This window comes from Streptomyces olivoverticillatus (assembly GCF_014203555.1).
Lineage (GTDB): Bacteria > Actinomycetota > Actinomycetes > Streptomycetales > Streptomycetaceae > Streptomyces > Streptomyces olivoverticillatus.
Genome location: NZ_JACHJH010000004.1, coordinates 339,595 through 396,575 on the forward strand (window position 1 = coordinate 339,595; position 56,981 = coordinate 396,575).

At 71.9% G+C, this 56,981-nt stretch carries 47 protein-coding genes, 4 tRNA genes and 5 pseudogenes (1 of these 56 running past the window's edge); 31 read left to right on the forward strand and 25 right to left on the reverse strand.

Annotated features, from left to right (window positions below):
- The 8 genes from serS to FHS39_RS15750 all read right to left on the reverse strand — a co-directional run.
- On the reverse strand, positions 1–179 hold the 5' end (the start) of the coding sequence (gene serS / locus FHS39_RS15715) for a serine--tRNA ligase (protein WP_184349966.1). The gene continues 1,099 nt to the left of window position 1, outside the view; the window shows 179 of its 1,278 coding nt (coding positions 1–179); its start codon is at positions 177–179; the stop codon falls past the left edge of the window.
- Positions 180–785: 606 nt separating this feature from the next.
- Positions 786–1,742 (reverse strand): prephenate dehydratase, encoded by a 957-nt coding sequence (gene pheA, locus FHS39_RS15720; protein WP_184349967.1) that lies wholly within the window; start codon positions 1,740–1,742, stop codon positions 786–788.
- A 61-nt stretch (positions 1,743–1,803) separates the two neighbouring features.
- Positions 1,804–3,057, reverse strand: a complete 1,254-nt coding sequence (efeB, locus tag FHS39_RS15725) for an iron uptake transporter deferrochelatase/peroxidase subunit (RefSeq protein ID WP_184349968.1) — start codon at positions 3,055–3,057, stop codon at positions 1,804–1,806.
- A 16-nt stretch (positions 3,058–3,073) separates the two neighbouring features.
- Positions 3,074–4,966 carry a copper resistance CopC/CopD family protein gene (locus FHS39_RS15730; protein WP_184349969.1) on the reverse strand — a complete coding sequence of 631 codons (1,893 nt, stop codon included), beginning with the start codon at positions 4,964–4,966 and terminating at the stop codon, positions 3,074–3,076.
- A 9-nt stretch (positions 4,967–4,975) separates the two neighbouring features.
- Positions 4,976–5,467, reverse strand: a complete 492-nt coding sequence (locus FHS39_RS15735) for a copper chaperone PCu(A)C (RefSeq protein ID WP_246470271.1) — start codon at positions 5,465–5,467, stop codon at positions 4,976–4,978.
- Entirely contained in the window at positions 5,467–6,120 is a 654-nt protein-coding gene (locus FHS39_RS15740) for an SCO family protein (RefSeq protein ID WP_184349970.1), read from the reverse strand. Before FHS39_RS15740 ends, FHS39_RS15735 begins: the two co-directional genes overlap by 1 nt.
- A gap of 127 nt (positions 6,121–6,247) precedes the next feature.
- On the reverse strand, positions 6,248–6,979 hold the full coding sequence (locus FHS39_RS15745; protein ID WP_184349971.1) for a YcnI family copper-binding membrane protein: 732 nt from the start codon (positions 6,977–6,979) through the stop codon (positions 6,248–6,250).
- A gap of 100 nt (positions 6,980–7,079) precedes the next feature.
- Positions 7,080–7,898, reverse strand: a complete 819-nt coding sequence (locus FHS39_RS15750; protein ID WP_184349972.1) for a hypothetical protein — start codon at positions 7,896–7,898, stop codon at positions 7,080–7,082.
- Positions 7,899–8,148: 250 nt separating this feature from the next.
- Between FHS39_RS15750 and FHS39_RS15755 the strand changes: the two genes are divergently transcribed.
- The 3 genes from FHS39_RS15755 (at position 8,149) to dmpI (ending at position 9,886) form a co-directional block, all read left to right on the forward strand.
- Positions 8,149–8,628 (forward strand): ATP-binding protein, encoded by a 480-nt coding sequence (locus FHS39_RS15755; protein ID WP_184349973.1) that lies wholly within the window; start codon positions 8,149–8,151, stop codon positions 8,626–8,628.
- A 66-nt stretch (positions 8,629–8,694) separates the two neighbouring features.
- Entirely contained in the window at positions 8,695–9,588 is an 894-nt protein-coding gene (locus FHS39_RS15760) for a LysR substrate-binding domain-containing protein (protein WP_184349974.1), read from the forward strand.
- Positions 9,589–9,703: 115 nt separating this feature from the next.
- Positions 9,704–9,886, forward strand: coding sequence for a 4-oxalocrotonate tautomerase DmpI (gene dmpI / locus FHS39_RS15765; RefSeq protein WP_184349975.1), 183 nt, complete (start codon positions 9,704–9,706; stop codon positions 9,884–9,886).
- 120 nt (positions 9,887–10,006) lie between these two features.
- On the opposite strand, the gene FHS39_RS15770 is transcribed toward dmpI, so the two are convergent.
- Positions 10,007–11,464 carry an aminopeptidase P N-terminal domain-containing protein gene (locus tag FHS39_RS15770; protein ID WP_184349976.1) on the reverse strand — a complete coding sequence of 486 codons (1,458 nt, stop codon included), beginning with the start codon at positions 11,462–11,464 and terminating at the stop codon, positions 10,007–10,009.
- Positions 11,465–11,630: 166 nt separating this feature from the next.
- Positions 11,631–13,091: a PP2C family protein-serine/threonine phosphatase gene (locus tag FHS39_RS15775; protein ID WP_184349977.1), complete on the reverse strand. Its 1,461-nt coding sequence runs from the start codon at positions 13,089–13,091 to the stop codon at positions 11,631–11,633.
- 953 nt (positions 13,092–14,044) lie between these two features.
- Between FHS39_RS15775 and FHS39_RS15780 the strand changes: the two genes are divergently transcribed.
- Positions 14,045–14,794, forward strand: coding sequence for a bifunctional DNA primase/polymerase (locus FHS39_RS15780; protein ID WP_184349978.1), 750 nt, complete (start codon positions 14,045–14,047; stop codon positions 14,792–14,794).
- Positions 14,795–15,275: 481 nt separating this feature from the next.
- Entirely contained in the window at positions 15,276–15,854 is a 579-nt protein-coding gene (locus FHS39_RS15785; RefSeq protein WP_184349979.1) for a hypothetical protein, read from the forward strand.
- A gap of 558 nt (positions 15,855–16,412) precedes the next feature.
- Here the strand turns inward: FHS39_RS15785 and FHS39_RS15790 are convergent.
- Complete coding sequence (locus FHS39_RS15790) at positions 16,413–17,381, reverse strand: DUF5926 family protein (protein ID WP_184349980.1); 969 nt, start codon at positions 17,379–17,381, stop codon at positions 16,413–16,415.
- A gap of 250 nt (positions 17,382–17,631) precedes the next feature.
- Positions 17,632–18,279: an FMN-dependent NADH-azoreductase gene (locus FHS39_RS15795; protein WP_184349981.1), complete on the reverse strand. Its 648-nt coding sequence runs from the start codon at positions 18,277–18,279 to the stop codon at positions 17,632–17,634.
- 105 nt (positions 18,280–18,384) lie between these two features.
- Here FHS39_RS15795 and FHS39_RS15800 point away from each other — a divergent pair, with 105 nt between their 5' ends.
- Positions 18,385–18,762 (forward strand): winged helix-turn-helix transcriptional regulator, encoded by a 378-nt coding sequence (locus FHS39_RS15800; protein ID WP_184349982.1) that lies wholly within the window; start codon positions 18,385–18,387, stop codon positions 18,760–18,762.
- Between the two features lie 91 nt (positions 18,763–18,853).
- Here FHS39_RS15800 and FHS39_RS15805 read toward each other — a convergent pair.
- Positions 18,854–19,480 (reverse strand): annotated as a pseudogene (locus tag FHS39_RS15805) (ATP-binding protein).
- Between the two features lie 107 nt (positions 19,481–19,587).
- On the reverse strand, positions 19,588–20,475 hold the full coding sequence (locus FHS39_RS15810) for a glycerophosphodiester phosphodiesterase (RefSeq protein WP_343069596.1): 888 nt from the start codon (positions 20,473–20,475) through the stop codon (positions 19,588–19,590).
- 523 nt (positions 20,476–20,998) lie between these two features.
- Here FHS39_RS15810 and FHS39_RS15815 point away from each other — a divergent pair.
- Together FHS39_RS15815 and FHS39_RS15820 are read left to right on the forward strand one after the other, a co-directional pair.
- Positions 20,999–22,519 carry a S1C family serine protease gene (locus FHS39_RS15815; RefSeq protein ID WP_343069597.1) on the forward strand — a complete coding sequence of 507 codons (1,521 nt, stop codon included), beginning with the start codon at positions 20,999–21,001 and terminating at the stop codon, positions 22,517–22,519.
- A gap of 41 nt (positions 22,520–22,560) precedes the next feature.
- Positions 22,561–22,647: transfer RNA gene (locus tag FHS39_RS15820), tRNA-Ser, on the forward strand.
- Positions 22,648–23,329: 682 nt separating this feature from the next.
- Here the strand turns inward: FHS39_RS15820 and FHS39_RS15825 are convergent.
- A complete protein-coding gene (locus FHS39_RS15825) occupies positions 23,330–24,532 on the reverse strand; it encodes a hypothetical protein (RefSeq protein ID WP_184349984.1) in 1,203 nt (400 codons plus the stop codon).
- A gap of 267 nt (positions 24,533–24,799) precedes the next feature.
- Here FHS39_RS15825 and FHS39_RS15830 point away from each other — a divergent pair, with 267 nt between their 5' ends.
- From FHS39_RS15830 to FHS39_RS15845, 5 genes and pseudogenes are all read left to right on the forward strand, one after another.
- The gene (locus FHS39_RS15830; RefSeq protein WP_184349985.1) at positions 24,800–25,072 is read left to right on the forward strand and encodes a hypothetical protein; all 273 of its coding nucleotides are present in this window, start codon (positions 24,800–24,802) and stop codon (positions 25,070–25,072) included.
- Between the two features lie 14 nt (positions 25,073–25,086).
- Positions 25,087–26,451 (forward strand): replication initiator protein RepSA, encoded by a 1,365-nt coding sequence (gene repSA / locus FHS39_RS15835; protein ID WP_184349986.1) that lies wholly within the window; start codon positions 25,087–25,089, stop codon positions 26,449–26,451.
- Positions 26,452–26,453: 2 nt separating this feature from the next.
- Positions 26,454–26,540, forward strand: a pseudogene (locus FHS39_RS25480) (DNA-binding protein); the annotation flags it as partial.
- Positions 26,536–27,105, forward strand: a pseudogene (locus FHS39_RS15840) (tyrosine-type recombinase/integrase); the annotation flags it as partial. The pseudogenes FHS39_RS25480 and FHS39_RS15840, both read left to right, overlap by 5 nt.
- Before the next feature lie 36 nt (positions 27,106–27,141).
- Positions 27,142–28,146: pseudogene (locus FHS39_RS15845) on the forward strand (NAD-dependent epimerase/dehydratase family protein); the annotation flags it as partial.
- A 7-nt stretch (positions 28,147–28,153) separates the two neighbouring features.
- Here the strand turns inward: FHS39_RS15845 and FHS39_RS15850 are convergent.
- The gene (locus FHS39_RS15850; protein WP_184349987.1) at positions 28,154–29,029 is read right to left on the reverse strand and encodes a glycosyltransferase; all 876 of its coding nucleotides are present in this window, start codon (positions 29,027–29,029) and stop codon (positions 28,154–28,156) included.
- A gap of 78 nt (positions 29,030–29,107) precedes the next feature.
- Here FHS39_RS15850 and FHS39_RS15855 point away from each other — a divergent pair, with 78 nt between their 5' ends.
- Positions 29,108–29,533, forward strand: a complete 426-nt coding sequence (locus tag FHS39_RS15855) for an NUDIX domain-containing protein (protein ID WP_343069598.1) — start codon at positions 29,108–29,110, stop codon at positions 29,531–29,533.
- Positions 29,534–29,841: 308 nt separating this feature from the next.
- On the opposite strand, the gene FHS39_RS15860 is transcribed toward FHS39_RS15855, so the two are convergent.
- Positions 29,842–30,291: an ester cyclase gene (locus FHS39_RS15860; RefSeq protein WP_184349988.1), complete on the reverse strand. Its 450-nt coding sequence runs from the start codon at positions 30,289–30,291 to the stop codon at positions 29,842–29,844.
- Between the two features lie 121 nt (positions 30,292–30,412).
- Here FHS39_RS15860 and FHS39_RS15865 point away from each other — a divergent pair, with 121 nt between their 5' ends.
- On the forward strand, positions 30,413–31,078 hold the full coding sequence (locus FHS39_RS15865; RefSeq protein ID WP_184349989.1) for a TetR/AcrR family transcriptional regulator C-terminal domain-containing protein: 666 nt from the start codon (positions 30,413–30,415) through the stop codon (positions 31,076–31,078).
- Between the two features lie 36 nt (positions 31,079–31,114).
- Here the strand turns inward: FHS39_RS15865 and FHS39_RS15870 are convergent, their stop codons facing one another.
- From FHS39_RS15870 to FHS39_RS15890, 5 genes are all read right to left on the reverse strand, one after another.
- Positions 31,115–32,011 carry an FG-GAP repeat domain-containing protein gene (locus FHS39_RS15870; RefSeq protein WP_343069599.1) on the reverse strand — a complete coding sequence of 299 codons (897 nt, stop codon included), beginning with the start codon at positions 32,009–32,011 and terminating at the stop codon, positions 31,115–31,117.
- A 201-nt stretch (positions 32,012–32,212) separates the two neighbouring features.
- A complete protein-coding gene (locus tag FHS39_RS15875; protein ID WP_184349991.1) occupies positions 32,213–32,761 on the reverse strand; it encodes a hypothetical protein in 549 nt (182 codons plus the stop codon).
- Positions 32,762–33,201: 440 nt separating this feature from the next.
- Positions 33,202–33,621 carry a peptidase inhibitor family I36 protein gene (locus FHS39_RS15880; protein WP_184349992.1) on the reverse strand — a complete coding sequence of 140 codons (420 nt, stop codon included), beginning with the start codon at positions 33,619–33,621 and terminating at the stop codon, positions 33,202–33,204.
- 40 nt (positions 33,622–33,661) lie between these two features.
- Positions 33,662–34,597 (reverse strand): SGNH/GDSL hydrolase family protein, encoded by a 936-nt coding sequence (locus FHS39_RS15885; RefSeq protein ID WP_184349993.1) that lies wholly within the window; start codon positions 34,595–34,597, stop codon positions 33,662–33,664.
- A 244-nt stretch (positions 34,598–34,841) separates the two neighbouring features.
- Positions 34,842–35,501 (reverse strand): GGDEF domain-containing protein, encoded by a 660-nt coding sequence (locus FHS39_RS15890; RefSeq protein ID WP_184349994.1) that lies wholly within the window; start codon positions 35,499–35,501, stop codon positions 34,842–34,844.
- A 653-nt stretch (positions 35,502–36,154) separates the two neighbouring features.
- On the opposite strand from FHS39_RS15890, the gene FHS39_RS15895 reads away from it, so the two are divergent.
- The 7 genes from FHS39_RS15895 to FHS39_RS15925 all read left to right on the forward strand — a co-directional run bounded on the left by FHS39_RS15895 (position 36,155) and on the right by FHS39_RS15925 (position 42,553).
- Complete coding sequence (locus tag FHS39_RS15895) at positions 36,155–36,472, forward strand: hypothetical protein (RefSeq protein ID WP_184349995.1); 318 nt, start codon at positions 36,155–36,157, stop codon at positions 36,470–36,472.
- Between the two features lie 203 nt (positions 36,473–36,675).
- Positions 36,676–37,593, forward strand: a complete 918-nt coding sequence (locus FHS39_RS15900) for an OB-fold domain-containing protein (protein ID WP_184349996.1) — start codon at positions 36,676–36,678, stop codon at positions 37,591–37,593.
- The gene (locus FHS39_RS15905) at positions 37,590–38,024 is read left to right on the forward strand and encodes a MaoC/PaaZ C-terminal domain-containing protein (protein ID WP_184349997.1); all 435 of its coding nucleotides are present in this window, start codon (positions 37,590–37,592) and stop codon (positions 38,022–38,024) included. Before FHS39_RS15900 ends, FHS39_RS15905 begins: the two co-directional genes overlap by 4 nt.
- Positions 38,021–39,187 (forward strand): thiolase C-terminal domain-containing protein, encoded by a 1,167-nt coding sequence (locus FHS39_RS15910; RefSeq protein WP_184349998.1) that lies wholly within the window; start codon positions 38,021–38,023, stop codon positions 39,185–39,187. Before FHS39_RS15905 ends, FHS39_RS15910 begins: the two co-directional genes overlap by 4 nt.
- A 54-nt stretch (positions 39,188–39,241) precedes the next feature.
- Entirely contained in the window at positions 39,242–40,063 is an 822-nt protein-coding gene (locus FHS39_RS15915; protein WP_184349999.1) for a DUF1906 domain-containing protein, read from the forward strand.
- Between the two features lie 153 nt (positions 40,064–40,216).
- A complete protein-coding gene (locus FHS39_RS15920; protein ID WP_184350000.1) occupies positions 40,217–40,759 on the forward strand; it encodes a SigE family RNA polymerase sigma factor in 543 nt (180 codons plus the stop codon).
- A 141-nt stretch (positions 40,760–40,900) separates the two neighbouring features.
- Positions 40,901–42,553 (forward strand): long-chain-fatty-acid--CoA ligase, encoded by a 1,653-nt coding sequence (locus tag FHS39_RS15925; protein ID WP_184350001.1) that lies wholly within the window; start codon positions 40,901–40,903, stop codon positions 42,551–42,553.
- A 49-nt stretch (positions 42,554–42,602) separates the two neighbouring features.
- On the opposite strand, the gene FHS39_RS15930 is transcribed toward FHS39_RS15925, so the two are convergent.
- On the reverse strand, positions 42,603–43,856 hold the full coding sequence (locus FHS39_RS15930; protein ID WP_184350002.1) for an MFS transporter: 1,254 nt from the start codon (positions 43,854–43,856) through the stop codon (positions 42,603–42,605).
- Between the two features lie 112 nt (positions 43,857–43,968).
- Here FHS39_RS15930 and FHS39_RS15935 point away from each other — a divergent pair, with 112 nt between their 5' ends.
- Positions 43,969–44,592: a TetR/AcrR family transcriptional regulator gene (locus FHS39_RS15935; RefSeq protein WP_184350003.1), complete on the forward strand. Its 624-nt coding sequence runs from the start codon at positions 43,969–43,971 to the stop codon at positions 44,590–44,592.
- A 36-nt stretch (positions 44,593–44,628) separates the two neighbouring features.
- Here FHS39_RS15935 and FHS39_RS15940 read toward each other — a convergent pair whose 3' ends face one another.
- Together FHS39_RS15940 and FHS39_RS15945 are read right to left on the reverse strand one after the other, a co-directional pair.
- Positions 44,629–48,621, reverse strand: coding sequence for a PAS domain-containing protein (locus FHS39_RS15940; RefSeq protein WP_184350004.1), 3,993 nt, complete (start codon positions 48,619–48,621; stop codon positions 44,629–44,631).
- Between the two features lie 294 nt (positions 48,622–48,915).
- Positions 48,916–49,332 (reverse strand): SSI family serine proteinase inhibitor, encoded by a 417-nt coding sequence (locus FHS39_RS15945; RefSeq protein WP_184350005.1) that lies wholly within the window; start codon positions 49,330–49,332, stop codon positions 48,916–48,918.
- Between the two features lie 216 nt (positions 49,333–49,548).
- Between FHS39_RS15945 and FHS39_RS15950 the strand changes: the two genes are divergently transcribed.
- The 8 genes and pseudogenes from FHS39_RS15950 to FHS39_RS15985 all read left to right on the forward strand — a co-directional run bounded on the left by FHS39_RS15950 (position 49,549) and on the right by FHS39_RS15985 (position 56,970).
- Positions 49,549–49,639 (forward strand) — tRNA-Ser (locus FHS39_RS15950).
- A 216-nt stretch (positions 49,640–49,855) separates the two neighbouring features.
- Positions 49,856–49,928, forward strand: a tRNA-Arg gene (locus FHS39_RS15955).
- A gap of 47 nt (positions 49,929–49,975) precedes the next feature.
- Positions 49,976–50,049: transfer RNA gene (locus FHS39_RS15960), tRNA-Met, on the forward strand.
- Between the two features lie 142 nt (positions 50,050–50,191).
- Positions 50,192–50,929, forward strand: a pseudogene (locus FHS39_RS15965) (response regulator transcription factor); the annotation flags it as partial.
- A gap of 146 nt (positions 50,930–51,075) precedes the next feature.
- Complete coding sequence (locus tag FHS39_RS15970) at positions 51,076–52,569, forward strand: sensor histidine kinase (RefSeq protein ID WP_343069600.1); 1,494 nt, start codon at positions 51,076–51,078, stop codon at positions 52,567–52,569.
- A gap of 99 nt (positions 52,570–52,668) precedes the next feature.
- Entirely contained in the window at positions 52,669–53,937 is a 1,269-nt protein-coding gene (locus FHS39_RS15975) for a bifunctional glycosyltransferase family 2/GtrA family protein (RefSeq protein ID WP_184350007.1), read from the forward strand.
- Positions 53,934–56,075 carry an ArnT family glycosyltransferase gene (locus FHS39_RS15980; RefSeq protein WP_184350008.1) on the forward strand — a complete coding sequence of 714 codons (2,142 nt, stop codon included), beginning with the start codon at positions 53,934–53,936 and terminating at the stop codon, positions 56,073–56,075. Before FHS39_RS15975 ends, FHS39_RS15980 begins: the two co-directional genes overlap by 4 nt.
- A gap of 112 nt (positions 56,076–56,187) precedes the next feature.
- A complete protein-coding gene (locus tag FHS39_RS15985; RefSeq protein ID WP_184350009.1) occupies positions 56,188–56,970 on the forward strand; it encodes a TetR/AcrR family transcriptional regulator in 783 nt (260 codons plus the stop codon).
- The last annotated feature ends 11 nt before the right edge of the window (positions 56,971–56,981 follow it).

Sequence of the window (56,981 nt, forward strand, 5' to 3'; positions counted from 1 at the left end):
GGGATGAGCTTGCCGAGCGCCTTCTGCTCGGAACGCAGCTCGTCGAAGCGGACGCTGGAAGACCTGCGCCGCTCGTCGGCGGAGAGCAGTGCGTCGACGACGTCGACGTCCTCTCCACGGGCGCGCTGGGACGCGCGCACACGGTCGGGGTCCTCACGGAGCAGGCGAAGGTCAATCACCCCTCCAGGCTACCGTTGCGGGCTGCGGTCCCTCGACGTGATATTCCTCTTCGCGGCGATTTGCCCAATTATGGGGCTTAGGGAAAAAGCGGCGGAAGCCGTTCCGTGAAGATCGCCGGAATTCCCTGAAAAGGGACGAGCGAAGGGTATCCGGGCGCTCCGGACGGCCGTCGCAGCCCCGTCTCCCGCCGCCGTCCCGCGCCGGTATTCCTTGGGGAAAACGCACGTTGGGGACGTCTGTTGTCCACAGGAGTCGGATCTTCCGCTTCTTTGTCCACAGGGTGCGCCTCTCATCTGTGGATGTCGGAATCAAGTCTTCCGTTTACGCCGCTATTTACCGGGGTTTCTCTCGGCAAACATCGCACCGCCACCCTTTAGGGTGGGATTGGCGGACCCTAAAGGGCTGTTCGATGGTTTTCGGTTGACCCCCGCTGAGGGGGAGTCGGAGGCCCGGCTGTGGACGACCAGGTTGACGATCTCAGCGATTTATCGACTTTGACCGTTTTGTGGCGCCCCTAGGCGCCTCTTCCTGTCGACTTATCCCCAGGTCGAGAACGGCCTGTGGATAACTTTGTGGGTAACCCGGCGGACCCCCGGTGACCTGCCTCAGGCCCGCCCGTCCTGGCAGCGCGCCAGCCAGTCCGCCGCCGCCACGAAGTCGGCGTCCGTCGTCCCCGGCCGCAACAGCGGGCCCACACCGTCGCCCGTGCGTCCGTCCGGGCCATCACCCGCACGCGGGTACGAGCCCAGGAAGCGCACCTTCGGGCACGTCCGCTTCAGCCCCATCAGGGCCTCGCCCACCCGGCGGTCGGCGATGTGCCCCTCACAGTCCACGGAGAAGCAGTAACGCCCCATCCCCTCACCCGTCGGCCGCGACTCGATGCGCATCAGGTTCACCCCGCGCACCGCGAACTCCTGCAGCAACTCCAGCAAGGCGCCCGGGTGATCGTCGCCGAGCCACACCACCAACGAGGTGCGGTCCGCGCCCGTGCGCGCCGCGGGCCGCGCGGGGCGGCCGGCCAGAACGAAGCGCGTTTCCGCGTTCCGCGCGTCGTGAATGTCGGTGACCAGCGGCTGGAGACCGTAGGTCGCCGCCGCGAACTCCCCGGCGAACGCGGCGTCGTAGCGGCCCTCGCGCACCAGCCGCGCCCCGTCCGCGTTCGACGCCGACGACTCCCACACCGCGTGCGGCAGTTGCGCCGCCAGCCAGTTGCGCACCTGCGGCTGGGCGACCGGGTGCCCGGTCACCGTCTTGATGTCCGTCAACGCCGTGCCGGGGCGCACCAAGAGGGCGAAGGCGATGGGCAGCAGCACCTCGCGGTAGATCATCAGCGGTTTGCCGGTGGCGAGTTCGTCCAGCGTCGCGGTGACGCCGCCCTCGACCGAGTTCTCGATCGGTACGAGCGCGGCCGCCGCTTCGCCGCCCCGGACGGCGTCGAGGGCGGCCGGGACGGAGACCATCGGCACCAGTTCGCGGGTGGCGGCCTCCGGGAGGGTGCGCAGGGCGGCCTCGGTGAACGTGCCCTCCGGGCCGAGATAGGTGTAGCGGCTGGCGGACGTCACGTTTTCCTCCGGATCGATCACGATGGGGGCTTCGCCACGATACCCAGGTGCCTGCCCGCTCTCACCCCTCCAGCAGCCGCTGTCCCACGTACTCGCCCTCGGCACAGCCGCCCGGGACGGCGAAGAGGCCGCTCGATTCGTGGCGCAGGAAGCGGGAGAGGCCGTCGCCCCGGTCCAGCTTCCGCTGCACCGGGACGAAGCCCTTGAGCGGGTCGGCCTGCCAGGCGATGAACAGCAGCCCCGCGTCCGGTGCGCCGTCGTCGAGGAAGCCGTCGTGGTACGAGAACGCCCGGCGCAGCATCGCGGCGCCCTGGTTGGATGCCGGTGCCGCCACCCGTACGTGTGCGTCACCCGCGATCGCCAGTGCCCCGTCCGGTCCCACCTTGTCGAGGTCGACCGGCGTCGTCTCCGTACCGCCGGACAGCGGCGCGCCGTCGGACTTGCGGCGGCCGATCACCTTCTCCTGGCGCTCCAGCGCGAGGTTGTCCCAGCTGTCGAGCAGCATCCGGATGCGCCGCACGACCGCGTACGAGCCGCCCGCCATCCAGGCGTCCGCGCCCTTGTGGCCGTCCGGAACGAAGACCCGCTCGTCAAAGTTGGCGTCCGTGGGCTTCGGGTTGTTCGTGCCGTCCATCTGGCCCATCAGATTGCGGGCGGTCTTCGGCCGCTCGGTCGCGCCGGGCGCCCGGTTGAAGCCGTTCATCTGCCAGCGCACCCGTGCCGCGCCCGCGGCCTGCTTCTGCAGCACCCGCAGCGCATGGAAGGCGACGAGGGCGTCGTCGGCACCGATCTGCACCCACAGGTCGCCGTCGCTGCGCTTGGCGTCCAGTGCGTCCCCGGTGAAGGCGGGCAGCGGATCCAGCGCCGTGGGGCGCTTGTCGGCCAGCCCGGTCCGGTCGAAGAAGCCGTGGCCGAAGCCGAAGGTGACGGTGAGGGAGGCGGGCCCGGCGTCCAGCGCTATGCCGGTGTCGTCTCCCTTGGGCGCCTGGCCCGCCATCAGCTCCGCCGCCGTCGCCGACCAGCGTCGCAGCAGAGCGGCTGCCGCCTTGCGGTCGGCGCCCGGCGCGAGGTCGAAGGCGGCCAGGTGCCCGTGCGCCTGCGCGGGTTGGACGATGCCCGCCTGGTGGGTGCCGTGGAAGGCCACCGAGGCCGAGCCGACGCCGGTCAGGGGCGCCTGCCGGTCGCGTACGGCTTGGTCGCCGAAGGCGCCGGCCGCGCTGCCCGCGACGAGTCCGGCCGCGCCCGCGGCACCGGCGGTGCCCAGCAGCCGCCGCCGGGAGATGAGGTGAGCTTGATCGGTTGTGCTGTCAGCCATCAGTCGTTCTTCACCATCAGTTGATCTTCACGTTCTTGGTCTCGGTGACCTGGTCGATGTCCGAGGTCCGCACGGTCAGGAAGAGCTGCCACTCGCCCGCCATGGGCAGCCGCAGAGCGGCGTCCTGCCAGCGCCCGGTGGCAAGCCGCTTGAGCGTGGCGCGCAGCGGCCCGATCTGCTTGTCCTTCTCGGTGAAGGAGACGGTCAGTTCGGGCACGTCCACCGGCCGCCCGGAGGCGTCCGCCAGGCTCACGTCGAGGGTATTGGCGCCGGAGCGCGCGGGGGCGACGGTGATCCGGGCCGTGCCGCGCCCGTTCGCACCGCCGGTGTCGTACGGGATCTGCAGCTGCGCCGGAGGTGTGGTGTCCGGTGTCGTGGCCGTGGTGCCGCTGCCGGCCGCGGCCTGTTCCTGCGCGGCCTCGGCGCGGCCGGGCTGGGTGCCGGAGAGCACGGTGGTGACCGCGAGGAGCACGACGGCGACGGCGCTCTCGGCGAGCACCGAGCGGCGCAGCCCCGTGCGGGGCGCGTCCGCGTCGCGCTCCCGCTTCCCGGCGGCCTTGGCGAGCGCGGCCCGCTGCCGGGCGAGCTGGGCGGCTCGTACGGATCCGGGCTCGCCGTCCGCGCCCACGGATGCGCCCGCGCGGACCTTGGCGGCCTTCTTCGTCTCGGTGCGGTCGGCGAGTTGCCCCGTCCAGCGCCGCGAGAAGAAGGCGAGGCCCACCATGACGGCGGCCAGCGCGACCTTGACCAGCAGCCAGCGCCCGTACTCCGTGCCCGTCAGGGCGGACCAGGTGCCGACCTGACGCCAGGCCTGGTACAGGCCGGTCGCCACCAGCAGGCACACCGAGGCGAACGCCAGCCGTGAGAAGCGCTGCGCCTCCGCCCGGCGCACGGGCTCGCCCGCCCACAGGGTGGCCAGCAGTGCGGCCAGCCCGCCCAGCCAGACGGCCACGCCCAGCAGATGCGCCACGTCGACCGGCATCGCGAGCCACGGCTGGATGCCGGCCGACGCGTGCTCGGCCATCGCCCACGTCGCCGCGAGCCCGCCCGCGACGACGGTGCCGCCGATGGCGAGCCCGTACGCCAGGTCCCGGCGGTTGCCTGTGGCAGTACTACTGTCGTCGCCTTCGCGTACGTACGAGCCGAACAGCACCGCCAGGAAGACCGCCGCGGCGCTCAGCAGCAGCAGCCGTGACAGCAGGGCAGCGCCCGGCTTGGTCGACAGCACGTCGCCCAGCAGCGACAGGTCGAGGACGGAACCCATCCCCTTGCCGCTGGTGTAGGCACCGCGCAGCAGCAACAGCGCGCCGGTCGAGACGAACAGGGTGACCCAGCCGCCGACCGCGACCCGCTGCACCGGCCGCGAGGAGCGGCACACGCCCGCGAAGACGCAGCCGCCGACGAGCAGGATGAAGCCGCCGTACGCCGCGTACCGGCCGATGCCGTAGAAGGCGCCGACGGCCGGATCGGTCACCGTGGCCGCCGAGCCCACCGAGACGGTGGTCTTCGACGGTGCGCCGATGGAGAAGGTGAAGGCCCCGGCCACCGGGTGGCTGTCCGCGGAGACCGCCTGCCACGCCACCGTGTAGGTGCCGTTGCCGGCTCCCGCGCGCAGGGCGACGGCCGCCGTGTCGGACTTGCCGTCCACGTGCGCGGGCTTGCCCTCGTCGACGCGCTTGCCCTGCGGATCCAGGACCCGCACGGAGTCGGCGCTCAGCAGCACGCCCTCCGAGAAGGTGAGCTTGATCTGCTGTGGCGCCGAGGGCACCACGGAGCCGTCGCGCGGGTCGGTGGCGGTGAGCGCGGCGTGCGCGGAGGCGGTGCCCGCGCCGAGCGTCAGCGCACACAGCAGCGCGGCGAGCAGGGTGCCGAGCAGCGAGAGCGCCTGCCGGGTGGTCGGGGTCCTCATCTCACTGTCCTAGTCCTCGGGACGGTAGGCCGTGGTCTCGACCGGCACCTGGATCTTGATGGGTGCCGAGGTGGCGAAGTGCAGGGTGAATTCGACCTTCTCGCCGACGCCCGGCTTGTGGTCGAGCTTGCCGAGCATCAGGTGCGTGCCGCCGCGCGACAGCGAGAGCTTGCCCTTGGCGGGCACCTCCAGCGTCTGGGCGTGCTTCATCTGCGTGCCCTCGGTGGTGTGCATGGTGACGTCGGACGAGAGCGGGGTGGTGACCTCGGTGAGCCGGTCGGCCTTGCCTCCGTCGTTGGTGACGGTGAAGTAGGCGGCGGCCATGTCGGCCATCGGGGGCTGGGGGAGGTAGGCACCGCTGACGGACAGCTCGGGCTTGCCGGCAGACAAGGAGTCCTTCTCCGACTGGCAGCCGGTGACCAGCAGCAGCCCGCCCGCGAGCAGCAGCGGAAGGGCGGCGGCGGTGGCGACGGTGGCCTTGCTCATCTTCTTGGGGCGCATCACGGGTTCTCCCCCTTGACGATCTTCGGGAGATCCTTGGCGTACTGGTCGGAGGTGGTGGACGCGGTGTAGATCCAGTGGCCGCCGTCGTCCTTCGGCGAGAAGCCCACGACCTCGGCGCCGTGGCTGACGGTGACGGAGCCGTCCTTCTCCTTCTTGGGCTTCTCCACCAGGATGCCGAGCGGCTTGGCCGCCGCCTCGATGGTGTCGAAGTCGCCGGTCAGGCCGACGATGTCCTGGCCGCCCTGCGCGTCGAGCCACTGGCGCATCCGCTTGGGGGTGTCGCGCTCGGGGTCGGTGGTGACGAAGACGACCTGCAGCTTCTCCTGGTCGGCCTTGGGCAGTTTCTTCTCGGCGGCGGCGATGTCGGAGACGACCGTCGAGCAGACGTCGGGGCAGTAGGTGTAGCCGAAGTAGAGCAGGACCGGCCGGCCCTTGGTCTCCTTGACCAGCTCGTACTTCTTCTCGGAGGTGTCGGTCAGGACCAGGTCCGGCTTGGCCTTGGGGGAGTCGAGGGTGATCGCTCCGGCCTTCTTCGGCTCGGCGGACACATCGGCGGCGGGCTTGTCGGAGCCGGAGTCCGAGCCGCCGCAGGCGGTCAGGGTGAGCGCGGCGGCCGCGGCCAGGGCCGCGCCCAGGATCTTGGTGCGCATGGAGTGCGTCTCCAGGGGTGGGTCAGTGGTGCACGGTCCGGCGGGCGATACGGGCGCCCGCCGGACCGGACTTACTGTGCTGCATCGGTGTGTGAGCGCGTCAGTACTACTGCCGCACGACGGCCTCTCAGGCGGCGTTGCGGCGGCGGCCCGCCACCACGCCGAAGACGGCGCCGGCCACGCCGACGACGATGCCGGCGACACCGAGGACGCGGGCGGTGGTGTCGGAGGAGTCGCCTCCCTTGTCAGAGGCGGCGGCCTCGGACGAGCTGCCCTTGTCGTCGTGGTGGTCATCGCCCTGGGCGCCCGCGGCGCCGCCCTTGGCGACGAGCTTGAGCACCGGGGCCGGGTGCTCGGGCTCCGCGCCGCCAGGCTTGGACGGGTCGATCCAGCGCACGACGTCGTCGTCGGAGTACGTCTGCAGCGCCTTGAAGACCAGCTCGTCGGTGTCGGTGGGCAGCTGGCCGACCGACAGCGGGAACTGCTGGAACTGGCCGGGCTCGATCTTGCCGCCGCTCCAGGTGACCTTGCTGACGGCCTCGTTGATCGTCTTGCCGTGCATCTGCAGCGGCTTGTCGAGCTTGGTCTTCTCGACCTTCACGTCCCAGCCCGGCACGGCCTGCGGCATGACGGAGGTGAGCGGGTGCTTGGGGTCGAGGTCCACCTCGACCTTGACCGTCGACGCGTTGTCCTTCTCGTTCGGCACCTTGATGGAGACGGTGCTGTAGCCGCCCTTCTCGGCGGTGCCCGGGTTCACGGTCACGTGCGCGAAGGCGGGGCCGGCGAGCAGTAGCACGCCGCCCACGGCGAGGCCGCCGACGACGGAGGTACGGGCGGCACGGAGACGAGATGCGTTCATGGGAAACACTCCACAGGCAGGAGGATCGACGGGGGGTTCACGCGCGCGTGCGGCAGCGGCACGAGCGCCCTCCCCACTGCGGTGGAAGTGCGTCGCGTCGTCAGGCCGCGAGGTCGAAGCGCGGCGGGCCCCGCCTGATCACGAAGTGCTTGAGCGCCGGCTCCCTGGCCGGGCGTTCGTCGCGCCCGCGCATGCGCCGCCGGGGCAGACGGAGCGGCTGCGCGGGCGCGGGTATGCACATCAGCGCAAGCGCCGCGCCCAGTGTCCGTACGAACGCGGTCTCGGCCAGCTGGCACGCCGACTGCACCGAGAGCTCCACCGCGCGCCAGACGGCCGCCTCCCCGCACCGCAGCAGCCAGCCCAGGACGAGCGCCGCGAGCAGGTGCCCGAGCACCATGGGGAGCGAGGTCGGGAAGAGGTGCGCGAGGAGGTCCGTGACGCCGGAGGCCGGGCCTGCGCCGTGCGCCGGCATGGCCATCCCCGGGGGATGGCCGGCAGGGTCGAAACCGGCGTCGACGATGATGCGGCGGGCCTCGGCGTCCGCCATCGGCCGCTGGTCGCACACCAGCTGTGCCGCGAAGTCGGCCAGGCTGTTCGGCGACCCGGCCTGCGGCATGGCCCCGGACGCACCGGCGGCCTGGCCGGCCATGCCGTGCTGGCCGAGAGAGAAGAGTGCGTGCAGCGCGACCTGCCCGAAGGCCAGGCCCGCCGCTATCCCCGGCAGCGAGCGCTCCCGTCCGGCCAGCGGCACGACCACCGCGAAGACCGCCAGGAACCCCGCGCCCAGCGTCCACGGCGGCACACCCGCGCAGGACGCCAGCGCATGCCCGCCCGCGGACAGCAGAACACAGACCGCGGTGAACACCGCGGCCCGTATCAGTCGCAGATCCGCGCCGGCGCGCAGGACGGGGTGAGGCATGGCTGCGTCATCATCCCACCGGACCCACGGCTTCCGTGCGGCAGGGGTGGCGCGATCTGTCAACTTCCTTGATCATTCGCGTGTCGCCTGGTCACTGCCGTGATCCGCGGGGCAGAACGCCCCCGCAATACACCGCCGCGCCTCCTTTGCGCGTCGGCCGAATGAGCGGACTCACATGCCCGGCAGGCTTATCGCCCGCCGGCCGTGGCTATAGGTATCGGTATGTCGAGCCGCAGCCAGGAGGCTGAGCATGAGCATTTGGTGGTCACTCCACTTGCGGCGCGAAGCCGCGAGCGTTCCGCTCGCCAGGCGGCTTCTGATCGGCGCCATGGAGACGGCCGGGGTCGACCCGGAGACGTCCTACGAGCTGGCGGTCGCCCTCAGCGAGGCGTGTGCCAACGCGGTCGAGCACGGTGGTGACGCCTCCACCGGCTACCGCGTCACCGCCTTGATCGACGGCGACACCTGCCGCATCGAGGTCATCGATTCGGGACCCGGCTTCGCCGAACGCCCGCGCCGCCCCCGCCACCAGGCGCGCACGCCGTACCCCATGACCCCGGCCTCCCCGCACGAGGAGCACGGCCGGGGTCTCTTTCTGATCGAATCCCTCACCGATCACGTCCGCGTGCGCAACGGCCCGGGGCGCCGGGGCGCGGTGGTCAGCTTCGACAAGATCCTCAAGTGGAGAGAGGGCGGCCCACCGGCGGCGGCCCTGCTGCGGGCCTCCTAGGAGCTCTCAGGGCCTCTTGGGGGACACTCGGAGGTCCGAGGACACCGAGGAGAGGCTGGTCGGCCCGTGGAACTGCGTCAGCTCCGGTACTTTGTGACCGTCGCCGAGGAGCTGCACTTCGGGCGGGCCGCGGAGCGGCTGCACATCGTGCAGTCCGCCGTGAGCCAGCAAATACGGCGGCTGGAGCGGGAGCTGGGCGTCGAGTTCTTCGACCGCTCGCCACGCCACGTCCGTCTCACGCCCGCAGGGGAACGCTTCCTTCCGGAAGCCCGGTCCGTGCTCGCGGCCGAGGCGCGCGCCCGGGCGTCCGTCGCCGAGCCTCCGGAAGGCCGTACGGCCACGCTCCGGCTGGGCACCAGTACCGGCCTCGGCGACCACTTGGACCGGGTGCTGGAGGCGCTCGCCCGCCTCGCGCCTCGGCTGGCCGTCGAGCTCGTCTCCGCGCCGGCCCGGTCGAGGATGGGCCAGGTCGCGGCGGGCGGGCTCGACGCCGCGTTCGTCCGCGGGCTCGACGAGCATCCGGGGGTCCGCCTGATCCCCGTGTGGCAGGACCAGTTGGTCGTGGCGCTGCCCGCCCGGCACCCCCTGGCCGCCGCCGATGACGTCGCCCTGAAGGACCTCGCGACGCTGCCGCTGCGCCTGACCGCCCGCCGCAACAACCCGCCCCTGGTCGACCTGGTGGTCACCGCGTGCCGGGACGCGGGCTTCGAGCCGGTGCCCGGCCCGCCGACCCACTCGCTGCAGGACACCCTTGCGGCGATCGGGGCGGGCGCCGGGATGTGGACGGTCGTCTACGCCTCGCACGCGCGCTCCCTGCTCACGCGCAGGGTGGCCTTCCTGCCGGTCCGCGGCAGCGGTCTGTCCCTTCCCGCCGTACTGGCGGTGCACCCGACGGCCCCGCCCGCCCATCTCGACCTGCTGCTCGAAGCGTGTGCGGACACCGGCGATCACCATTTGTGATCGCTGCGGTTCGCAAGTGATTCTGGTTCGCGCGGCGGGCGCGCGGTGGACTGGTGTCACGCGGTGAGCGACCCGGAAACGGCCGGGAAGCCACTGCCGAACAGGAGGCATCGCCATGCCCATCGTGACCGTCCAGCAGGGCCCCCGTACCCCCGAGCTCAAGCGCGACCTGGTCCGCCGCCTCACCGACGCGTTGGTCGACGCCTACCAGATCCCGGCCGACGCCGTGCAGGTCTGGATCCACGAGGTGCCGGCCGACAGCTGGGGCCAGGCGGGCGTGCTCACCGCCGACAAGTAGCCCGGCGGACGTGCGGGCGCGAGGAGCCGCGGCCTTCGCTGGGGAAGGGCCGCGGCTCCTTGGGCCGTGCGACTGCGCCGGCTGTACCGACTGTGCCGGCCGTGCGCTCTCGCGGGCGGGTCAGCCCTGGAGGGCCGCCATCCACGCCTCGACCTCGGCGGAGGCGCGGGGCAGACCGGCGGAGAGGTTCCGGTTGCCGTCCTCGGTGACGAGGATGTCGTCCTCGATCCGGACGCCGATGCCGCGGTAATCCTCCGGCACGGAGAGGTCGTCGGCCTGGAAGTACAGGCCGGGCTCCACGGTCAGCACCATGCCGGGCTCGAGGACGCCGTCGACGTAGGTCTCCGTACGGGCGACCGCGCAGTCGTGGACGTCCAGGCCGAGCATGTGGCCGGTGCCGTGCAGGGTCCAGCGGCGCTGCAGGCCGAGCTCCAGGACGCGCTCGACCGGGCCCTCGACCAGGCCCCACTCGACGAGCTTCTCGGCGAGCACACGCTGGGCGGCGTCGTGGAAGTCGCGGTACTTGGCGCCCGGCTTGACCGCCGCGATGCCGGCCTCCTGGGCCTCGTACACCGCGTCGTAGATCTTGCGCTGGAGCTCGGTGTACGCGCCGTTGACCGGCAGTGTGCGGGTGACGTCCGCGGTGTAGAGGGTGTGGGTCTCCACGCCGGCGTCCAGGAGCAGCAGGTCGCCGGAGCGGACCGGGCCGTCGTTGCGCACCCAGTGCAGGGTGGTGGCGTGCGGGCCGGAGGCGCAGATGGAGCCGTAGCCGATGTCGTTGCCCTCGACGCGGGCGCGCAGGAAGAACGTTCCTTCGATGTAGCGCTCGCTGGTCGCCCGGGCCTTGTCGAGGACCTTCACGACGTCCTCGAAGCCGCGGACGGTGGAGTCGACGGCCTTCTGCAGCTCGCCGATTTCAAACGCGTCCTTCACCAGGCGCTGCTCGCTGATGAAGACGCGCAGCTCCTCGTCGCGCTCGGCGGTGACCTTGTCGGTCAGGGCCGTCTCGACGCCGGCGTCGTGGCCGCGGACGGCGCGCACGGGCCCGGTGGCCTCGCGCAGGGCGTCGGTCAGCTCGCGGACGTCCTTGGCGGGCAGGCCCAGCAGCTGCTCGGCCTCGGTGAGGCTGTGGCGGCGGCCGACCCAGAGCTCGCCCTGGCCGTCGAGCCAGAACTCGCCGTTCTCGCGGTCGGAGCGGGGCAGCAGGTAGATCGTGGCCTCGTGGCCCTCGGCGCCGGTGGGCTCCAGGACGAGCACGCCGTCCTGGGTCTGGTCGCCGGTGAGGTACACGTACTCGGTGGAGGCGCGGAAGGCGTACTCGGTGTCGTTCGAGCGGGTCTTCAGATTGCCCGCGGGGATCACCAGGCGCTCGCCCGGGAACCGTGCGGAGAGCTCGGCGCGCCGGCGGGCGGTCTCCGCGGCCTGGGGTATGGGCTGCAGATCGCGGAGCTCGGTGTCGGCCCAGCCGGATTTCATGTTGTCGGCAAGCTCGTCGGAGACGGCGGGGTAGAGGCCGTTCTTCCGCTGCTTGATCGGCTCGTCACCTTCGGGGTTCTCGGGCGCGGGCTGTTCGGTCACTGGTTTTCCTCCTCGAACGGGGCCGCTTCCATCGTAGGTGCGGGGAAAACTCGTGACATACGTTCAGCACAAGATCATTCATTGCTGGGCATGGTCATTCCGGGGGCGAACAGCGGAAACCATTCCGCAGCCCCCTCCCCGGCCCTCAATCGAAGTGGGCCACCCCTCAATCGAAGTGGGCCACCAAGAGGACGACGTCTTCGCCCTCGTGCACCGGACCGCTCTCTTCCGGCAGCACCGTGCGCAGCACGTGGTCGGCGATCGCCTCGGGGTCGCGCCTGGCCGTGCGGGGCACCGTGGCGGCGGCCGAGTGGAGCCGGGCGAAGCCGCGGTCCATGGCGTCGCCGGTGCGGTGCAGCAGTCCGTCGCTGTAGAAGAGGAGCGTTTCTCCGGGTTCCGGTTCGATTTCGACGCTGGGCGCCTCCCAGCACGCGAGCATGCCCAGCGGCGCCGACAGGGACGTCTCCACGTACTCGACGCGGTCCGGGCCGATGATCAGCGGTGAGCAGTGCCCGGCCCCGGCGACGACCACCTTCCGCGCGGCGGGCTCGCAGTAGGCGAAGAGCGCGGTGGCGGCGCGGGCGGGCTCGGTGAGCCGCAGCAGCAGTTCGAGGTCGGAGAGGACGGCGACCGGATCCTCGCCTTCCATGACGGCGTACGCCCGCAGGGAGGCCCGCAGCCGGCCCATGGCCGCGACCGCACCGGGGCCGGAGCCGGTGATTCCGCCGATGGCCAGGCCCAGCGCGCCCTCGGGCAGCGGCAGCGCGTCGTACCAGTCGCCGCCGCCCTGCGGCCCGGTGCGGTGCCGGACGGCCAGGCGCACGCCGGGCACCCTCGGCAGCCGGGACGGCAGCAGCTCTTCGCGCAGGGTGGCGACGGTCTCGCGGGCGTGTTCCAGCTCGACCAGCCGGGCGAGGTGCTCGGTGGCGTAGCCGCAGTAGAGGCCGGCCAGATGGCGCTGGCGCTTGGTGGGTTCGGCGGGTTCGTCGTAGAGCCAGACGGCCGCGCCGAGGCGGCCCGCGGCCGGGGGGCCGGGGTCCGGGCCGTCGGTGGCCGTGGCGGGCGCGGACTCCAGGGGGAGGGCGTAGCTGGCCGCGTAGCCGAGCCGGGCCGCGACCTCGCGGTGGCGGGGGTCCAGCCCGTCCTCGCCGGGGATGTCGGGGTGGGCGGTGCCGGACCGGTCGCCCGCGGGCGGGAGGTCGTCGAGCAGCCGCACGTACGGGCTGTGGGTGCCGGGCTCGTGCGGGATGGTCTCGATGTGGCCGAGATCCGCGCGGCCCAGGCCGAGGCTCACGGTGCGGGGGTGGCCGAGGTTCTCGGCGGGGTGGAGGGTGACCAGGCCGCGGCTCGCGCCGACCAGGGAGGCGCCGCCGCGCAGCAGTTCGCGCAGTGCGTCGTCGAGGCCTGCGGTGCGGGCCAGGCGCTCGGTGAGCTCCTGGAGGGTGGTGAGGTCCGAGAGCCAGCCCGCGAGGCGGTCCTGCACCAGGGCGTCCGGCGAGGGCGGGGCGGCGGGGGCGGCAGGGGCGCAAGTGGCGGACGCGGTGGGCGCTGCGGGGGCGGAAGTGTGCGCGGAGGTGGGGACCGGTGGATCGATTCCGGCCACTTTCGGCAGGTGGGGGGCGCTCATGGCCGTCTGCTTCGGCCGAGGCGTGCGGCGGCGCGGCGCGGGCTCGGCAGGGGGCGGGGGCGCGGCGCTCCGCCGAACCCACTCGGCCAGCTGGTTGGCCTGTGCTTTCTGGTCAATAGCATCGCAAACCCCCTGTCGTGTTGCGCGCTATCAGTGCTCCACATGTACACGCCCCGGCAAGGGGATGTCCAGCATTGGACCAGTGGGATTGGTGGTGTCCTTGGTGGCGTCTGGGGGGATTCCAAGTTGGCCGGAAAATAGTGTCGTGGCCCTCGATTTGCGATCGACTGGCGTCGCTCCGACAACGCGTCACATCCCTTGCTGTGGGTACGTACTCGGAAGAAGGGCAGGGGCAGTTGGGGCCGTCCCGCAACCCGGCGGCGGGCCCGAGCGTCCTATTGGTCAACGGCCAAGCCCGTCCCCGAGCGGCGCGGGGCAACCCGCGCACTGGGCGAGGGGCGCACCGGCTCAGCACGAAGCGCCATACGCGCGCCACCCCCCGCCAGGTTTCACGCTCGGCCCGCGGCGTGATGCGCTGCGTTGTACGCGCAGTGGCTTGTGATCCACGTGGTGTGCCGGCCCGAGGGGCGACGGCGCGTTGAGTACCGCGCCGAGCAGTGCCCGTAGTGCCATGTAGTCCCGCAGTCCCCGTAGTCCCCGCAGGGCCATGGGGGTGGCGCAGTCCCCGTAGCACCATGGGGCCGCGCAGTCCCCCAGGACCATGGGGAGGGCGAGGGCCGTGCGAAGTGCTCCACGCGTAGTGCCGTGCAGAAGTGCCAGGCGTTAGTGCCATGCAAGTGCCGGGCGCGCCCCGTGCGTGCGTGGCGCGCAGTGCCAGTAGTGCAGTGCGAGTAGTGCAGTGCCAGTAGTTGCGACACGGTCCCTCTCCGCAGGCCCGCGGGAAGGACCCACCTTCGGCGTTCACGGACGTTCACGGAAAGGAACGAGCGCTCATGCGCGAGATCCTCGGAAGGCGACGCAAGCTCTCCCTCCGGCGTGCCGGCCGGTCCGCGGTGCTCACCGCGGCCCTGACCTACGCCACTGAATGGCAGTGGCCCGTACTCCCCGGTGTGGGCCTGCGGCCCGGCATCGGCCGCGTGCGCGAATGCGGCTGCCCCGACCCGGACTGTGTGGTTCCGGGTGCCCACCCCTTCGACCCGGGGCTGCTGGCGGCGACCACCGACGCCCGGATGGTCCGCTGGTGGTGGACCAACCGGCCCGAGGCCCCCGTGGTGCTCGCCACTGGTGGGCACGCGCCGTGCGCGGTGAGCCTGCCTGCGGTGGCCGGCGCGCGGGCGCTGGTGGCCTTCGACCGCGCGGGCGTACGGCTGGGCCCGGTGGTGGCCACCCCCACCCGCTGGTCCCTGCTCGTGGCCCCCTACTCCCTCGAAGTCCTCGGCGAGTTGCTGCACCGCCAGGACTGGGTGCCCGGTTCGCTGCGCTTCCACGGCGAGGGCGGCTATGCGGTGCTGCCGCCCTCGCCCACGGGCACCGGGCGCGTCCGCTGGGAGCGCGCACCGCGGCCCGCGGGTGCGGCCGGTGCCGGGGCGGGGCGCGGGCTGCTCGCCGCGCGGGCCGGTGCCGCCCGCAGGCTGGACGGTCTGGCGCGGCCCTGGCTGCCCGACGTGGCCTCCGTCGTCGACGTCCTGGTCGAGCAGAGCGCGGGGGCGCCGGGCGGCGGCAGCAGCAGGCTCGCCTACTAACCGGGCCGGCTGATGGGGGCTGCCTGACCGGGGTCGCCTGACTGGGGCCGCCCGGATACGGGTGCGTGGGAGCGCGTACGGACGGGAGACGCACGCGCTCTCACTCGTATGGGTGTAAGTCACTTCAAGAACCGCGTGAAACGGGCGTGCGCGGGCCCGGAGAGGCCCGCGCTGCCCGCTATGTTCGACGCAGGCTGTGTCGGGCGCCGTACGAGTGTGAGCCGTACGGAGGCGCCGCCGGCCCGGTGGAGCGCGCCCGGAGCCGCTCCGCGATCAAGCGTTTGGATCAAACACTCCGATCAACTTTCCGATCATGCAATTCGCAGCGAGTTCCAGGTGGTTCCCCATGGTGCGTGCATCCACTGTGCCCGGCGTGTCTCGGCGGCAGGGGGCGCATTTCCATAGCCCGTACGCGGGCGGGGAACAGGCCGGGGAAAGTTCTGGGGAACGCTCTGGAGATCAGCGTGGCTCGCGTCTGCGGATGGTGGCGCTGGCGAGTGCCGTGGTGCTCGCGGTCGTCCTGCCGTTCGCCGTGGCCACGGCGGGGCCCGCGGGCCCGGCGGATCCGGGCGGGGTGCCGCAGGGCCACGGGACGGCCCGGGGGCTGCTTCCGGCGGCCTTCCCGGGCGGCGCTACGGGCCGCGGGGAGGTGCCGCAGCCGTCGGCGGGTCCGGATGCCGCCGCGCCGTCCGCGTCGGAGGCCGCACCGGGTCCGTCCGGCGACCGGGCCGAGTGCGGGCCCGAACTCACTTCCCCCGAAGGCGTGGAGGCCCAGACGTGCGTCCTGGGGCAAGGGCATGACACCTGGGGCCGTACGTACTACCGCAACGCCACAGGCGGCCCGCTGACAGGCGTGCTGACCCTCATGGCGCCGGACGGCCGGACGGTCCAGGTGCGCTGCCAGATGGCGGCTTCGGACGACCCGGACGTGTGCGAGACGCCGCATGCGGCGACCGTACGGCGGCCCGGCGGGTACACGGCGGTCTCGGAGATCGCGTCGACGCAGGGGAAGCTGCTGCTCCGCTCGGGGAGCAACTCGCCGGAGGGCGAGGAGGGTTAGCTGCCCGGTGGTCGAAAGTGGCGGCTGCGGGCCGGTGATCAGAAGCGGTGTCGCGCGATCAGTGATCGCAGGCGGCGTCCGCGTGCCCGTTGATCGAAAGCGGCGCCCGTGCGCCCGGGTGATCGTAAGTGGCGGCTGCGGGCTCCGGTTCGGCGCGGCTTGCGCGCGTCCGGGCATGGAAGCGCCCGGTCGCTGGCGACGGGGGATGCACCAGCGACCGGGCTCCTAGAACGGTAACAAGAGATCCGCGGTTCGCAAATTCGATCGCGGATTTCCGGACGCCGATTTCCGGCCCGGCAGCGGGAGTTGTGACAGGAGTCACGCGATTTGACCCGGCATTGCCCGGTCGGAGGGGCCGGAAGCGCCCCGTCCGCCCGCTTAGGCGGCGCGGCTGGTTCCGGTGCCCTCCGAGCCCTTTCCGGCACCCGTGACCGTACGCATTACCTGATCGAATGCGGCCTGCCGACCGCGCCTTGATCGATTGCGTCCGGATCCATTGCTGCTGGATCCACTGCTGGACCTACTGCGCCTTGATCGACTGCGCTGGGCCGCCGGGCGTCAGTTCAAGGTCACCTGACGGCTCGTGAGGCCGCCGCGGGCGCGTCGCTCCTCGGCCGTCAGCGGCGTGTCGTCGGCCAGTGCGCCGGCCAGCCGCTCGGCGAAGGCCGCCGCGGGCTTCTCCGTGTCCTCGGCCCGCATCCCGCTCGGCAGGTCCCACACCGGCACGGTCAGCCCGTGCGCGCGGAACGACCCGACCAGGCGGGTGCCCTCGCCGAGCGAGGTGCCGCCCACGGCGTGCAGCCGGGCCAGGGCGTCCAGCAGCTGCTCCTCCGGGTGGGTCATCACCCAGCGCAGGTGGTTCTTCTCCGGGGTCTCGCACCAGTAGGCGGCGTCGAGGCCGGAGAGCCGGACGGTCGGGATGGCGGCGGCGTTGGCGCGCTCCAGGGAGGCGGCGACATCGCCGGTGACGTTCTCGGCGTTCTCCACCCAGAACTCGAAGCCCGTGTGGACGGTCGGCTCGAACGGTGTGTCGAGGTCGAGCAGGTCCTGCAGGCGCGGCCCGTCGGTCCCGGTGCGCTCGGCGGCCACCGGCGTGCCGGGCTCGGCGGTCAGGGCGCGCTGGAGGGTGTCGGCGAGGTCGCGGCTGAGGTCGCCGGTCGCCGTGTCGTTCTGCAGGCCGAGCAGCACGGCGCCGTTGTCACGGCGCAGCGCGGGCCAGGCCATGGGCAGCACGGTCGCGAGGGTCACCGACGGCACGCCCTCGGGAAGTCCGCCCTTGAGCTTGAGCTCGACGGTCGCGGCGGGCACCAGCTCGCGCAGGGCGACCCAGTCGGCCTCGCCGGGCAGCCCTTCGAAGGGGCGCTGCACGAGCTCGGCCACGGCGTGCGCGGCCTCGCGGCCGTGGCAGGCCTTGTAGCGCCGGCCCGAGCCGCAGGGGCAGGGTTCACGGGCTCCGACGACGGGGATGGGAGCATCGCCCGCCTGCGGCGTGGCGGCCTTGGTCTGAGGGCGGCGCTTCTTGGCCATGGTGTGCGGTCTCCCGATGGTGCGTCCGGCTCGTACGGGCGCGAGCCTAGCGCCCGGTGCGGCGCCGCACCGGGTACGGCGCCGCGGCCGGGCGGGCGGGGGACGGCCACCGGGGCCCGACGGGGCGCAAGGGCCGGGCAGGGTGGGTGGGACGGGCGGGCCAAAGTGGGTCCGATGGGCCAGATCGGTCGGGTGGGTCGGACGGTCCGGACCGGTCGGGTGGGTCAGACGGCCCGGACGGGCTGGCGGCTCAGGCGGAGAGGCGGGCGGCCAGGGCCTTGGCCTTGGTGGCGGCGGCCTCGTGAGCCTGGGCGCGGGACGCGTCCGACTGGTCGATCAGGCCGGCCATCGCCGGGACCGAACGGGCCAGGGTGAGCTCCGCCGCGATCACGTCGACGTCGAGGCCGAGCAGACCGCCCAGCACCTTCTCCAGGTAGGTGGCGGCGAACTCGAAGCCCTCGCGCGGGGTGCCCGGCGCGTAGGAGCCGCCGCGGCTGGTCACGACGGTGGTGGGCTTGCCCGCGACGGAGGAGTTCTCGCCGCCGGTGCGGCCCATGATGATCACCTGGTCCAGCCAGGCCTTGAGGCTGGAGGGGATCGAGAAGTTGTACATGGGCGCGGCGATCAGCACCGCGTCGGCGCTCTCCAGCTCCTCGGCCAGCTCGTTGCGCAGGTCGAAGGCGGCCTGCTGCTCGGCCGTGCGCTCGGCGGCGTCGGTGAAGAGTGCGGTGATGCCCGCCTCGGATATGTGCGGCAGCGGGTTGGCGGCCAGGTCGCGGTAGACGACCTTGCCGTCGGGGTGCTGCTCCTCCCAGGCCTTGCGGAAGGTCTCGGCGACGTCGCGCGACGTCGAACCCTGGGAGAGGGCGGAGGAGTCGAGGTGCAGCAGGGTGGCCATGGGAAGCTCCGGAAGAAGTGAGAGATGAAGTTTGGTGCGCAACTAGTAGTAACACAGGAGCTTACTTTTTCGCAGTAGCTCACGGAACGGGGGTACCCTGGGGTCATGGCGGAGGACCGGGTTCACAGCGTGCAGGCGTGCAAGAGCGTTGACGACGGCATCACGCGGGTCTTCGAGCTCTTCGGCAAGCGGTGGACGGGCCTGATCGTGGCCACCCTGCTGCCGGGGCGCGCGTACTTCGCCGAGCTGCGCCGGGCCATCCCGGGCATCAGCGAGCGCATGCTGTCGGACCGGCTTACGGAGCTCGCCGCGGCCGGCCTGGTCGTACGCGAGGTGGATGCCGGCCCTCCGCTGCGGGTTGCCTACGGGCTGACGGAGGCGGGGTCGGCGCTCGAGCCCGCGCTCAAGGAGCTGGGGCGATGGGCCGCGGCGCACCTGGAGGGCGGCGGGGCGTGCCCCCGCGAATTCCGCGACGGCGCGTAAGGGTCGTAGGTGCCGTAAGGAGCGCAAAGAACGCGAAGAGTCGCGCGGGCGGTAAGGCCGGGGCCGTGAGGGTCGTAAGAGGCCGTACGGCTCAGGCCAGCTCGTCGAGGTCGTAGGTCAGCTCGGGCGGAAGGCCGGAGTCCAGGCCGTGGCCCAAGGCGGATTCAACGCGCGTAGCGAAACCGGCGTGTGTGGAGAGCGCGGCCCATACCGTCACCTCGCCGACGGCGTCCCGTACGCCCCAGTCGAGGGAGAGCACGCTGATGATGTTCAAGCCCCGGCCGCCGCGTGCGGTGACCGAGGGAGTGGCCGGATGTGGGCGGGTCGGGCCGCCGCCGTCGGTGACCTCGACGGTGAGCCGACCGCGCTCGTCCACCCGCCAGGCGGCCCTGATGCCGCCGTCCTCGCCGTCCCTGCCGCCGCTCTCGGGGCTCAGCGGGCGCCCGTGCCGGTACGCATTGCTGAGCAGCTCCGAAAGGATCAGTACGGCGTCGTCGATGACCGAATCCGCTACCCCGCTGGAGCGCAATTCCTTGCGCATCCGGTGTCTTGCCTCGCCCACACCGGTTGGACCATGGGGTACGGCCATGATCGACGACGTGGGCACCTCCTGTGCCACCACCAACGCCACCCCCGAGACCTCCTTTGCCCCACGTCAGGGGATGGATGCCCCAATGGCCTGGACCGGAAACCGGCCAACTCCGACGCGGGGGTGCACTCACGCCGCTCGAATACGGTCTGAACGCGCCGGTGCACTCCTTGTAAGGGGGTGTGGGGGGCTGTCAACGGAGCTGTCAGTGGGTAGAGATGGGGCCTGGCAACGGCCTAGCGTCGGCCGAGCTGGGTAAGCACTGCTTTGGGGCGGTTGGTGATGACCGCGTCCACGCCGAGGCGGGCGCACAGCTCGACGTCCTCCGGTTCGTTGACGGTCCACACGTGCACCCCGTTTCCCGCGCGCTGGAGCCGGGAGACGAATTCGGGGTTGTTGCGCACGATGCGGATGCTCGGTCCGGCGATGCCCACTCCGGCGGGCAGCCGTCCGTCGCGGTAGCGCGGCGAGAGGAACTGCATCAGATAGACGGTCGGAATGCCGGGTGCCGCGAGGTGCACCCGGTAAAGGGAGCGGGCGGAGAAGCTCATCACCCGTACGGGCGAGGGTTCGTCCTTAGGTGGCCGCGCGAGGCCGAAACGGTCGAGGAGGGTGATCAGCCGCTCCTCGACCTGACCCGCCCAGCGCGTCGGGTGCTTGGTCTCGATGGCCAGCTCCACGCGGCGGTCGGCGTCGGCCACGAGCTCCAGGAGCCGCTCGAGAGTGAGGACGGAGGTGCGGTCGCGATGGTCGTCGTCCGCCTCCCCGGGGAGGGATGCCGGGGACACCCTGTCGAGGTCCGGGTCGCGGTCGGGGGCCTCGGCGTCGGTGGCCTGACCCTTCCACGAGCCGAAGTCGAGGGCCGCGAGATCGGCCAGTTCGAGTCCGGAGACGGCACCGCGGCCGTTGGACGTGCGGTTCACCCGACGGTCGTGCACACAGACGAGATGCCCGTCGGCGGTCAGACGTACGTCGCACTCCAGCGCGTCGGCGCCGTCCTCGATCGCTTTGCGGTACGCGGCCAGCGTATGTTCCGGAGCGTCCTCGGAAGCTCCGCGATGGGCGACGACGTCGAGGGAGTGCCGCTCGGGACGGCTGTCCCGGGCCGGGTACGCATAGGTCACCGCGTTATGGTGCCACCGGCTGGCACAATCACGCATGCGGCGCAATTTGTCCGGAGTAAAGACGGATGTCAGAGGGCACAGCCTCCACTTACGGCGGTCTGACGCGCGATGGGAAAAGCTGGCGGCAGACCGTATGAGAGCGTGGCCGGAAGTCGCGACGAAACTGACGTGCACCTGATGAGGAGACACCGTGAGCACCGAGAACGAGGGTGCGAGTGCGCCTGCGGCCGAGCAGACGGGCGCGCCTGCGGCTGAGCAAGCAGTGACGTCGGCCGCGGCTGGGGAAACGGTGCGGCTGCCCGCCGCGGCCGCCTCCCCGGACGGTCCGGAACCGGACGACTACGTGCTGGCCGATTCCCACGCCGGGGCGCCCTCTCCCGCGCTGCCCGCGAAGCCGCCGCAGCCTGCGGAGCTTTCCGACGCGGTCGGTTCCGCCGGGTCCGTTGCTTCCGCCGGTCCCGCTGGTTCCGCCGACTCTGCTGGTCCTGCCGGTCCGGTTGATTCCGCACCCGCCGTCGATTCCGTGCCCGCCGCTGATTCCGCACCCGCCGCGCAGACCGCGGCCGTGCCCGCGGTGGACGTCGTCGGCTCCTCCCCGCAGGCCGAGGCCGCACCGGCTCCGCAGGCGCCGGTGCTCACCAAGACCGCGCCCGATGCCGATGCGCCCGCCGCGCCGGTGGCGGGTGCCGTGCCCGCGCCTCCCGCCGTGGCTCCCGCGCAGGCCGCGCAGACGGCCGCGTTCGCCAGTGCGGGGATGCCGGGCGGTTACCAGGGCAACGCCGCCGGTGCCGGGGGCGGCGGCTGGTACGGCGGTCCCGACGCGCCTCCGCCCTACGGGGGTGCGCCCGGTGGTGCCGGCGACGGCGCGGGCATGGGGCCCGTGGCGCCGTGGGGTGCGCCCACCCCGCCGCCGCAGCGCAAGCGCGCCGGCGGTCTCGTGGCGGCCGTCCTCGCGGCGGCGCTCGTCGCGGGCGGCGTGGGCGGCGGCATCGGCTACTGGGCCGCCGACAAGGCCGGCAGCGACGGTTCCACCACCGTCTCCTCCTCCGGCGACCCCAAGACCGAGAGCCGCACGCCCGGTTCGGTCGCGGACATCGCGAGCAAGGCGCTGCCGAGCGTCGTCACCATCGAGGCCCAGAGCAACAACGGCGAGGGCGGTACGGGCACGGGCTTCGTCTACGACAGGCAGGGCCACATCCTCACCAACAACCACGTCGTCGCCTCGGCAGCCGACGGCGGCAAGCTCTCGGCGACCTTCTCCGACGGCAAGCAGTACGACGCCGAGGTCGTGGGCCGCGCCCAGGGCTACGACGTGGCCGTCATCAAGTTGAAGGACCCTTCCGGCGCCAAGCTCAACCCGCTGCCGCTGGGTGACTCCGAGAAGGCGGCGGTCGGCGACGCCACGGTCGCGATCGGCGCGCCGTTCGGCCTGTCCGGCACGGTCACGACGGGCATCGTCAGCGCCAAGAAGCGCCCGGTGGCGTCGAGCGACGGCGGTGGCGGCGGCCAGGCCTCGTACATGAGCGCGCTGCAGACGGACGCGTCGATCAACCCGGGCAACTCCGGTGGCCCGCTGCTCAATGCGCAGGGCGCCGTCATCGGCATCAACTCCGCCATCCAGTCCGCCGGGAACGGCGGCGGCTTCGGCGGTCAGGGCCAGTCCGGCAGCATCGGCCTCGGCTTCGCGATCCCGATCAACCAGGCGAAGAACGTGGCCGATCAGCTGATCAAGAACCGTACGCCGATCTACCCGGTCATCTCGGCGACGGTCAACATGAAGGACGCCGGCACGGGCGCCAAGATCGCGGCCAACGGCGCCAACGGCACGCCCGCGGTGACCCCGGGCGGACCGGCCGACAAGGCGGGCCTCAAGCCGGGCGACGTGATCACCAAGCTCGACGACACGAAGATCGACAGCGGTCCGACCCTGATCAGCGAGATCTGGTCGCACCAGCCGGGCGACAAGGTGACGGTCACTTACACGCGCGACGGCAAGCAGTCCACGACGGAGATCACCCTGGGCGAGCGCAAGGGCGACAACTGAGGCGATAGGCTGACCCCCGCACTGCCCGATGGACGGTGCGGGGAGGCTTGCCCGAGCGGCCTAAGGGAACGGTCTTGAAAACCGTCGTGGCAGCGATGTCACCGTGGGTTCAAATCCCACAGCCTCCGCAGTTTGACGGCCCCTGACCAGGCATGACGGTCGGGGGCCGTCGCCATGTGTGCTCCCCACCAAGCGCCGCCGTTAACCGTGGTTGACCGCCTGTTCTGGTGCGCATCTGGTGCAGCCACGCTAGGCCCCTCGGTGGGACTCCTGTCGCCCTGGGCTGGTGTCGATCTGATGACGCCCTGATTTGAGTCGGGCTGGGTTGGCGGTGCCTGGCGGTTGCCTGGGGCGTGGGCTCGTCGCTGTCCGCTGGTGGTGTCGGAGTAGGGCGTTGGCGTCACGGCGGGGCGCACTATCTCTCCTGCACAGCGCGCAGCTACAGGCTCTTCCGAGCACGGCATGTCGTCGAGAAGATAGATGCTGCGTAGCGGGAGGGGGACTGAGGGGAATCGTGGCGCCAAAGAGCAATGATCAGCGCTTGTTGGGCCGTATTTTGGAGGATCAGCGGTCTCGGCTCGCGCCTGTTCGGGGCTGTCCGTCTCGACCTCAGCCGACGGCAGTCAGTCCCGACGGCGGGCGCGACGACAGATCAGGGCGCCCGTATGCCTCACGGTGCCGACCACGAGCCTCAACCACCTTGCCAGGTATCTGCCGTGGACCAAGGCACCCCCATGGCGGCCGGGCCGGTGCTTCGCCGTCCCTTGTTGCTTCAAGAGGCTGTCCCGACTCGCCACGTAGAAGCCGTTCTCAGCTGAAGCACCCGGGTACGGGGTTGGGGCTTGAAGCGCAGTTCGTGGGGGAATTGGCGGTGATGGTAGAGCTGGTGTTCGTGACGGTGCCCGAGTTGTAGACACCGCCCGGTGCGGTGCTGGAGGTGTTTCGCGTGACGGCACTGGAGTTGAGGTGGGCGGTGCTGCCGACACCGTTGAAGAGTCCACCGGCTCGGCCTCCGGCCGTATTGCCTCTGAGGGTCGTGGCGTTCAGGGTCAGCGCCCCCATGAACTCGTTCCGGATGCCTCCTCCGTCGCCGCTTGTGGCGGAGTTGCCGGTGATGGCGGTGCCATTGATGGTCATGGTCTCGGCCGCGTTGAAAGCACCTGTCCAGATGCCGCCGCCGCCAGGGTGGTTTGATCCCGTGGGTACGCCAAGTGCGCGGTTGTTCGTGATGGCGCTGGCTGAGATGGTCATCGGCCCGCCGTCGTGGTCGATCCCCCCACCCGCGAAAGCGGACGTGTTTCCGCTGATGACGGTGCCTGTGATGACGCCGGTGCCGTCGTCTTGGTCGTAGCCGCCTCCTCCTCCGCCGACGAGGGGCGAGCCCGCGGTGTTGTCGGTGAGTCGTGATGCGGACAGGGTGAGGCTTCCTCCGGAGTTGTCGATGCCCCCGCCGGCGAGTCCGACGGTGTTGCCGGTGATGCTGGTGGCCCGGATGGTGGCGGTGCCCCCGGCGTTGATCTCCACTCCCCCGCCGCGACTGGCACTGTTGTCGCTGATGGTGATGGCGTTGGCGTTGAGCGTGCCGCCGTTCTCGACGAGGATTCCTCCGCCGTCTCCGGTGGGGTTGCCGTTCTTGATGGTGACGATCGAAACCGTGAGCCTGCCGCCGTTGGCGATGTCGAGAAGGCGGAAGGTGTTCGTGCTGGTGGGGTCGCGCCGGATGGTGGCGCCGTTGCCGATCAGGGTGATGGGCGAGGTGATGGCTGGCGTGGCGTCTTCGCCGCTGAAGGCAGCGGTGTAGTCATAGGCACAGCCGGGGGAGAGGAAGAGGGTGCCGCCGCCGTTGGTGTTGGCGTTGGTGATGGCGGTGTTGAGGTCTCCCGTGCTGCAGCCGACGAGGGTTTGGGCGTGGGCGGCAGGGATTGACGTGAGGCCGGTGATGACGGTGATGGCGGTGACGACACCTGCCGCGAGGGTGGTGCGGCGGGACGGATTGATACGAGGGTGAGGCATGACAGGGGCTCCCGACTGGACTCCCGGGGCCCTGTGATCGCATGTGTCGATGTAGAGGGCGGCTCGGGATCGGCATGAGCGACTGACCCATGTCCCGTGAAGGGGTGGGCGGCTCGTCGCGCGGATAACAGGAGTAACCCACCCCCGCGTCTTGGGGCGCAAGAGCTAGACAGAAACTCGCATATTAGGACTATCAGGGTGTTGTCGCCGTCGACACAGTGACGGTGTGCACCTCGGCAAGCCCACAACAAACTCGCCATGTAGACCGTGAATCGCCCCGGCTTCCTCGCCTCGACCTGCACCTCCTCCGACGGCCGCCTGCAGTTCGCCGAGTCCATGATGCTGGCCATGGACGGTGTCGAGCGCATGACCACGCTGCAACGCATCGCCGACGCCGCCGCCCGGCACCCGCCCGAACTGCGACGGCTTCGCCTCCGCCGCCATCACCGCCGGCGGACGCAACCAGTCCGGCCACCTCCAGACCATCACCGTCGACTGCCCGGCCTGCCACGGCACCGGCACCCGCACCAGCTGTCGTAACCGGGAGGGTGTCCGTGCCTGACCTGCTCGACCCGACCACCCTCAGCGACCTGCTGAGGGTGGCTTCGGCCTCCGACCACTCCCGCCGGGAAGACCAGATCCGCCGCACCGGCGGCTGCGCCGACCCCATCCACCTGCGCGGCTGGGTGATCCACAAGGACAAGGCAACCGGCGCCACCCTGCACCACTACTCAACCGAGTCCGAGCCGGGCGGGCGTCTCCGCGTCGCCTGCGGCAACCGCCGCGCCTCCCGCTGCCCGGCCTGCGCATGGACCTACGCGGGCGACACCTACCACTTCATCCGCGCTGGCCTGGCTGGGGACGACCGCCGAGACATCCGCGCCACCGTCCGCGACCATCCCCGCGTCTTCGCCACCCTCACGGCCCCCTCCTTCGGCCCGGTCCACAACCGCCCGGACCGTGCCGCCTGCCGCTGCGGCATCCACCACGCTCCAGACGCACCGGAGCTGGGCACCGCCCTCGATCCGGCCACCTACGACTACGCGGGCGCCGTGCTGTTCAACCACCACGCCGGACAGCTCTGGCAGCGCTTCACGAACCGCCTCCGCCGCGAGATCGCCGCCCGTGCCGGCATCACCCAGCGAGAGCTGAAGGAGCGTGCCCGCTTCTCGTACGGCAAGGTCGCCGAGTTCCAGAAGCGCGGCGCCATCCACTTCCATGCCGTCATCCGGCTCGACGGCCCCGATGGACCCAACACCCCACCACCGTCCTGGGCCACCGTGCAGCTCCTCACCGATGCCATTCATGCCGCCACCACGCACGCCTACACCTCTGTCTCAGTTCCGGCCGTCGAGGACCAGCCCGCCCGTACCTTCCGCTGGGGCGCCCAGCTGGACGTACGGCCCGTGAAAGCGTTCGGGGACGGCTCGGACATCACGGAACAGGCCGTCGCCTCCTACGTCGCCAAGTACGCCACCAAAGCCGCCGAGACCACCGGCACCCTGGACCGCCGCATCGGCGAACTCCCCGAACTCGACCGCCACCACGTCCCCGACCACACCCGTCGTCTGATCGAAGCCTGCAAGCGGCTCGATCCGCTCTACCCTGACCGGCGCCTGTGGGCCTGGGCACACATGCTCGGCTTCCGGGGCCACTTCTCCTCCAAGTCCCGCCGCTACTCCACCACCCTGGGCACCCTGCGCCAGGCACGCGCCGACTACCGGGCCGCCCAAGAGGCCGCGGCCCTCGGCCTGGACGACGCCGAGCCGGACACCGTCCTCGTCCTGGCCGACTGGCAGTACGCCGGACATGGCCACCCCCCCCCAGGCGAATCTGCCCTCGCCGCCACCATCCACTGCGGCTTGCAACTCAACCGCGAGACAGCTCGTGACGCACTGGCGAATGAGGGGGAGTGGTGACCATGGACCGACTCCTCACCGTGTACGAGGTCGCGGAGCGGCTCGGTACGGGCGTCCGCTTCCCTCGCCGACTCATCGAGGAACGCCGCCCGGATTGTGCGGTGTGCCGATAAGCCGCATGACTCGTTGATCGCTCTCCTCGCGTACGCGGGACTGCGTGTCGGTGAGGCGTTCGCCCTCCGGCGCGTGGACATCGACGTGTCCGGCGGCTTCGTCCTGGTCGATGAGAACCTGGCGGAGGCCAACGGCGCCTTGGTCTTCGACACACCGAAGTCCCACCAGAAGCGGCTCCTGCAAGTCGGCCCGGCGCTTGCGAAGCGGCTCGGGCGACATCTGGAGACTCTGACCGGTGGAGATGACGCGCTCCTGTTCACGACCCCCGGTGGCAAGCCGCTTCGCTACAACCAGTGGCGCAAGGCGTACTTCGACCCCGCCGTGTCGGCGGCCGGACTGACTGACGTGACCCCACATGATCTGCGCGCCTCACACGGAACGTGGGTCGCCGATCATTACGGCGTAATGACCGCCGCTCACCGGCTCGGCCACTCGAACGCGAGCGTCACGACTCGGCACTACGCCCGGCCGGTCGCCGGACGTGATGACCAGGTGGCCGAAGCGGCGGACTCCTGGCTCAGCGGGCATGAGTCCGATCCCTTGGCCGAGTTCGATGGCACGACCGTTGCAGTAACCGGGGGTGGAGGACTGATCGGCAGCCGTATCGCCGTCCGGCTCCGCGCAGCCGGGGCCCGCGTGATCGCGGTCGGGAAGCTCGACGCCTACCCGAGCGAGGTCTACTCCGACCTGTTCGGCATCGACACCTGCCACCCCGACACCGTGGTGGGCGATGTGTCGGACCGCGCGATGATGCGGCACGTCATCGGCCAGTCCGACTACGTCATCCATGCCGCCGCCATGGCGGACGTCGCCGCGTGCACCCGAGAGCCCCATGCGGCCCTGGAGACCAACGTTCACGGCACACAGGTGCTCCTGGACGAGGTGGCTCGCTCCGGCCATATCAGGCGGCTGTGCTTCACCTCGTCGGCCAGCGTCTACGGCAACGGTCACTCCGTCGAGCTGGGCGAGCCGGTGCAGTTCAGCGAGGACGACACGGCGTCGCCGCTGTCGGTCTACGGCAACACGAAGCTCTGGGGCGAACACCAGGTGAAGATCACCATGGAGGCCGCCCAGGTCCCGTATGCCGTGGTGCGGTACTTCAGCGTCTACGGCGAACCCCAAACCGTGAAGCAGGGCTCTCACTCGTGGGTCGTGGCCTGGCTGGCCATGCGCGCCAGTCTCGGCCTGCCGCTCGAACTCAACGGGGGCGGCTACCAGGTGCGCGACTTCGTTCACGTCGACGACATCGCCGAGGGCACCATCCGCGCGCTGATCGCTCCCGGCGCCGACGGCCAGGTGGTGAACATCGGCACCGGACGGCCGACGACGATCCGCAGCATCGCCGACCGCATCCTGATGCACTACCCGGATGCCGCGTTGGTCGAGCGACCGTTGCCCCCTGGGGATCCGATGGGCGGGTACGCGGACACGCGTCGCATGCGTCGGGCCCTCGGATGGAAGCCGCAGATCACCATGGAGGACGGCGTGGACCGCTATGTGAAGTGGGTCAACGAGCGGCCGGAAGCCACACCGGAGTGGATGCGGCAGCTGGCCGGGGCATCCAGCCTCCGGGTGGTGTGAACGCGGGTTAGATGATCGGCGGGCGGCCCAGCCTGGTCATGCGCCACACCGTGGCCCATCTGATCGGCTGGCGCCGCCCGCACGGCGTTCTGACGCCTTCCATGAACCCGCCGGCCCATGCCTTGAGCCCGCCGAGAGACCGGCTCCGGGCGAGGGTGAGCAGGGTCCACACGCCGAGGTAGACAGGGACAAGGGCGGCGGGAAGGTGGCGCTTGGCCAGCCAGACTCGGTTACGGGCGACCATCCGGTGGTAGACCGCGTGGCGGGTGGGCAGGGTACGCGGGTGCTGGAGGACGAGGCCGGGTTCGTAGAGGATCTTCCAACCGGCATCGAGGGCCCGCCAGGCGAGGTCCGTTTCCTCGTGCGCGTAGAAGAACTCCTCGGGCCAGCCGCCTACTTGCTCCAGCATCGGCATCGACAGCGCGTGCCCGCCGCCGAGGAACGTGGTCACCAGCCCGCGGCGCATCGGATCTCCTGCCCGCAGGCGCGGAACGTGGCGCCGCTGGGTGTGCCCCGTCTCGTCGGCGATCCGGAAACTGACGATGCCCAGCCGGTCGTCCTGCTCGTACAGCTCCTGGATCCGGCCGAAAACATCGGGGCTGAGCAACAGCCCGTCGTCGTCCAGGTCCACCACCACATCGACGTCCCCGAATTCTTCCAGGGCCCGCAGGGCGACGTTACGGCCACCGGAGACGCCCAGGTTTTCGCCCAGCTCCACTGCGGTCACGCCGTCGGGCAGCGGCGGCAGGGGAGAGCCGTTGCCGACGACCACGATGCGGGTGGGGGTGGCGTCCTGCTTGGCCACGGAGTCGAGGAGGGCTCGCAGCTCTTCGGATCGGTTGCCCATCGTCAAGATGGCGACGCCTACGCGCGGGTGACGCACGGGTGAACGCTCCCTCCACCGCCGGATCGTTCAGCGATGCTAGCGGTTCGCAGTGACCCCAGCCGGGCGGAGGAGAGCGTGATCAGTCAGGAGCCGATGGGCACGGCAGCAGTGATCACCAACGGGAGGGGTGACTACCTGCTGCACCTGCGGGACAACATCCCGGGCATTTGCGATCCGGGAGCCTGGTCCCTCCTGGGCGGCGGCCGTGACAGCGACCAGGAGAGCCCAGCGGACGCCATTGCCCGGGAGCTGAAGGAAGAGGCTGGTCTTGTCCTGCCGGACCTCCTGCCTTACACCGTGGTTACCGTGCAAGGGCCGGAAGGCGAGGGGCGGATCACGGTCTTCGTTGGGTGCTGGGACGGTGACGCCGGGGAGCTTGCCCTCACCGAGGGCGTGATGCTGCACTGGTTCCCCGCCGAGATGCTTCCCCGGCTGGTTATGGCCGCGTGGGCCCGGGCCGTGATCGAGCAGCACGAGCAGGGGCGGAACGGCTGTGGCTGATGTTCAGCCGATGTGACGGCGCAGGTCCCGAGCTTGTGGCCCATCTCTGGCCCGTGGAGCAGCCTGAGTGCCGCCGAAAGGGTTGTTTCCGCAGGTCAGAAGGTCAGCGCGGTCTGCACCCACAGCCCTCTTGAAAACCGTCGTGGCAGCAATGTCACCGTGGGTTCACATCCCACAGCCTCCGCGAGACCAGCGCAGGCGCTGGTCAGAAGGGGTGTCCCGGATCGGGGCGCCCCTTTCGCGCGCACGACCTCGCGCATGGTCTTCCCCGTGATCACTGCGGCTCGTGCCTGCTCCGACACGCTCCCTCAGTCCTCGCTCGGCCAGTCCCAGCCGAGTTGGAGGAACATGCCGAGACGGTCGCTCACAGCGCGGATCTCGGCGATCCGGCCTGCACGCACGGTGAAGATCCAGATCTGTTCGACGTCACAACGTCGGCCGGTCGGCTCGGGCATCCGGGCGTGATACCCGGTGTGGACTCCGCGTACCCGAAGCCGTGCCACGACCTCGTCGCCCTCGGCGATGAGCTGTTCCGCGTGAAAGCCGTCGTCCGGGTGCTCGGCGCTGAACGCGGCGAGTTGCTGCCGGAAGCCCTCTATCGCAGCGCCCGGCGCTTCCTCCTCGCCAAAAATGATCTTGTTGTGGTCCACCACATCCGGTGCGAGGTACTGCACCCAGTCCTGGCTCGCCCGGTCGTTGAGCGCGGCAATGAAGCCGAGGATGACCTGCTTGTTGTCGAAGGCGGTGACGGAGGGCATCTGCAGCTCCTGTGGTGTCCGGGGAACGGGCTCTTAGACTTACGGCGTAAGTATCGCCGGAGTCCGATTCTTGCCTTACCTTGTATGAAAGTCAATGCTCGGGGTGAAGAGGTGGCGACGCATGACGGCCGAGAAGCCGGGCGCACGGCGCGGCCGTGGCGAGCGCGTGGGACTGAGTCGGCAGCGAGTCCTTGACGCGGCACTGGACCTGGTCGACCGCAGAGGGCTCAAGGCCCTGACCATGCGTTCGCTCGGCGAGCAGCTCGACGTCGAGGCAATGACGCTCTATCACTACGTCCCGAACAAGGACGCCTTGCTCGACGGACTGGTGGAGCAGGTGTTCAGAACTGCCGCACCGGCGATGGACCGGCCCGCCGACTGGCGGGAGGCCCTGCGTGAGTACGCGAAGGCGCTGCGCGAGGGCCTGCTGCGGCACCCGGCCATCCTCCCGCTCGCCGCCTCCCGCCCAGCGGTCACCCAGGCGACGCTCGACGATATCGAGGCGTTCCTGCGCATGCTGACGGACAACGGCTTTCCGCTCGGTCGTGCGTTGCACGCCCTCAACGCGGTGTCGGTGTTCACGATCGGGCACGCCGTCATGGAGGCACAGCTTGCCGTCGACGCGCACGAGTCGGGTGGCGCGGGCTGGCTGGCCGCCCTGGAGACCGAGCGATATCCGCTCATCGCCAGGGCGGCGCGCGACCGAGCAGGCGTGGACGACGAGGAGCGCTTCACCTTCGCCGTCGATGCAATGCTGCTCGGGTTCGACGAGCTGCGCGCGGGTTGAACCCCGAGTCGTGCGCGGACCGGAGCCGACGGGCTGTTAGAAGAGGTCGCGGTACTGGTTGAAGCCGGTGCCGATTTTGACCCGGGACTTGAAGGGCGCGGAGGACTTGCCCGTGCCCTTGTACAGCCACAGGTCGCCCTTGGGGTCGCGGGCGAGGAGGTCACTGTGGCCGTCGCCGTCGACGTCACCCGTGGCCACCAGCTTGTTGAACTGGTTCCAGCCACCACCGACCCGGACCCGGGAGGCGAACGGCTTCCGCAGATCGCCTGTGCCCTTGTACAGCCAGAGGACACCCTCACCGTCGCGGGCGACGATGTCCGGCTTGCCGTCGCCGGTCAGGTCGCCGAGGCCGGTGATCTGCGTGTACTGATTCCAGCCCGAGCCGACACCGACGCGCGGCGCCAGCGAACCGTCCGCCTTGGTCTGGAAGCGCCAGAGGACGCCCTGATTGTCGCGGGCCAGCAGGTCGGGGTGGGCGGCGCTGCCCAGGGTGCCGGGCGAGAAGACGACGTCGTACCGGCCCCAGCCGGTGGCCACCTTCTTGAGCTTCCCGCCACGCCACAGGTTCAGCGTGCCGTCGTCCATGACGTGGTATGCGCCGTCCTGATAGCCAGTCAGGTCGGGGTCGACCGATACCCCGTACTTGAAGTGCTGCCACATGTAGGCGCCCGAGCGGTCGTCGAAGCCGCCCTTTCCGTTGGGCATGTAGACGTACATCTGGCCGGACGGCAGGACCCCGGACAGGAAAAAGAACGGTGCGGCAGGGGTCGGCTTGTGCTGCCCGGAAGTGGCGGCGCTCCGAGAGACGCTCTTCGCCGAGCCGGACGCCGCAGGAGCGTCGGCGGCGGTCTTGTCGGCGGCCAGAGCGGTGCCGGCGGTGGCGCCGACCAGGGCGATGGCTATCGCCGAAGTGACGAGACGCGACAGGGTCACGTATGACTCCATGAGTTGTGCCGAATCAGCCGAATCAAGTGAGGGCGCTTCCATGTACCAGAAGCGCCCGCATCATTGTCCGGATCTTTGCACGTGTGTCCCGGTGGTTTTGCGGCAGGGGTCCGGAATGAGTAGTTCCGTCCGCTGGGGGGTGGGAGCGAGGGGCCCTGCCGGGGCGCGCTCCCGGCAGGGCCCCCTTCGTCAGTTGCCCGGGAGCTGGGTGAGTTCCGTGATGCCGACGTCCCAGCCCTTGTCGACGATGTCGTACGCGTTCGCGTAGCACGGACCGTGGGGGGAGTTCGTCGGGCGCTGGTCGTGGCCGCTCCAGCACTCGGAGAGCTTGGCGTTCGCGTCGTCCCTGGTGGCGTCGGCGAGCTTGCCCTGGGCGTTGATCAGCTTGACCTTGGGGGTCTCGTTGTACGCCATGTGGGACTTGCCCTTCTTGGACGTGCCTTCCCACTTGATGCCGTCGGCGCCGCAGACCGGCTTCGCCTCGTGGTATTCGATGGCGCCGCTCTCGGCGCTTCTGGAGTCCACGATGACCAGCTTGTGGCCCGGTTGCGCCGTGGGGCAGTCCTTCTTCGAACCGCCGCCCGAGGACCCGCCGGATCCGGTGGACCCGCCGGACCCGGACGAAGCCGACGGTCCGGCCGTGTGGTCGGCCGACGGGGTGCCGGGGCCGCAGGCCGTCAGGGAAAGCGCGGCGGTGAGGGTCACCAGGGCGATGGCCGGGGTCTTGCGGAGGGACACGGATTTCTCCCGTTGGGTACTGCAGTCGATGAGTTGGCCGAATATGGCTGTCATGATCATTGCAGGCCGCGGGAGCGGTGGCGGCGTATCGAGTCGGGACGGTGTTGGGCACCGGCTGTGACAGAGCGCGGCTCCGGGGGATCCGGCAGCCGGCGACCCGGGGCGGGCAGCCGGCCCGTACGGCTTTCGGATCCGTCCGGTCCGGTGCATGGCTAGGGCGTGTCCGATGGGTCAGCACAGGCCCCGCGACTCCCCCAGCTACCGCTGGGAGGTGCCCCCAGCACGGCACCTCGCCGCGTTGTCGCATATCCCGAGTACGCCCAGTACGCGGGTCATGCTCCGCCTTGCGATGCTCCCCCAGCTACCGCCGGGAGGTGCCCCCAGCACCAGACGCCGCGGGACCCGCACTGACCCATCGGACACGCCCTAGGCGGTCCGTGTCACCCGCAGTCGGGGGTGAGCGAGGCGACCCGCCTGCCGTCCAGTTCGTGATCGCCGAAGCCGGAGACTTCCTGTTCCTCTCCGGCGAAACCCGGCCGGTCGTTGAGGCGCACGATGCAGCCGAAGGTGTCGGGCAGCGGATTGCGCACCGACCTGGGGAAGACGGACGGCTCGATGTCCGCCTCCTCCTGGAGTTTGAAGCCGGTCCGCGTGATGTGCGGGTTGGCGGCATAGAGGACCCGTCCGGTCCCGTGCGGGCCTTCGAACAGGCAGAAGTAGCCCTTCTTGCAGGCCTGCGGCTGGGTCTGCGGCCATGTCTGCAGCCGGGTCTGCGGCGCGGCCGTGTCGGCGTGGGCGGCGGGCGCGGCGACGACCGCCGCAAGGCTCAGGGCGGCCGTGGCCAGGAGGGTGAGGCGCATGAGGCTCCGTTCATGAGGAGAGGGAAGCTGCCGCGCTCTTTCAGCGCTGCTTGGCCGCCGGGCCGTCGAGCAGGGCATCGGTGACGGCCTCGGCCATGGCCCGTTCGCCGTCCGCGTTCGGGTGGAAGGACGCCGCCCGTCCGGGCTCGACCGGGTTCATGCCCTCGATCCAGCGGTCCTCGGGCGCCTGGCACGCGTCGTGGCCGACGGTGGTGGCGTACGTGTTGACGTACATGGCCCCGGCCGCGACCGCTTCACGGCGCAGCATGGCGTTCAGGCGGCGGACCGTGCCGCGGAGGTAGGGGATGTCGCCGTCCGCGATCTTCAGCGACTCGCGGCAGCCCTGCCCGTCCTCCGAGAGCAGCGCCGGATAGCCCACGACGACCACGCGGGCGTGCGGGGCGCGAGCATGGATCTCATGCAGCACGGCGCCGACCTTGGGGGCGGTCTCGTCCGTGCGCTTGGCGAGCTCGTCCGTGCCGTCGGCGTTGGTGAACCTTTGCTGACAGGGGCTGCCCTCCGGGATGGGCGAGAACGGGAACGTGCACTTGAGCAGGATCTCGGTGAAGTTGATGTCGTTGCCGCCGATGCCCAGCGAGACGAGCGTGGTGTCCGTGCCGAGCGCGTTGAGCTGCGCCGGGTTGCCGGTGACGGCCTGGTACCGCCACATGTGGTCCGTCTTGGCGTTGATGCAGCTCACGTCACGGAATGCGGCCACGTCCAGCGATCTGGCGGTCAGCGACGGGTAGTTGGTGTCGGAGCGCGAGCACAGAAAGTTGACCTGGCGGGGGATGAGGGGGCCCGCGGTGAAGGAGTCGCCCAGGGCGACGTAGCGCTCGGCGCGCGGCCGCGGCCGGTCCGGCGCTCCCGCGGCCCCCGCCGGGGACGCGGTGCCCGCCGTCAGGGCGAGGGCCGCGGCCGTCGCGCCCAGTGCGTTGAGAGCTAATCGGGGTGTGTTGGGACGGGTATATGTCATATCTGCCTCCTCATTGGAGAACTTCCCGACTTGCCGGTGACTGCGGGCGTCAGACTCGGGGGCGGGCGTGGCCGTCGTCAATCGATAGCCCGAGATGTCCGCTGCGTACGACCGGATATCGAACTTCCGCGTCCGGTAGGCCGGGCTTGACGGTCGCGGCGCGGGCGGTACCGGCTCTTCCGGTCCCCGCCCGCGCCGACGGTCCCCGACGAACGCCCCGAACCCGAGCCGCCGCCCGACGCGCCTACGAAGCCCGTCGCCGTGCCGGGGGCAGCAGGGCCAGGTGCGCGCCTGGCCGTCCCGCGCGGCGCCCGGTCGCCGTGCCGTACGTGTTGACGGGCCCGGCGGGCCGCCAGTGCTCGCCCAGCCGCTTCGCCGTGTACATGGCCTCGTCCGCACCGCGCAGCAGGTCGGACAGGCCCGCGCCCGGGCGATGGCTCGTGCGGCACAGGCCGATGGAGGCTCGCGGCGCCAGGGTCACCCGGCCCGTGTCGAGCGGGGCGGAGAGGCGGGCGGAGAGGTAGGTCATCTCGGCGTCGGGGTCGGCGTCCGGCGCGAGCCGGATCACGGCCGTGAACTCGTCGCCGCCCAGCCGCGCGGCGAAGCCGCCGCGCTCGCGGCACCACGCGTCCAGGCGCCGTCCGACCCCCGATATGACCTGGTCGCCCGCGGCGTGGCCGTGGGTGTCGTTGATCTGCTTGAAGCCGTTGAGGTCCAGCAGCAGCACGGCCGCGTGCGGGTGGCGCACCGCCCGCAGCGCCCGGCCGGTGAACTCCTCGCGCCGCATCAGGCCGGTCAGCGGGTCCGTACGGGCGGTACGGAGCCGGCGCGCCAGGAAGAGGGCGTGGGCGGCCCAGCCGACGGACGGGACGGCGACGGGCAGGGCTTGGAGTACGAGGTTCATCGGGCACCTTCCTGATTCCGGAGCGGCCGGCCCGCCGCCCAGTGGCGGGGGTCGGCCCGGACGGGTACGGGCGGATGCGAACGGACACGGGCGGACGGCGACGGACGCGGCGCAACGCGAACGGAAATGAGCGAAAACCAACGCAGGTTGAGCATCTTCGGGCGCAAGCAACCGGACTCAGGCGCCGTCGAGCGCCCATGTGCGCCCCCGAGCGCCCTCGTTCGCGACCGAGCCGGGCGGCGGCCCGGTCGCACCGTCCCGCACCCCGGCGCGACCCGCCGGAGGCCGTGCGGCAGACCAGGCCGTCATGCAGGAGGTCCCCCGGGGCAATCCCCGCCGAATCCCCACGGAACCTTCCGGAGAAACGATCCGGCGCAGGAGGTGTGGGGGAATCGCGGCCAGGGAGTGGCTATGGAGTGGCCGTGGAGTGGGCTGCGGTACGGGTGATAGGAGAAGTTGGTCGAGTAGTGAAGGTTTATTCAGGAGAAATCATGCTTGCGAGGGAATGAGGACGTCTTGGGGGTTCGGTGGAGATTCGGTGGGCAAATCTGGAGGCGCGACGTCGAAAACATCGCCGGAGGTTGGCCAACCATCCGGCTACGTCCGGTAGTTCCACCCGGCTACGTCCGGTAGTTCCTTCTGGAGGAATTGACATGGCAAGCACCCGCACTGCCGCCCGCGTTCTCGCCGCCGTCGCGGCGCTTCCGATGATGGCCCTGCTCTTCACCGGCGTGGCCCAGGCCGACGACGGCGGCCAGCTGGCCAACCGGGGGTCCAACGCGGCCGCCGCCGGAATCGTGGGGAGCGGCATCGGGGGTACCAACCGTGGCACCAGCACCAGCACCACCACCCAGCAGCAGGCCACCGGCACCGGCGCCGCGAACCAGAGCAATACGGCGAGCGTCAACCGATCCGGCCATACGGCCATCCGTCAGGACAACATCACCGTGCGCTTCACCAACCTGTGGTGAGCCCCGAGTGATCCCCCGCACCCGGGGTGACACCAAGGGTTGATGTGGTGAGAGTGGACTGGGTCGTACGAACCGTGAGGCGGCACTTCGGTGCCGCCTCACGGCTTTTCCGGGCGCGACGTCGGCTCTCCTGGCGCGGCGCCGACCGTCTTGACAGCCCCCGTAGAGCTGACGGACAGTCAGGTAAGCGAGGGGAGGCCCCGGTGAGCGACCTGTACGAGCGGCTCAAGGCGTACGAGGGCCACCCCGCCGCGGTGTCGGCGCGGGGCAAGGACCCCGTCAACACCGCCATGATCAGGCACTGGTGCGAGGCCGTCGGCGACACCCACCCCGCCCATGCCGGCGAGGACGCCGTCGCCCCGCCCGCGATGCTCCAGGCCTGGACGCTGGCCGGGCTCGGCGGCGGGCAGGCCGGCCGGTCGGCGGCGCTGGGCGAGCTCTTCGCCCTGCTCGATGCCGCCGGATTCACCGCCGTCGTCGCCACCGACTGCGAACAGGAGTACTTCCGCCCGCTGCGCCCGGGCGACGTGGTCACCTACGACTCGGTCATCGAATCCGTGTCCCCGTGCAAGGCCACCAAGCTGGGCGCCGGGCACTTCATCACCACGCGGACCGAGGTGCGTACGGCCGGTGTGAGCGCCCTCGCGGCCACCCACCGCTTCCGCATCCTCAGGTACGCGCCCGCGGCGCGGGCGGCGGGCCGGCGTCCGAAGCCCGTGGTGGGCCGCGACAACGCCGGCTTCTGGGCGGGCGTCGCCCGCCGCGAGCTGCTGGCCCAGCGCTGCGACGACTGCCGCGAGCTGCGCTTTCCCTGGCTGCCGGGGTGCGGCGGGTGCGGATCGCCGAGGTGGACGGAGGCCCGGGTCTCGGGAGCCGGCACCGTCTATTCGTACGTGGTCGTCCACCACCCGCCCGCACCCGGCTTCGAGCCGCCCTATGTGGTCGCCCTGGTCGAACTCGCCGAAGGAGTCCGGATGCTCGGCAACGTCACCGGCGTGGAGCCCGGCGGCGTCCACATCGGAATGCGGGTGCGCGTGGAGTTCCAGCGGCCCGACGGCGAGCAGGAGCTGCCGTTCTTCCGCCCGGTGGGCCCGGCCGACGACGGGCGGGTACGGGCGTGAAACCCGGCGACGAGCTGCCCCCGCTGTCCGTTCCCGTCACCCGCACCCTGATCGTCGCCGGGGCCATCGCATCCCGCGACTACCAGGACGTCCACCACGACCCCGAAGCGGCGCGGGCCAAGGGCGCCCCGGACATCTTCATGAACATCGTGACCACCAACGGCCTCGTGGGCCGCTATGTCACCGATCACTTCGGATCCGGCGCCGTCCTGCGCAAGATGGCCATCCGGCTCGGCGCGCCCAACTACCCGGGAGATGTGATGGTGCTGACCGGAACCATCACTTCCGTATGTGCCGACGGCGACGGGGAAGACGGCAACGAGGCCGACGGCAGCCCGGCCCTCGTCGACGTCGCCATCGTCGGCACCAACCGCCTCGGCCGCCACGTCAGCGGCACGGTGACCGTGAGCCTGGCAGGGAAGGCGTCGTGAGCGCGCGCGAGGGAGGCACCCTCGGCGGCAGGGCCGCCATCGTCGGCATCGGCGCCACCGACTTCACCAAGGACTCCGGCCGCAGTGAACTCGCCCTCGCCGCCGAGGCCGTCCGGGCGGCGCTCGCGGACGCGGGCCTCGGGCCCGGGGACGTCGACGGCATGGTCACCTTCACCATGGACACCAGCCCCGAGATCACCGTGGCCCAGGCCACCGGCATCGGGGAGCTCTCCTTCTTCTCCCGCGTGCACTACGGCGGCGGGGCGGCCTGTGCGACCGTGCAGCAGGCGGTGCTCGCGATCGCGGCCGGCGCTGCCGAGGTCGTCGTCTGTTACCGCGCCTTCAACGAGCGTTCGGGCCGCCGGTTCGGCGCAGGCGTGCGGCACCGGGAGCCGTCCGCAGAGGGCGTGGCGCTCGGCTGGGCGCTTCCCTCCGGACTGTTGACGCCCGCCTCCTGGGTGGCGATGAACGCGCGGCGCTACCTTCACACGTACGGCCTCGAACCCGAGATTTTCGGCCATGTCGCGGTCACTGACCGCCGGTACGCGGCGGTCAACCCGGCCGCGTACTTCTACGGCCGCCCGATCACCCTGGCCGAACACGCCGCCTCCCGCTGGATCGTCGAGCCGCTGCGGCTGCTCGACTGCTGTCAGGAGACCGACGGCGGGCAGGCCCTCGTGGTCACGAGCCTGGAGCGGGCCCGCACGCTGGCGCACCCGCCCGCCGTCGTCACCGCCGCCGCTCAAGGCGCGGCCCGCGGGCAGGAGCAGATGACCGGCTTCTACCGCGGCGAGATGGCCGGCCTTCCCGAAGCGGGCGTCGTCGCCCGGCAGCTGTGGCGCACCAGCGGCCTGCGCCCCGCCGACATCGACGTGGGCATCCTCTACGACCACTTCACGCCCTATGTGCTCATGCAGCTGGAGGAGTTCGGCTTCTGCGGCCCGGGCGAGGGCGGGGACTTCACCACCGCCGGGGCGCTGCCGCTGAACACGCACGGCGGCCAGCTGGGCGAGGCGTATCTGCACGGCATGAACGGCATCGCCGAGGCGGTGCGGCAATTGCGCGGCACGTCGGTCAACCAGGTGGCCGGGGCGGCGCGGGTGCTCGTCACCTCCGGGACCGGTGTTCCCACCTCGGGGCTGATTCTCGGAGCAGACGGATGAAAGCAGGGCGTGTCACCGCCAATCGGGGGTCTCGGGACGCCTTGACTCGTCCGTATGGACCGACGGAGAAAGATCATCGGATATCTCGTCGCCCTTTTGGCGGCGCTGGCCCAGGTGGTCACCCAGTCCGTGCCCGTCACGGCCGCCCCGGCCGCCGGAAGCGCCGTTTACAGGGGACATGGAATCGACACCTGCCAGGCCCCGCCGCTGACCACGCTGAGCGCCTGGGCGAACTCCGACTACCGCGCGGTGGGCGTCTACTACGCGGGCCGCGCCCGCGCCTGCCCGAACCAGCGCTACCTCTCCAGGAGGTGGCTCACCGGCGCCCGCGACCTGGGCTGGAAGGTGTTGCCCCTCTTCGTCGGCTCGCAGTCGCCGTGCGTGCGCGCGGCGTCCAAGCGGGACTTCCCGATCGGTGACGACCCCGAGGGCCAGGGCATGACCGAGGGCCGCGACGCGGTCCGCGCGGCGTCCGCCCTCGGCATCGTGTCCGGCAGCCCGCTCTACCTCGACATGGAGGCGTACGACTACTCGGACGAGGACTGCGGCAGCGCCACCCTCAGCTTCATCCGCTCCTGGAGCTCCACGGTGGCCCGGTACGGGTATCTGGCGGGCTTCTACAGCAGCGCCGAGTCGGGCGTGCGGCACATGGAGCTGGCCCGCCGGTCCGGGTGGGAGGACCTGCCGGACGTGGTGTGGTTCGCCCGCTGGCGGGTGACGCCGTCGACGGACAAGGAGCAGGTGCTCTCCTCGTCGTCCTGGCAGCCGCACCGGCGCATCCACCAGTACGCGGGCAATGTGAGCGAGACGCACGGTGGCCGGAAACTGACCATCGACCGCAACCTGATCGACGCCCCGGTGGCCATCATCGAATGATGATCGTGGGGGCCGCGGAGGGGGGAGCAGAGGCGGAGAGTCCCTCCCCCTCCGGTAGGTGGGACCGGCCCCCGCAGTACGACCTGAGAGTGAGCGCCCTTCGGCACCTCCGGCCGATCCGTGGGGCGGGGGCGCGCTCTTAGCGTTGAGGGCATGACAGCAACCACGACGACTGTGTGCACCAGCGCATCCACCGCCGCCGTGTACCCGTCGTTCTCCTCCTACGTACGGGCACGGGGGCCGGTGCTGCAGCGGACCGCCCGCTCGCTGACCGCCAACCCGTGCGATGCCGAGGACCTGCTGCAGACGGCGCTCACCAAGACGTATCTGGCCTGGGACCGCATCGAGGACCACCGGGCGCTCGACGGCTACGTGCGCCGGGCGCTCGTCAACACCAGGACCTCGCAGTGGCGCAAGCGCAAGGTCGACGAGTACCCCTGCGAGGAGCTCCCCGAGCGGGAGTCCGCGCCCTCGGCGGACCCGGCCGAGCAGCAGGCGCTGCGGGACGCGATGTGGCGGGCGGTGCGCCGGCTGCCCGCCCGGCAGCGGGCGATGGTCGTGCTCAGGTATTACGAGGACCTCACCGAGGTGCAGACCGCTGAGCTGCTGGGCGTGTCCGTGGGGACCGTCAAGAGCGCCGTCTCGCGGGCGCTCGGCAAGCTGCGGGAGGACCCGGAGCTGGCCTGCGCGGCGTGACGACGGCCCGCGCCTTCGTCTGTGCGTCACCCCATGTGGCGGACTCGTGTCTTCCGGGTAGTGACTTACCGCCGGGTACGCCAGCAGAATCACCGGGAACGACCCTCGCGTAACGGAGCGCGCAGAATGGGGAGGCTCCCGGTGCAGAGCACGATGCAGGACGTACCGCTGACCGTTTCACGGATTCTGGCTCACGGCGCCAGAGTGCACGGCGGCGCCGAGGTGACGACCTGGACAGGCGACGGCGAGCCGGAGCGCCGCACGTTCGCCGAGATCGGCGTCCGCGCCACGCGCCTGGCGCACGCGCTGCGGGCGCTCGGAGTCGCGGAGGGCGAGCCCGTCGGCACCCTGATGTGGAACAACGGCGACCATGTCGAGGCGTATCTCGCGATCCCCTCCATGGGCGCCGTGCTGCACACGCTCAACCTCCGCCTGCCCGCCGAGCAGCTGGTGTGGATCGTGCGGCACGCCGCGGACCGGGTCGTCATCGTCAGCGGATCGGTGCTGCCGCTGCTGGCGCCCCTCCTGCCGGGCCTGGACTGCGTCGAGCACGTGGTGGTCTCCGGCCCCGGCGACCTGTCGCTGCTGGAGGGCTGCCGCCCGCGGGTGCACTCCTACGAGGAGTTGATCGCGGACCACCCCGGCGACCACTACCCGTGGCCGGAGCTGGACGAGAAGCAGGCCGCGGCCCTGTGCTACACCTCCGGGACGACCGGCGAGCCCAAGGGCGTGGTCTACAGCCACCGTTCGGTCTACCTGCACGCGATGGAGGTCAACGCCGCCGCCTCCTTCGGCCTCACCCCGGCGGAGGTCTGCCTGCCGGTCGTGCCGATGTTCCACGTCAACGCGTGGGGGCTGCCGCACGCCGCGTTCATGGCCGGGGCCTCGCTGCTGATGCCGGACCGCTTCCTGCAGCCCGCACCGCTCGCGGCGATGATCGAGGCCGAGCGGCCCACGGTCACCGCCGGGGTGCCCACCATCTGGCAGGGCCTGCTGGGCGAGCTCGACGCACGGCCGCGCGACGTGTCGTCGCTGCGCACGGTCATCAGCGGTGGTTCGGCGTGCCCGCCCGCGCTGATGAAGGCGTTCGAGGAGCGGCACGGGCTGCGGCTCGTCCAGGCCTGGGGCATGACCGAGACCTCGCCGCTGGGCACGGTCGCCTATCCGCCCGCCGGGCTGGGTGCGGAGGAGGCGTGGCCGTACCGCATCACCCAGGGACGGCTGCCCGCCTCCGTGGAGGCCCGGCTGGCCGGGCCCGGCGGCGAGATCCTGCCCTGGGACGGGCGGTCGGCCGGCGAGCTCGAGGTGCGCGGGCCGTGGATCGCGGGCGCCTACCACGGGGGCGCGAAGGGCGAACCGCACCGGCCCGAGGACAAGTTCAGCGCGGACGGCTGGCTGCGCACGGGCGACGTCGGCACGATCACTCCGGACGGCTTCCTGACCCTCACCGACCGGGCGAAGGACGTCATCAAGTCCGGCGGCGAGTGGATCTCCTCGGTGGAGCTGGAGAACCACCTGATGGCCCACCCGGAGATCGCGGAGGCCGCCGTGGTGGCCGTACCGGACGAGAAGTGGGGCGAGCGTCCGCTGGCCGCGGTGGTCCTGCGCGACGGCTCGGTCGTCGACTACGAGGGCCTGCGCGCCTTCCTGAGCGAGCGCGTCGCCCGCTGGCAGCTCCCGGAGCGCTGGGCGCTGGTGCCGTCGGTGCCGAAGACGTCGGTGGGCAAGTTCGATAAGAAGGCGCTGCGCAAGCGGTACGCGGACGGGGAGCTGGTCGTCACGACGCTGGGGTAGCGCGGTGGGGTGGGGCCGGGCGGCGCTGCCGTCCGGCCCCACCGGCCGTTCAGGCGCGGGCCGCCCGGGCCTTGGACGGTCCGGCGAGCAGGCCGCCGGTCCATCCGATCACCACCGACGCGACCGCGATCGCGCAGACGCCGTTCCAGCCCCAGTGGTCGAAGGCGGGGCCTGCGAGGGCGGAGGCGGAGGCGCCACCGATGAACGCCGCCACCACGTAAGTGGTGTTGGCGGCCGCCGGAGTGGCAGTGGCCGCCAAGGCCCGCGTCTGATTGGCGACCTGACCGCACATCAGGCCTGCGTGGATCAGCACCGCGCCCGCGCACAGCGCCCACAGCTGGTGACCGCCGAGCCAGAACAGCGGTACGGACACCGCCGCCAGCCCGTACGCGGCCGTCACCACGCGCTGCGGCCCGAACCGGTCGATGAGGGTGCCCGAGACCGGGGCCACGGCGGTCGACGTGAGGCCGAAGAGGCCGAAGAGACCCGCCGTGCCGGTGGACAGGTGGTACGGGCCGGACCCGGTCAGGAGCAGGGCCAGCGTCGTCCACAGCGAGCTCCAGGCGCCGAAGAGCCCGCCCTGGCGCAGGCAGGCCGCACGCAGGTCCGCCGAGCCGGCGAGCAGGCGGGGCAGCCCGGCGATGGCCTTGAGCGGGTGCGAGGCGCGGCGCGGGCGCGTCTCCGCAGGGAGCAGCGCCGCCGTCAGCAGGCCGACGGCCACCGTCAGGGCGGCCGCGCCGAAGAAGACCGCGCGCCAGCCGAACGCCTGCCCGGCGAGCGAGCCGAGGACGCGGGCCGCGACGATGCCGGTGAAGAGCCCGGCCACGACCGCCGCCACGTGCCGCCCGCGCCGGTCGGCGGGGGCGCGCTCGGCGACGAGCGGTACGAGCAGCTGGGGTACGACCGTGGCGGCGCACGCCACGAGGACGGCCGCGGCGAGCGCGGGCAGCCCCGGCGCGAGCCCCGCGGCGATCAGCGCCACGCCCGCGAGGCCGGACAGGACCGCGACGAGCCGCCGCCGGTCGGCGGTGTCGCCTAGCGGTGCGAAGAACAACAGGCCTATGGCGTAGCCGAGTTGGGATATGGAGGCAATCCAGCCCGTGGCGGAGGGCGCGACGCCGAAGCTGCGGGCGATCAGGCCCAGCAGCGGGGCGGCGAGGTAGATGTTGGCGGCGGTGACGGCCGTGCAGAGGGCGATGACCGCGAGGAGGACGGCGGGGCTGCGGCCGCCGCCGGTGTCGGCGGTGCTTTCCGCCGGGGTGGTGGTCGCCGTGGTGCTCGGTCGTTTCGTCGTGGCGGTCATGGTGTTGGAGGTTCCCCCTGGGTGTTCGGCGCATTTCAACCAACCGGTTGGTTGTGAATCTCGCAGACCGGTGCGGACGGTGTCAACCGAATAGTTGGTTACGCTGTTCCCCATGGGAGCAGTCAGGGACCCCGAGGCCACCAAGGCCCGTATCTTCGCGGCGGCCACCGCAGAATTCGCCGCGTACGGCATCGCCGGGGCACGGATCGACCGCATCGCCCGCGAGGCCAGGGCGAACAAGCAGCTGATCTACGCCTACTACGGGAACAAGGCCGAGCTTTTCTCCCAGGTCCTGGAGAAGCGGCTGATGGAGCTGGCCGTCGCCATCCCCGTGGACGCGGAGGACCCGGACGGCTGGATCGACCGCCTCATGGACTACCACGCAGCCCACCCCGAGCTGGTCCGCCTCGTCTTCTGGGAGGGGCTGGAGTACGGGACGGGCGGCATCCCGCACGAGGAGGAGCGCAGGCGGCACTACGCGCGCAAGGCCGCCGCCTTCGAGGAGGCGCAGGCCAAGGGCGTGATCAGCGCCGGCATCCCGGCGCCGGACCTGCTCTTCCTGCTGATCGCCCTGGCCTCGTGGTCCACGGTGCAGCCGCAGATGCGGCGGGTGCTCGTCGGCGAGACGGACGACGACATGGCGCGGCTGCGGCAGTCCGTGCGGACGGCCGCGCGGCGGCTGACCGGTACGGACGCCCCGGCCGCCGCCGGAGCCGTGGCCGGGCCGGTCGCTTAGGGCGTGTCCGACGGGCCGGAGCCCATCGGACGCGCGCTAGTTGGTGCCGATCTTCGCCAGCAGGTCCACGATGCGGCCCTGGACCTCCGCGCTCGTCGAGCGCTCCGCGAGGAAGAGGACCGTCTCGCCCGAGGCCAGGCGCGGGAGCTGCGCCGGGTCGATGTCGGCCGAGGTGTAGACGACGAGCGGCGTGCGGTTGAGCGCGCCGTTGCCGCGCAGCCAGTCGACGATGCCCGCACGGCGGCGGCGGACCTGCATCAGGTCCATCACCACCAGGTTCGGGCTGGTCTGCGCCGCCAGCGTCACCGCTTCCGCGTCCGTCGCCGCGCACACCACGTGCATGCCGCGCCGCTCCAGCGTCGCCGTCAGCGCGTTCGCGATCGGCTCGTGCTCCTCGATCAACAGCACGCGGGGCGGGTGCATTTCGCTGTCGCGCGGGGAGAGCGCCTTCAGCAGGACGGCCGGGTCGGCGCCGTACGCCGCTTCCCGCGTCGCATGCCCGAGGCCCGCCGTCACCAGCACCGGGACCTCGGCGGCCACCGCCGCCTGGCGCAGCGCCTGCAGCGCGGTCCGGGTGATGGGGCCGGTCAGCGGGTCGACGAACAGCGCGGCCGGGTAGGCGGCGATCTGCGCGTCCACTTCCTCGCGCGAGTGCACGATCACCGGGCGGTAGCCGCGGTCGGTCAGCGCCTGCTGCGTGGAGGGGTCCGGAGCGGGCCACACGAGCAGACGGCGAGGATTGTCCAGCGGCTCGGGCGGCAACTCGTCGTCCATCGGCGGGCGCACGGCCTCCGGGCGCGGGGTCTCCACGACCTCCACTGCCCCGTTGGGGCCGTCGAGGGGCTCGGGCCCCTCGGCACCGTCGTCCGGTGCTCCTATGGCGAAGGCCCTGCCCTCGGGCCCGGCCGGCGGGTGCGGGCGGGCGGCGGGTGCGGTGGGGGGCGGTGCGGCGGCCGCCTGCGCCTCGAGCTCCCGCTCGCGGTCGGGGTCGCCTTCGGCGGGGTTGGCCAGCTTGCGACGGCGCCCGGAACCGGCGGAGGGCGTCCCGCCCGGCGGGGTGTCGCCGGCGCCGGGCCCCTGTCCGAGCATGCGCACACTGATCGGCCGCGCGGCCGCGGCCTCGCCGCCGCTCTGCGCCCCCGGCTCCTCGGCGAGCGCCCGCCTGGCCCGCCGCCGCCCGGTGGGCGCGGCGCCCTCCGCGGGCGGGAGGGGCTGCGCGGGCCCGGCCTGGGGAGCCGGTGCCGCTGCCGGTACGGGGCCTGCGGCGGCGGGTGCGCCGGAGTGGCCGTTCGCCTGGCCTTCCGCGGCGAAATCCGGGCGGACGGGCGGGGTTGGGGCGGCCGCGGGGTGCCCGTAGCCGTCCTGGGTGGGCCGGTTGTCCGCCGGCGTCCCGTCCGGGCCGGGCCGTGCGGCTGCCGGGGCGGCTTCGGCCGGGGCCGCGGCGGGGTGGCCGGTGCCGCTCTCCGGTGCGCCGGGGGCGAAGGCCGTGCGGCCGGACGGGGCCGGAGCCGCGGCAGGGTGCCCGTATCCGTCGGCATCGTGCTGCCGGGCAGCCGCCGGCGGGGTGCCCCCCGGGGCTGCGGCGGGGTGTCCGTATCCGGCGGGGGTGGGCGGCTGCTGGCCCGTGGCCGGGGCGGGGTGGCCGTTCACCGTGCCCGGGGTGGGCCGGCCGTCGGCCGGGGCCGGACCTGCGGGCTGGTTGTCGGCCGAGGCCTCACCCGCAACACCGGCCTGGGCGGGCAGGGGTGAGCCGGCCGCGTCGGTGCCCTCCGGTGCGCCGGGGACGAAGGCCGTACGGGCGGGCTGGTCGGGGGCCGGTGTCGCGTTGCCGTTGCTTGCGGCCGGAGCCCCGGGGACTGCCTGGGCGGGCCGGTCGGGGGTCGGCGTCGCGTTGCCGTCGTTTGCCGGTGCGCCGGGGGCGAAGGCGAAGGGTGCGGGGACGGCCGGGGCGGGCCGTGCGGCTGCCGGGGCGCCTTCGGCCGGGGCCGCGGCGGGGTGGCCTTCGGCCGGGCCCGGCTCCGGGGCTTGCTTCGGCCGGCCGTCGGCCGGGGCCGGAGCACCGGCGGAAGCAGAAGCGGAATCGGAAGCGGAATCCGGCGTCGGCTTGCGGTCGGCGTCTGCCGGAGGGAGGGCGAAGGCCGTGCGCGGGGCGTCGGGCGCGGCCTGGCCCGGGACCGTCGTGCGGCGGGCCCGCCGGCCGGTCGGGGCCGCATCCGGGGTGCGGTCGGCTTCCGCGGGCGGCAGGGCGAAGGCCGCCGCACGCGGCGCCCCGCCCTCGCGGCGGGCCCGGCGGCCCGTCGGCGCCGACGTGGCCTGCTGTGGCACCAGGCCGCGCGCCTCGCCGCCCGGCTCCTCCTCCGGCCGGGCCGGGCCGCGCCGCCGCCCGGTCGGCTGCTGCTCTGCGGTGGCGGGATCGGCGGCGGAGGGCGCGGCGGAAGCCGCCGCCTCCTGCGTACCGCGGCCCCGCTGCGTCGGCATCGGCATGACGGTCGTCATGTTCTCGGTGTCCGGCCCGCGCCGCTCCACCGTCGCACCCGAACCCGGCATCGGGCCGCTCTCCGCCGAGACAGGCACCTCCAGCACGTACGCCTGGCCGCCGGATCCGCCCGGCACGTCGTGCGTCTGCACGACGCCCCCGTGCCGCCGGACGATGCCCCGCACGATGGGCCCGTGCACCGGGTCCCCGCCGGGGTACGGCCCGCGGACCTCGATGCGTACGACCTCGCCTCGCTGCGCCGCCGCGACCACGATCGTCGAGTCGCCGGAAGCGGCCGGGGAAGCAGAAGCGGAAGCAGAAGCGGAACCGGTCGAGTCGACCCCCGCCACGTCCGCGATCAGATGCGCCAGCGCCTGGGCGAACCGCTCGGCGTCCACCTCCGCCTCGATCGCGGGAGCGTGCACCGCGAACTGCGCCCTGCCGGGCCCGATCAGCTCGACCGCGCCCTCGACACCGGCCGCCACGACCTCGTCGAGGGAGGCCATCTCCCGGACGAGCTTGGTCTGGCCACCGTCCAGGCGCTGGTAGGCGAGTACGTTGTCGACGAGGGTCGTCATCCGGGCGTACCCGGCGGCGAGGTGGTGCAGGATCTGGTTGGCCTCGGGCCACAGCTGCCCGGCCGGGTCGTCGGCCAGGGTGCCGAGCTCGGCGCGCAGTTGGTCGAGCGGGCCGCGCAGCGCCTCGTCCAGCACCGCGACCAGCTGCGCGTGCCGCGCGGCCAGCGCGTCGTACGGGCGGCGGTCGGTGAAGGTCATCACGGCGCCGACGAGCTGATCGCCGTCGCGCACGGGGGCCGTCGTCAGGTCGACCGGCACCGCGCGCCCGTCCTTGGCCCACAACACCTGGCCGCGCACCCGGTGCTTGCGCCCGGAGCGCAGCGTGTCCGCGATCGGCGACTCCTCGTAGGGGAACGGCGAGCCGTCCGCGCGCGAGTGATGGATCAGCGGGTGCAGCTCGCGGCCGCCGAGGTCGCTCGCGCGGTAGCCGAGGATCTGCGCGGCGGACGGATTGACGAGCACGACCTTGCCCGCGGTGTCGACGCCGACCACGCCCTCGGCCGCCGCGCGCAGGATCATCTCGGTCTGGCGCTGCGAACGGGCCAGCTCGGCCTCGGTGTCCATGGTGCCGGTGAGGTCGCGGACGACCAGCATGAGCAGCTCGTCGTTGGGGGACGAGGCGTGCGGGTCGGCGTAGGGCGTCCGGCCGTCCTCGAGGTTGGCGCTGGTCACCTCGACGGGGAACTGGGTGCCGTCCGTGCGCCGGGCGATCATCCGGGTGGGCCGGGTGCGCCCCGCGTCCGGGTCGTCCCGCGGCGGGCGCAGGCCGCCGGGGATGCGCCGGGAGTCGAACTCCGGGAGCAGGTCGAGCAGACCGCGCCCGACGAGCCCGGTGCCGGGCACCTCGAAGGTCTCGAGCGCGATGTGGTTGGCGTTGACCACGGTGCCGTTGCAATTCACCAGCAACAGGGCATCGGGCAGGGCGTCGAGTATGGCTGCGAGGCGAGCAGCGCCTCGGGATGGCCTGCTGCTCACGACGACGCTTCCTCCCTGGTTACCGCTACCTTGCAGACCGCTTCGGGTGGTTTGTACCGCCCCGTGGCGGGTCATTGAGGGGCAGTCTACGGGCTGTCGAAGCGGGCGCCACTGCGGATGACGGGTGCGCGCGGGCCCGCCGCCGGGCCGCTCCGGGGCGTCTTGCCGCAGGCCGGACATGCCCCTCGTGTCAGCCTTCGTCCTGGCTCCCGGGAGATCCTTCCGGAGGAATCTTCGGCGAGTCCTTCGACTCTTCCGGGAGCCGCGCGGCGCGGATCCGCCGCCGGCCGGCCGCTAGCCGAGCAGGCTGGAGAACCTGTTCCAGCGGGCCGTCTCGCAGCCGTTCACCCGGCTGAAGTCCGCCTTCACCGGGCGGCCCGCCCAGGTGCCCGTCACATGGGCCCGGTGCGGGCCGCCGTACATCATCGTGCACTCCTGGTCCGGCGGTACGGGCGCGAAGAGGTCCCTGCCCCAGGACGTCTGCTTGTCCAGCTGCTCGCACGCGGCCCTGGCGTGCGGATGGGTGCCGCCCGCGGGGTGGCAGTACAGCTCGTAGGTGCCGTCGAAGGCGCCGCTGTCGGTGACGGTGACCGTGAGGTGGTCGCCCGAGAGTTCCTCGCCGGCCAGGGGGAGCGGGGCGGCCGAGACGGCGGGGGCGGCGAAGAGGGCCGGGGCCAGCGCCGCGGCCAGAGCGAGATGACGCAGAGACATCAGGGACTCCTGGGGTGGGAGCGGTGCGGGGCCGGGCGGCCGGCGGATGCGGCCGGACCCCTCGCCACCACTAACGCTCCGGGGCGCCCCGCGTTGCGCGCCGGGAACGGCTTTGCCCCAGGCCCCGAAGGCCCGGTACCGTAGGGTGCGATTGGTGACGAGCCGCGAGGCTGTGTCATCATCTGCACACGCAACACCCGCGCACGCGGGTGTGCTGGAGGCGTCGCCTAGTCCGGTCTATGGCGCCGCACTGCTAATGCGGTTTGGGCCTTAAAGCCCATCGAGGGTTCAAATCCCTCCGCCTCCGCAGTACGCAAAGCCCCGGTCGTCCTTTGGGCGGCCGGGGCTTTTGCGTTCTCGGATCTTGTCGGTGCGTTCCCGGATCTCCGGCCGAGCGGATCTTGGCGAATCGGCGTTTCCGCAGCTCAGAGATGGTTTGGGGAACGGATTTCGCCTCAGGGCGAGGTTCATGTAATGTTGTTCCCGCAACGCCGACCGGCAAGAAAAACCGCCGGGAAGCCGAGCGCTCGTAGCTTAACGGATAGAGCACTTGACTACGGATCAAGAGGTTGCAGGTTCGAATCCTGCCGAGCGCACAGCCGAGAAGCCGTTTCTCATTCGTGGGATTCGGTGTCTCGACCGTCGCGGGGTGGAGCAGCTCGGTAGCTCGCTGGGCTCATAACCCAGAGGTCGCAGGTTCAAATCCTGTCCCCGCTACTCTGACCACAGGCCCGGTACGAAAGTACCGGGCCTGTGGCGTATCCGGAGCCGGCCGCGGCGCGGTCCCGGCCGGCGGATTCTCAGACGATTCACAGGAAGCGGAAAGCGGCTTCTCACGCTCCGCCGTCACGCTGTCACCATGACCATGGCCTCGCCCCACGGGCGCACGCAGCTGCTGCACGACGACGGAAGCCCCGTACGAGTACTGGTCGTCGACGACGAGGCGCCGCTCGCCGATCTGCTCACCCTCGCCCTGCGCTACGAGGGCTGGGAAGTGCGGACGGCCGCGGACGGCGCCGAAGCGGCCACCGCCGCCCGGGACTTCCGGCCGGACGCCGTCGTCCTCGACATGATGCTGCCGGACGTGGACGGGCTGACCGTCCTCGGCCGGCTGCGCCGCGCGCAGCCGGACGTCCCCGTCCTGTTCCTCACCGCCAAGGACTCCGTCGAGGACCGGATCGCGGGTCTGACGGCCGGCGGCGACGACTACGTCACCAAGCCGTTCAGCCTGGAGGAGGTCGTCGCCCGGCTGCGCGGGCTGCTGCGCCGGTCGCGGGCGGTGGCGCCGCGCAGCGAGTCGGTGCTCAGGGTGGGCGACCTGGTGCTGGACGAGGACAGCCACGAGGTCTCCCGCGGCGGCACCGAGATCCATCTGACCGCCACCGAGTTCGAGCTGCTGCGCTTCCTGATGCGCAACCCGCGCCGGGTGCTCAGCAAGCCGCAGATCCTGGACCGGGTGTGGTCCTACGACTTCGGCGGGCAGGCCAACGTCGTCGAGCTCTACATCTCCTATCTGCGCCGGAAGATCGACGCCGGTCGGGAGCCGATGATCCACACCCGGCGGGGCGTCGGCTATCTGATCAAGCCGGCCCAGTCGGCGCAGCCGCCGGAGCCCCGGCAGTCCGACCAGCCGCCGGTGCTGCGCCCCCGGCAGCCGCAGTCGCAGCCCTACCGGCCGGCCCAGGTGGCCCAGCCGCCGCAGCGCCCCCAGCAGTCCCGTCCCACGCGCCCCACGCGTTTCGCGTGAGGCGCCGCCCCCGCCTGCTGCGGACCCGGCTGGTTCTCTCCACGGTCGCCCTCGTCGCCGTCGTCTGCGCGGTGATCGCCACGGTCACCACGATCGCCCTGCGCAGCTATCTCTACGGGCAGCTCGACACGCAGCTCGGCGAGGTGGCCCGTCGGGCCGCCGGGCCGCACGGCGGACAGCACGACGGGCACGACGGGCAGCGCCCCGACGACCCGTACGGCAGCGACCCGCTGCGCTTCCTGCGCGGCGGCGGCCAGCCCATCGGCACGGTGGGGGCGATCGTCACGGACGGCGGGCAGGTGGCCGAGGCTGCGGTCAGCACCCAGCCGGACAGCGAGCGCCCCGGCTTCCCCAAGCTGGAGCCGCTCACCGCCGCGCAGAGCGACGCCCTGGCCCGTCCGGCCCGGGACGGCAGGCCGCACGACGTGGAGGTGCCGGGCCACGGCGACTACCGGGTGATGTCCGTCGTCGCGCACGACGGCACCGCCTACCTCGTCGGCCTCCCCACCGACGCCGCCCAGGAGACCCTCGACACGCTCATCCTCGTCGAGGTGTGCGTCAGCGCCACCGGGCTCCTCGCCGCCGGGATCGCGGCGGCGGCGAGCGTACGGATCGCCCTGGGACCGCTGCGGCGCGTGGCGGCCACGGCCACCCGGGTGCTGCAGCTCCCCCTGCACTCGGGGGAGGTGGCGCTGCACGAGCGCGTGCCCGAGTCGGAGGCGGATCCGCGCACCGAGGTCGGGCAGGTCGGCGCCGCGCTCAACCTCGTGCTGGGGCACGTCGGTTCGGCGCTGGCGGCGCGGCAGGAGAGCGAGACGCGCGTACGGCAGTTCGTCGCCGACGCCAGCCACGAGCTGCGCACGCCGCTCGCCTCGATCCGCGGCTACGCCGAACTCACCCGCCGCAGCGGCGAGGAGACCGGCCCCGCCACCCGGCACGCGCTCGGCCGCATCGAGTCCGAGGCGCACCGCATGACCGGGCTGGTGGAGGACCTGCTGCTGCTCGCCCGGCTGGATGCCGGGCGGCCGCTGGCGTCCGAGGACGCCGACCTCTCGCTGCTGGTGGTCGACACGGTGAGCGACGCGCGGGTCGCCGGGCCGGATCACAAGTGGCGCCTGGAGGTGCCGGAAGAGCCGGCCGTGGTGCGCGGCGACGCGGCCAGGCTCCAGCAGGTGCTGGTCAATCTGCTGGCCAACGCGCGGACGCACACCCCGGCGGGCACGACGGTGACGGCCCGGGTGCGGGCCGAGGCGCACGCCCCCGTGGCGCTGGAGGTCGAGGACGACGGGCCGGGGATCCCGGAGGCGGTGCTGCCGCACGTCTTCGAGCGGTTCGCCCGCGGCGACGCGGGGCGTTCCCGCGCGTCGGGGGGAGGCTCGGGGCTGGGCCTGGCGATCGTGCGCGCGGTGGTGGAGGCGCACAAGGGCCGGGTGGCGGTGGCGAGCGTACCGGGACGGACGGTCTTCCGGGTGGAACTGCCCGTCGCCTGACGTCGCCTGACAGGTATACGGCCGACCCGGCCGCAAACGCACAGCCCGCTCACAGCTTCGGCATACGGCCGGGACAGCCGCGCCCGAAAGGGTCGGTCCATGACCCAGCCACCACTGGAACGGACCGTCTCGGGCGGGCTGCCGGCCCGCGCGCCCGTCGGGGGCAGCGCGATCGTGCTCGACGTCGTCATCCCCGTCCACAACGAAGAGGACGACCTGGAGAGCTGCGTCCGCCGCCTCCACACGTATCTGTCGGACTGCTTCCCGTATCCCTTCCGGATCACCATCGCCGACAACGCCAGCACCGACCGCACGCCCGAGGTCGCCGCCGTGCTCGACGACGCGATCGAGGAGGTCACGGCCGTACGGCTGGAGCAGAAGGGACGCGGGCGGGCGCTGCACACCGTCTGGTCGCTGTCCGAGGCGCCGGTGCTGGCCTATATGGACGTCGACCTGTCGACCGATCTGAACGCCCTGCTGCCGCTCGTCGCCCCGCTGCTCTCCGGCCACTCCGACCTGGCCATAGGGTCACGGCTGGCGGGCGGTTCGCGGGTGGTGCGCGGACCGAAGCGGGAGTTCGTCTCCCGCGCGTACAACCTCATCCTGCGCACCGGGCTCTCGGCGCGCTTCTCCGATGCGCAGTGCGGCTTCAAGGCCATCCGCAAGGACGTCGCCGAGCAGCTGCTGCCGCTGGTCGAGGACACCGGGTGGTTCTTCGACACCGAGATGCTGGTGCTGGCCGAGCGCGCCGGGCTGCGCATCCACGAGGTGCCGGTGGACTGGGTCGACGACCCGGACAGCTCCGTGCACATCGTGCGCACCGCCACCGACGACTTGCGCGGCGTCTGGCGCATCGGGCGGGCCCTGGCCACCGGCCGGCTGCCGCTCGACCGGCTGACCCGGCCGTTCGGCGACGACCCGCGCGACCGCGCGGTGCCGGGCGTCCCGCGCGGGCTGGCCCGGCAGCTGCTGGGCTTCTGCGCGGTCGGCGTCGCCTCCACGCTCGCCTACCTCGGGCTGTATTCGCTGCTGCGCACGGCCGTCGGGCCGCAGCTCGCGAACGCCGTGGCGCTGCTGGTCACCGCCGTGGCCAACACCGCCGCCAACCGCCGCCTGACCTTCGGGGTGCGGGGCCGGGAGCGGGCGGTGCGGCATCAGGCGCAGGGGCTGGTCGTCTTCGGCATCGGCCTGGCGCTGACCAGCGGATCGCTGGCCGCGCTGGACCTGGCGGGCGGCGAGGTCTCGCACGGCACCGAGCTGTCGGTGCTCGTCGCCGCCAACCTCGCCGCGACGGCGCTGCGCTTCCTGCTGCTGCGCACCTGGGTCTTTTCGTCCAACCGGTTCCACGAACAGGGGAGTTCCCGATGACCGCCCGCCCACCACTGCGACGACCACGGCTTGCGCGGCCCTCGCCAGCGCTGCTGGTGCTGCTGGCCGCGACCGCCGCGCTCTACCTCTGGGACCTGGCGGCCTCGGGCTACGCCAACCAGTTCTACGCGGCGGCCGCACAGGCCGGCAGCGCGAGCTGGAAGGCCTTCTTCTTCGGCTCGTCGGACGCGGGGAACTCCATCACCGTCGACAAGCCGCCCGCCTCGCTGTGGCCGATGGCGCTGTCGGTGCGGATGTTCGGCCTCGGCTCATGGTCCATTCTGGTGCCCGAGGCGCTGATGGGCGTGGCCGCCGTGGGCGTGCTGTACGCGACCGTGCGCCGCTCCGCCGGGCGGGCGGCGGGACTGCTCGCCGGCGCCGCCTTCGCGCTGACGCCCGTCGCCGCGCTGATGTTCCGCTTCGACAACCCCGATGCGCTGCTGTGCCTGCTGATGGTGTGCGCGGTGGCGTGTGTGCTGCGTGCGCTGGAAGGGGCGAAGACGGGCTGGCTGCTGGCCGCCGGTCTCTGCTTCGGCCTGGGCTTTCTGACCAAGACGCTCCAGGCCTGGCTGATCCTGCCGCCGATGGCGCTGCTCTACGCCTGCTGCGCCCCCACCCGTCCGCTGCGGCGGGTGGGTCAACTGCTGCTGGCGGGGCTGGTGCTGGTGGTCTCCGGTGGCTGGTGGGTCGCCGCCGTGGAGCTGTGGCCCAAGGGCTCCCGCCCGTACATCGGCGGCTCGCAGCACAACAGCTTCCTTGAGCTGACCTTCGGCTACAACGGGCTCGGCCGCATCAACGGCAACGAGACCGGCAGCGTCGGCGGTGGCGGCCCGGCCGGTGGCGGCGGTGGCGGCGGTGGCCGGTGGGGCGACACGGGCCTCGGGCGACTCTTCGGCTCGGACATGGGCGGGCAGATCGCCTGGCTGCTCCCGGCGACCTTCGTGCTGCTGCTGGCGGGGCTGTGGCTGACGCGCCGGATCAAGCGGGCCGCGGAGTCTGCGGACACCGCGGCTGACGCCGTGGACACCGCCGCCGATGCCGTGGCCACCCGGCGGAGGATGGCCTTCCTTGCGTGGGGCGGGGCGCTGCTGATGACCTTCGGGATCTTCAGCTTCATGTCCGGGATCTTCCACCAGTACTACAACATCGCGCTCGCCCCCTACGTCTGTGCCGTCGTCGCCATCGGCGCGGTGGTGCTGTGGGAGCGCACGGAGCGGTGGGCGTCGGTGCTGCTGGCCATGGTGACGGCCGGGACGGCGGTGTGGGCGTACGTGCTGCTGGAGCGCACTCCGCAGTGGCTGCCGTGGCTGCGGTGGGTGGTGCCCGCGGCCGGAGTGGCGGCCGCGGTGGGGCTGTTGGCCGTGCGGCGTGCGGGTAGCAAGCTTCCGGCGCGGGCCGTGGGCGCGCTGGCGGTGGCGAGCGCTCTGGCAGCGCCCCTCGCCTACACGCTGAACACGGTGAACACCGCGCACGGCGGATCGATCGTGACGGCCGGGCCCGCGGTCCGGGGAGCACACGGGGGCTTCCCGGGCGGCGGCAAGCGGCAGGGGAAGGGACGCCAGGCAGGCGGCTTCGGCGCGTGGGGCGGCCAGGCGCAGCGGGCCGGGAAGCCGGAGGCGGCCGGTGGCCGTGGCCTCGGAGGCTTCGGCGGTCCGGGCGGCTTCGGCGGTCCCGGCGGTCCCGGTGGTCCCGGCGGCCCGCAGCAGCGCGGCGGCAGTGGCGGCATGGGCGGCGGCATGGGCGGTCTGCTCGGCGGTCAGAAGGTGAGCGCCGCGGCGGCGGCCGCGCTGAAGCGGGACGCCGGTTCGTACACCTGGGCCGCGGCGGCGGTCGGTTCGCAGAACGCGGCCGGCTTCCAACTGGCCACCGGCGAGCCGGTGATGCCCGTGGGCGGCTTCAACGGCAGCGATCCTTCGCCGACGTTGCGGCAGTTCCAGAAGTATGTGAAGGACGGGAAGATCCACTACTTCATCGCCACCGGCGGGGAGCGCGGCGGCGGCGGGCGCGGCGGGCGCGGCGAGGGCGGGCGCGGGTACTCCGCGCAGATCACCGCCTGGGTCCAGGCGCACTTCCCCAAGGTCTCCGTCGGCGGTACGACGCTCTACGACCTGAGCCGGGGGGAGGGCGCCCGGTCGTAGCCGGCGGGCTGCCGGGGCCGGGGCGTGTCCGGTGGGGCGTGTGCCGACCCACCGGACACGCCCTAGCATCGGGTACGTACCGGCGGGCGCAGCGGAGAGGGAGAGCGCGCAGATGGCAAGCAGTCGCGCAGGCAACCCCAGGACCAGTGTGTGGCTGGCCGGGAAGACGGCTCCGAAGCGCAAGTCCGAGGGCCCGGGCGGTGGGCTGGACCGGCGGCGGATCGTCGCCACGACGGTCCGGCTGCTGGATGCCGAGGGGCTGGCCAAGTTCTCCATGCGCCGGCTGGCCGCGGAGCTGGGCGTGACCGCCATGTCGGTCTATTGGTACGTCGAGAACAAGGACGACCTCTTGGAGCTCGCCCTCGACGAGGTGTGCGCCGAGATGGCGGTGCCCGACCCGGCCGACGAGGGCGCCGACTGGCGCGACCAGCTCCGGCAGCTGGCCGCCGAGTACCGCACCATGCTCGTCGGCCACCCGTGGGTGGCGCAGCTGGTGGGCCGGTACCTCAACATCGGCCCGCACTCGATGGCCTTCTCCGAGACCGCGCTGCTGGTGATGCGGCGCAGCGGCCTGGGGCAGGAGGCGATGAGCGGGGCGCTGAACGCGATCTTCCAGTTCGTCTACGGGTTCAGCACCGTCGAGGGGCTGTACCGGGACCGCTGCCGCGCGGCGGGGCTCACCGAGGACGAGTACCTCAAGCAGGTCACGGACATGGTCTCCACCGGGCCGGAGTTCACCGAGACCTACCAGGAGGCCGCGGGGATGGTGCAGGCGCGCGCCGCCGACTCGGTGGCCGCGATGCGCGAGCGGGACTTCGCCTTCGCCCTGGACACGGTGATCGCGGGGCTGGAGACCATGCGGGACCGTCCGGGCAGCGGTACGTCAGGGCAGTAGGCAGGCAACCG

Coding starts and splice junctions, on each gene's coding strand:
- FHS39_RS15730 (WP_184349969.1), bottom strand. CDS start 4,966: ATGAGGACCCCGACCACCCGGCAGGCGCTCTCGCTGCTCGGCACCCTG.
- FHS39_RS15735 (WP_246470271.1), bottom strand. CDS start 5,467: ATGCGCCCCAAGAAGATGAGCAAGGCCACCGTCGCCACCGCCGCCGCC.
- FHS39_RS15825 (WP_184349984.1), bottom strand. CDS start 24,532: ATGCCTCACCCTCGTATCAATCCGTCCCGCCGCACCACCCTCGCGGCA.
- dmpI (WP_184349975.1), top strand. CDS start 9,704: ATGCCCATCGTGACCGTCCAGCAGGGCCCCCGTACCCCCGAGCTCAAG.
- FHS39_RS15930 (WP_184350002.1), bottom strand. CDS start 43,856: ATGACCGCCACGACGAAACGACCGAGCACCACGGCGACCACCACCCCG.
- FHS39_RS15920 (WP_184350000.1), top strand. CDS start 40,217: ATGACAGCAACCACGACGACTGTGTGCACCAGCGCATCCACCGCCGCC.
- FHS39_RS15885 (WP_184349993.1), bottom strand. CDS start 34,597: ATGACATATACCCGTCCCAACACACCCCGATTAGCTCTCAACGCACTG.
- FHS39_RS15800 (WP_184349982.1), top strand. CDS start 18,385: ATGGCGGAGGACCGGGTTCACAGCGTGCAGGCGTGCAAGAGCGTTGAC.
- FHS39_RS15745 (WP_184349971.1), bottom strand. CDS start 6,979: ATGAACGCATCTCGTCTCCGTGCCGCCCGTACCTCCGTCGTCGGCGGC.
- FHS39_RS15780 (WP_184349978.1), top strand. CDS start 14,045: ATGCGCGAGATCCTCGGAAGGCGACGCAAGCTCTCCCTCCGGCGTGCC.
- FHS39_RS15750 (WP_184349972.1), bottom strand. CDS start 7,898: ATGCCTCACCCCGTCCTGCGCGCCGGCGCGGATCTGCGACTGATACGG.
- FHS39_RS15935 (WP_184350003.1), top strand. CDS start 43,969: ATGGGAGCAGTCAGGGACCCCGAGGCCACCAAGGCCCGTATCTTCGCG.
- FHS39_RS15790 (WP_184349980.1), bottom strand. CDS start 17,381: ATGGCCAAGAAGCGCCGCCCTCAGACCAAGGCCGCCACGCCGCAGGCG.
- FHS39_RS15740 (WP_184349970.1), bottom strand. CDS start 6,120: ATGCGCACCAAGATCCTGGGCGCGGCCCTGGCCGCGGCCGCCGCGCTC.
- FHS39_RS15890 (WP_184349994.1), bottom strand. CDS start 35,501: ATGAACCTCGTACTCCAAGCCCTGCCCGTCGCCGTCCCGTCCGTCGGC.
- FHS39_RS15880 (WP_184349992.1), bottom strand. CDS start 33,621: ATGCGCCTCACCCTCCTGGCCACGGCCGCCCTGAGCCTTGCGGCGGTC.
- FHS39_RS15945 (WP_184350005.1), bottom strand. CDS start 49,332: ATGTCTCTGCGTCATCTCGCTCTGGCCGCGGCGCTGGCCCCGGCCCTC.
- FHS39_RS15915 (WP_184349999.1), top strand. CDS start 39,242: ATGGACCGACGGAGAAAGATCATCGGATATCTCGTCGCCCTTTTGGCG.
- FHS39_RS15895 (WP_184349995.1), top strand. CDS start 36,155: ATGGCAAGCACCCGCACTGCCGCCCGCGTTCTCGCCGCCGTCGCGGCG.
- FHS39_RS15795 (WP_184349981.1), bottom strand. CDS start 18,279: ATGGCCACCCTGCTGCACCTCGACTCCTCCGCCCTCTCCCAGGGTTCG.
- FHS39_RS15860 (WP_184349988.1), bottom strand. CDS start 30,291: ATGCCCTCCGTCACCGCCTTCGACAACAAGCAGGTCATCCTCGGCTTC.
- FHS39_RS15985 (WP_184350009.1), top strand. CDS start 56,188: ATGGCAAGCAGTCGCGCAGGCAACCCCAGGACCAGTGTGTGGCTGGCC.
- FHS39_RS15785 (WP_184349979.1), top strand. CDS start 15,276: ATGGTGGCGCTGGCGAGTGCCGTGGTGCTCGCGGTCGTCCTGCCGTTC.
- FHS39_RS15865 (WP_184349989.1), top strand. CDS start 30,413: ATGACGGCCGAGAAGCCGGGCGCACGGCGCGGCCGTGGCGAGCGCGTG.
- FHS39_RS15755 (WP_184349973.1), top strand. CDS start 8,149: ATGAGCATTTGGTGGTCACTCCACTTGCGGCGCGAAGCCGCGAGCGTT.
- efeB (WP_184349968.1), bottom strand. CDS start 3,057: ATGGCTGACAGCACAACCGATCAAGCTCACCTCATCTCCCGGCGGCGG.
- FHS39_RS15980 (WP_184350008.1), top strand. CDS start 53,934: ATGACCGCCCGCCCACCACTGCGACGACCACGGCTTGCGCGGCCCTCG.
- FHS39_RS15775 (WP_184349977.1), bottom strand. CDS start 13,091: ATGAGCGCCCCCCACCTGCCGAAAGTGGCCGGAATCGATCCACCGGTC.
- FHS39_RS15975 (WP_184350007.1), top strand. CDS start 52,669: ATGACCCAGCCACCACTGGAACGGACCGTCTCGGGCGGGCTGCCGGCC.